Source organism: Vibrio sp. D417a (assembly GCF_030248595.1).
GTDB lineage: Bacteria > Pseudomonadota > Gammaproteobacteria > Enterobacterales > Vibrionaceae > Vibrio > Vibrio alginolyticus.
Genome location: NZ_JAHGAM010000043.1, coordinates 1 through 51,681, shown reverse-complemented (window position 1 = coordinate 51,681; position 51,681 = coordinate 1). Strand labels below are relative to the sequence as shown.

Sequence of the window (51,681 nt, the reverse complement as noted above, 5' to 3'; positions counted from 1 at the left end):
TGCCTTACCGCTTGGCGATAGCCCTACATTGCTCTAATAAAAGAGACTTTAATAATGGTGCGGAAGGAGAGACTTGAACTCTCACACCTTGCGGCGCCAGAACCTAAATCTGGTGCGTCTACCAATTCCGCCACTTCCGCAACTTATTCTGTAGTTATCAAGGTAATTGGTAAAGACCTAAATAACGTTGTTCATGGTGGCTACGACGGGATTCGAACCTGTGACCCCATCATTATGAGTGATGTGCTCTAACCAGCTGAGCTACGTAGCCATCTTTTGGAGCGAGACAATATAAACCTTCACGCTCTCAGTGACAACCCCTTTTATAAAGGAATCGCACTTGAATAATGGCAGGTCTACCTGGATTCGAACCAGGGAATGGCGGCATCAAAAGCCGCTGCCTTACCGCTTGGCGATAGACCTGCAGGCAATAGTCACAATGACTATTTGAAATATGGTGCGGAAGGAGAGACTTGAACTCTCACACCTTGCGGCGCCAGAACCTAAATCTGGTGCGTCTACCAATTCCGCCACTTCCGCATCTATTCCTAACTGCTCTGATAAAAAGAACATTTAGGAATGGTGGCTACGACGGGATTCGAACCTGTGACCCCATCATTATGAGTGATGTGCTCTAACCAGCTGAGCTACGTAGCCAAAACCATATTTTTTGTTCTCAACGCTTTGTTGCCTTGTCGTTGGGAACGGCGCGCATTATGCGAAGTTGAGTGAGATCCGTCAACAGTTTTTTTTAATAAATTTCGGAAAAAACCTCGTTCGCTTCCTTTTTAAACAAAGAGGCGTGTTTATGATCTAAAACTGGAAATAAATTAGCTTGCAGTTGCGTAATTTATTTTTGTTCATTTACTTAAGGTATTAAAAAAGCCAGCTTAACAGCTGGCTTTTAGTGTAAATGAAGTGTTTAGAATTCATTCATTTAATTAAACATTGAAGCGGAAGTGTACAACATCACCATCTTTTACGATGTAGTCTTTACCTTCTAGACGCCATTTACCTGCGTCTTTTGCGCCATTTTCACCATTGAATTGGATGAAATCGTCGTAACCGACTACTTCTGCACGAATAAAGCCTTTCTCGAAGTCAGTGTGGATCTTACCTGCCGCCTGAGGCGCAGTTGCACCAACAGGGATTGTCCAAGCACGTACTTCTTTAACACCTGCTGTGAAGTAGGTGTGTAGAGTCAGTAGTTCGTAACCAGAGCGAATTACACGGTTCAGACCCGGCTCTTCGATCCCCATATCTGCTAGGAATTCTTCGCGATCTTCATCTTCTAGTTCAGATAGTTCAGATTCGATAGCTGCACATACAGGTACAACGACATTGTTTTCTTTTTCAGCGAACTCACGAACCGCATCTAGATATGGGTTATTTTCGAAGCCATCTTCGTTTACGTTTGCAATGTACATAGTTGGCTTCAGTGTTAGGAAGTTTAAGTAGCCGATCGCTGCTAACTCTTCTTTAGATAGCTCAACTGTGCGTGCCATGCCGCCTTCAGTTAGTACTGGTAACAGTTTCTCTAGTACGGTTAGTTCAAATTTTGCGTCTTTATCGCCGCCTTTTGCCTTCTTCGCGTTACGTTGAATCGCTCGCTCACAAGAATCTAGGTCAGCCATTGCAAGTTCGAGGTTGATCACTTCGATATCTTCGATAGGTGAAACTTTACCTGAAACATGAACAATGTTTTCGTTTTCAAAACAACGTACAACGTGGCCAATCGCGTCTGTTTCACGGATGTTAGCTAGGAATTTGTTACCTAAACCTTCACCACGTGATGCACCAGCAACAAGACCTGCGATGTCCACGAACTCCATCGTCGTTGGAAGAACTCTCTGTGGGTTAACGATCTTAGCTAGTGCGTCTAGACGTAGATCCGGCACAGGAACCACACCAGTGTTTGGTTCAATGGTACAGAACGGGAAGTTTGCTGCTTCGATACCCGCTTTAGTTAGTGCGTTGAACAGAGTTGATTTACCTACGTTAGGTAGACCAACGATGCCACATTTAAAACCCATGATAGTAACCTTATTCAGCTTTGAACGTGTGGAGGCGATTTTGTGCTTTAGATAGGCCATCCTTAATCAGGATATCTAGACAACGAACAGCCTCATCAGCTGCTGCATCTAAAAGCTCTTGCTCTTTAGCTGGCGCTTTACCTAATACAAAACCCGCCACTTTATCTTTGTGTCCCGGATGACCAATGCCAATACGAAGACGATAAAAATCTTTGTTATTGCCCAGTTTGCTAATGGTGTCACGCAGACCGTTGTGTCCACCGTGACCCCCACCTTTTTTAAACTTAGCGACACCTGGCGGTAAGTCTAGCTCGTCATGAGCAACCATGATCTCTTCAGGTTTAATTTGATAAAATTTCGCAAGCGCTGCGATCGATTTACCTGATAGATTCATGAAGGTGGTTGGGATAAGCAAACGGAGATCCTGGCCATTGACCATAATGCGTCCTGTTAGACCAAAAAACTTTGGTTCGTTCTTCAGTGTAACGTTGTGAACGCGTGCTAATTCTTCTACAACCCAAGCGCCCGCATTGTGACGAGTTCTGGCGTATTCTGGTCCCGGATTAGCAAGACCAACAAGAAGTTTGATTGGTTGAGTCAAGGTTAGGATCTCTCTGGAATCTCAAAAAGCGCAGTATGATAGCACAGAATTCTCGCAGTGGGCGACCAAGGGATTTTCTAGTTATCAGTACAAATAAAAAACACCCCAAAGAGGGGTGCTTTTGAAATCAGTGTAACTGAAATGTTCGTATTAGTTGAACATTGCAGAGATTGACTCTTCGTTGCTGATACGACGAATCGCTTCAGCCAGCATGCGAGATAGGCTTAGTGTTGTCACTTTACCTGTTGCAGCCATCTCTTTAGACAGAGAGATAGAGTCAGTTACGATAACTTGGTCAAGAACTGAGTTCTTGATGTTATCCGCAGCGTTGCCTGAGAATACTGCGTGAGTAGCGTAAGCGAATACACGCTTAGCACCGCGCTCTTTTAGTGCTTCAGCTGCTTTACATAGTGTGCCACCTGTGTCGATCATGTCATCAACGATCACACAGTCACGACCTTCAACATCACCGATTAGGTTCATTACTTCAGAAACGTTTGCACGTGGACGACGCTTATCTACGATTGCGATGTCGATGTCGCCTAGTGCTTTTGCTGTTGCACGAGCACGAACAACGCCACCTAGGTCAGGAGATACCACTACAGGGTTATCTAGACCGCGAGCCTGCATATCTTCAAGTAGCACTGGCGTGCCGAAGATGTTGTCTACAGGTACATCGAAGAAGCCTTGAATTTGCTCTGCGTGTAGGTCGATAGTTAGAACGCGGTCAACACCAACGTTAGATAGGAAATCAGCAACAACTTTTGCAGTAATTGGCACACGCGCAGAACGTACACGACGGTCTTGGCGAGCGTAGCCGAAGTAAGGGATAACTGCAGTGATACGGCCTGCTGAAGCACGGCGCATTGCATCAATCATAACAACCAATTCCATTAGGTTGTCGTTAGTCGGTGCACAAGTGGATTGAATGATGAAAACATCGCTACCACGAACATTCTCATTGATTTGAACTGCAACTTCGCCATCAGAAAAGCGAGAAACAGATGCATCACCAAGAGAGATGTAAAGACGATCAGCAATACGTTGGGCTAGTTCAGGTGTTGCGTTACCAGCAAATAGCTTCATATCAGGCACGGTGGAAACCTCGGGTTTGCGTCCAGTTTAAATAGGTCGGTGTGAGGCTGATTGGTATTCAGCCAAAGTCTCTTTTAATGGCGAAATATTGCGCCCTTGAGCGACAAATGCCGAGACTTTATCAGAGAGTTGTGCAAGGATAGTTTCTGCTTCAGATTTGCTCGAAAATTCAGCAAAAACGCAAGATCCTGTCCCCGTCAATCTTGACGGCGCGTATTGTAGCAGCCAAGAAAGTTGCTTATCAACCTCTGGGTAGAGCATTCGTACAATTTTTTCGCAATCGTTTACGCCTGGCGTATTTAAAAGTGTTTCTAGATCTCGTTTTGGGGTGTTTCGCGTCAAATCTGGATGACAAAAAACGTCTACGGTTGCAATAGATACATTCGGTCTGACGACTAAATACCATTTTTCTTCGGGATAAGCAGGAGAGAGTTTTTCACCAACACCTTCAGCAAAAGCTGCAAATCCGCGCACAAATACGGGCACATCTGCGCCCAGTTTTAAACCTATTTCAGCCAGTTCGTCGTCAGTTAGATTCAGTTGCCATAAGTAATTCAGTGCCACTAATGCTGTAGCTGCATTCGATGAGCCCCCACCAATGCCTCCACCCATAGGCAGCACTTTCTGTAGCTCAATATGCGCGCCAAAAGGGCAGTTTGAGTAAGCTTGAAGCGCGGTTGCTGCTTTCCAAATTAAATTGTCTTGAAGGGGCACACCTTCTATGTCTGGAGAAATCGTAATATCACCAGAATGGTTCGCTTGAATGGTGAGCTCATCGCCGTGATCGACGAATTGGAATAAGGTTTGTAACTCGTGGTAGCCATTCTCTGTACGGCCGTTGATATATAGAAAGAGATTCAATTTCGCTGGTGATGGCCAGCGTGTTGAAAGTTCAATCATTGGGTGATGTTCCATTTTGTGATCACTAGATTTATTTTGACATCAGCTGTGGTGAGTTTCAGCTTATTTGGCAGAGGGAGAGACTGTTCATGCCATTGAACGTCGCCATATCTTTGATATGCAATACTCCAATCATTTAAACCAATTTGTTTGTTTAACGCTTGCAGTGTATTGGTTGGAGACAGTTGGAATTTGTCGGCATCGGTCGGTAGACCTAATAGCCAGTCAGGCATGTGATCGACGGGCATCATCAACCCTGTAAGACGGTAAATCAGCTGGTTAGCACTGCGAGAAGAAAGGACCTGATCGTCGTAAGTTTCTACTGTGGCGCCTTGTGGGGTGATGGTGAGCTTTAATGCCGTTTGTCCGAGAATCGTTGTTAAACGCAACTGGCTTAGTGCTGAAGAATGTTTCCAGTAGAAGTTTAAATTTTGTCTTTGGTCTGGGCCAATATAACCAAGTTTCCCCGTTGCTTGAAAATCTTGGATGGTTTCGAGTCGCTGCTCATGAGCTTGCCATTCAACGCTGGTAACACTTTCAGGAACGGACGAACAACCAGCGAGCAGTAAGCTCGACAAGAAAAAAAGAATAAAGGAGCGTAACGTCATGTTTGATGGCTTATTAATCAGTTTCATCGGGAATCGCTCACAACTATAGCATTGAAAAGTCGCACTTAGGAAAACAAATCCGGCTTACCCTTTCAATAAATGCGTGCTTACAGTAAAATTCTGGACCTATTTTATAACCTATCCCAGAGATACCACGTTAGATGTCCTTGCTTGCTATTGGAATTAATCACAATACAGCGTCTGTCGACTTGCGAGAGAAGGTGGCGTTTGGTCCGGATAAACTCGGCCCTGCACTCGAGCAACTTAGAGAGCACGAAGCAGTTAACGGCAGTGTGATTGTTTCAACCTGTAACCGAACTGAGTTGTACTGCGATGTTAAGCAAGGAGCGCGAAGCAAGTTGATCGATTGGCTTGCTCAATTTCATCAAGTGAGCCGCGAAGATTTAATGCCGAGTTTGTATGTTCATGAAGAACAAGCTGCAATAAAGCATTTGATGCGCGTATCGTGCGGTCTTGACTCTCTGGTGTTGGGTGAGCCTCAAATTTTGGGGCAGGTAAAGCAAGCATTTTCTGACTCGCGAGATCATCAAGCCGTCGATGCCTCGATTGATAAACTGTTTCAAAAGACGTTCTCAGTCGCCAAACGGGTAAGAACAGAGACAGATATTGGTGGTAATGCCGTGTCCGTGGCTTATGCGGCATGTACACTGGCAAAACATATTTTTGAGTCGTTATCAGATTCAACCGTGCTTTTGGTTGGTGCGGGTGAGACGATTGAATTGGTCGCGAAGCATTTAGCGTCCAACGGTTGCACAAAAATGATTGTCGCGAACCGCACTAAAGAGCGCGCGCAAGGCTTAGCGGACCAATTTGGCGCAGAAGTGATCAGTTTGAACGAAATTCCTGAACATTTGGCGAAAGCGGATATTGTGATTAGCTCAACGGCGAGCCCATTGCCTATTATTGGCAAAGGTATGGTCGAAACGGCTCTAAAGCAGCGCCGGCATCAACCTATCTTGTTGGTCGATATTGCGGTGCCGCGAGATGTAGAGTCGGAAGTCGGTGAACTGAACGACGCATATCTGTATTCTGTTGATGACTTGCAATCTATCATCGACAGCAACATTGAGCAGCGTAAAGTCGAAGCGATTCAAGCTGAAGCGATTGTTAGTGAAGAAAGCGCTGCATTTATGACATGGTTGCGTTCACTGCAAGCCGTCGATAGTATTCGCGACTATCGCAAATCAGCCAACGAAATTCGTGAAGAGTTACTGAGCAAAAGTTTGCAATCTTTAGCGGCAGGCGCAGATCCGGAGAAAGTGCTGCGCGAGCTGAGTAATAAACTCACCAACAAACTGATTCACGCTCCAACTCGCGCATTGCAAAGTGCAGCAGAGCAAGGCGAACCAGCAAAATTAACGATTATCCGCCAAACACTTGGCTTGGATGATCTATAACTCACGCTTTTTATTAAGAAAACGACACTATGAAAGCCTCTATTCTGACTAAGCTAGAAACGCTAGTAGAACGTTACGAAGAAGTTCAACATCTTCTTGGTGATCCTGATGTAATTGGAAATCAGGACAAATTCCGTGCTCTATCAAGAGAGTACTCTCAGCTAGAAGAAGTAACCAAGTGCTTCCAAGCTTATCAACAAGCACAAGAAGATCTTGTCGCCGCTGAAGAGATGGCAAACGAAGACGACGAAGAAATGCGTGAAATGGCGCAAGAAGAAATCAAAGAAGCGAAAGCGACGATTGAGCGTCTTACTGATGAGTTACAGATTCTTCTTCTGCCAAAAGATCCGAACGATGATCGTAACTGTTTCCTAGAAATTCGTGCAGGTGCGGGTGGCGATGAAGCGGGCATTTTCGCGGGTGATCTATTCCGTATGTACAGCAAGTACGCAGAAAAGCGTGGCTGGCGCATCGAAGTCATGTCTTCAAACGAGGCTGAGCACGGTGGTTACAAAGAGATGATCGCAAAAGTGAGCGGCGACGGTGCATACGGCGTACTGAAGTTTGAGTCTGGCGGTCACCGTGTGCAACGTGTTCCTGCAACTGAATCTCAAGGCCGTGTGCATACTTCTGCTTGTACAGTAGCAGTAATGGCGGAAATCCCTGAAGCGGATCTGCCAGAAATCAAAGCAGCAGACCTGAAAATCGATACGTTCCGTGCATCTGGCGCGGGTGGTCAGCACGTTAACACCACGGATTCTGCAATCCGTATTACCCACTTACCAACGGGTACGGTAGTAGAGTGTCAGGATGAGCGTTCACAGCACAAGAACAAAGCGAAAGCAATGGCGGTTCTTGCTGCTCGTATCGTTCAAGCGGAAGAAGAGCGTCGTGCCGCAGAAGTGTCTGATACACGTCGTAACCTTCTAGGTTCTGGTGACCGTAGTGACCGTATTCGTACATACAACTACCCACAAGGTCGTGTGTCTGATCACCGTATCAACCTGACCATCTATCGTTTGAACGAAGTGATGGAAGGTGACCTGCAGAGCTTGATTGATCCTGTGATTCAAGAGCACCAAGCAGACCAACTTGCGGCGCTCGCAGAGAACGGCTAATCGATGAGCCAAGTTCAATCGATTGAGCAAGCACTGAAAAGTGCGACGGCGAAACTGGCAGAAGGCGGCAAAGAGTCGCCTTCTCTCGATGCAGCTGTACTCCTTTGCCATGTCCTTGGCAAACCACGAACTTACCTGCTGACCTGGCCAGAAAAAGCGTTAGAAGCAGAGCAAAAATCTCAGTTTGATGCTCTACTTGAACGACGTTTAACTGGTGAACCCGTCGCTTATATTATTGGTGAGCGAGAGTTTTGGTCTTTACCGTTCAAAGTTTCTCCCTCTACCTTGATCCCAAGACCGGATACAGAACGTTTGGTCGAGGTTGCACTCGATAAGACCTACGAGCAAACTGGGCCTATTTTAGATCTTGGAACGGGGACGGGGGCAATTGCTATCGCACTCGCATCTGAAATGCCAAAACGTCAAGTGATGGGCGTAGATCTCAAACAAGAAGCGAAAGCACTTGCAGAGTACAATGCTGAGCAGCTAAACATCAAAAATGTGACCTTTGCTCAAGGCAGTTGGTTTGAGCCTATTACAGAAGGTACGAAGTTTGCTTTAATTGTCTCCAACCCGCCATATATTGATGAAAAAGATCCACATTTATCCCAAGGTGATGTGCGCTTTGAGCCAAAATCTGCATTAGTTGCTAAAGAGAATGGCTTAGCTGATATTCGTCATATCTCGGATCTTGCTCGTCAGTATCTTGAAGTGGGCGGTTGGCTGGCATTTGAACATGGTTATGATCAAGGTGAGGCGGTGCGTGAGATAATGCGTGGCTTTGGTTACCAACAGGTCGCTACGGAAAAAGATTATGGCGGTAACGATCGAGTAACGCTTGGTTGTCTGGCCAGTTAATCATGGAAGTCAGCAAACACTAACTAAAAAGAGAAGAAAAATGTACGTAGCTCTAAAACACATACACTTAGTGACGATCGCTCTCAGCGCGACGCTACTATCGATCCGATTCGTGTTAATGATGATGAACTCACCGAAGCGAAATAATCGCTTTTTGAAAGTGTTTCCCCACATCGTTGATACTGCATTGCTAGTGTCAGGTATCGCGCTTATTTTCATTACGGGTTTCATCCCGTTTACCGATGCCGCACCGTGGTTAACAAACAAAATCACCTGCGTACTGGCGTACATTGCGCTTGGATTCTTCTCATTGAAACTTGCGAAAAACAACCTACTGAAGATATTTGGCTTTTTCGGCGCATTAGGTTGGTTGGTCATGGCTGCAAACATTGCTGTGTCTAAGAGCCCTACGTTATTTGGATAGACGTCATGTTAGAGTTTTTTGACGAAGATTTTGACAATATACCGTTGGTGGAAGGTGCGCTTGAGCTAAACAAAGCGATTAACCCAGAAACCAAAGTACATTGGGCGAAACAAGAGTTAGAGCGTCTTTACAAAGATGCAGAAGCCACGCTTGTTCATGAAACCGATGAAGAGCAACGATTTGATGCATTCCTACGACTGTTTTTCCACGAGTGGGGATTCAAAGGCGACGAGCAGGAATACTTTATTTCGGACAACAGCTTCATCGATAAAGTGTTGGAGCGCAGAAAAGGTATTCCTGTGAGCTTAGGTTCGATTTTGTTATACCTAGGCAAAAAGCTGGGGTTCCCGTTGAAGGGAGTTACTTTCCCTACTCAGTTCCTGTTAAAAGTCGACTGGATGCATAAGAAGCCAGACTACATCAACCCATTTAATGGTGAGTATGTAGGTGAAAGGATTCTTCAAGCTTGGCTTATTGGCCAAGAAGGACCGCTAGCTCAGCTAAAGCCTGAACATTTTGAGGAAGCTGACAACCCAACAATTATTGGTCGCTGGTTGGCGTTGATTAAAAGTGCGATGTTGCGTGAAGAGCATTATACGCTGGCATTACGTTGTACAAATCTTGCTCTAACATTTGTGCCAGATGACCCATACGAAATTCGTGACCGTGGTTTTATTTTCCAACAGCTAGAGTGCCCTCAAGTAGCGGTATCAGATTTTCAGTACTTTATTGACCAATGCCCTGACGATCCGGCTTCCGAGCTACTAAAATCACAAGTTAATGTGATGAGTGAAACGCACGTCACACTTCACTAATTTTATCGATGTGCCGAACGGTGGCGTATCGTGGACAGAAAAAGAGAATCAAAATGGAACAGAAAATCGTTAATATCGGCGACATTCAGGTTGCTAACGACAAGCCATTCACCCTATTTGCAGGTATGAACGTTCTTGAGTCTCGTGATCTTGCGATGCAGATCTGTGAGCACTACGTAAAAGTAACGGAAAAACTTGGTATTCCTTACGTATTTAAGGCGTCGTTTGACAAAGCAAACCGCAGTTCTGTTCATTCATACCGTGGTCCAGGTCTGGAAGAAGGTATGAAAATCTTTCAGGAGCTGAAAGACACTTTTGGTGTAAAGATCATCACGGACGTTCACACTGAAGCGCAAGCTCAACCTGTCGCTGACGTGGTAGACGTTATTCAGCTTCCTGCATTCCTAGCTCGTCAAACTGACCTTGTTGAAGCTATGGCCAAAACAGGTGCGGTTATCAACGTGAAGAAACCTCAATTTATGAGCCCAGGTCAAGTGGGTAACATCGTTGAGAAGTTCGCAGAATGCGGTAACGACAAGATCATCCTATGTGAGCGCGGTTCTTGCCACGGCTACGACAACTTAGTGGTTGATATGCTTGGTTTTGGTGTGATGAAAAATGCTTCAAAAGGTAGCCCAATCATCTTTGACGTAACGCACTCACTACAAATGCGTGACCCATCAGGCGCAGCATCTGGCGGCCGTCGTGAGCAGACAGTTGAGCTTGCAAAAGCGGGTCTAGCGACAGGCATCGCAGGTCTATTTATCGAAGCGCACCCAAACCCAGACCAAGCGCGTTGTGATGGCCCATCTGCACTGCCTCTAGACAAGTTAGAGCCATTCTTAGCACAAATGAAATCGCTTGATGATCTGATCAAGAGCTTTGCAGATATAGATATCAAGTAAACGCCAGATGACTGGTGGTAACAAATACTATAGCCAACCGAGTGTTGGCTATTTTTTTATCTGAAAAACTGTAAATTCTCAAACTTGTTACTGATGAATTTGTTATTGCTAAACAATGCATCATAATTATTAAATCAATGTGTTAGGGTGCACGTGGTTTTCAAATAGATCGAATGCTTAAAATGTGCGTCAGTAATCCCAATAAGAAAAAGGTAAATAAATGAATCAGCGTCTGATGATCAAAACTGTTTTGAGTGCCGCTATCTTGGCCTCGTTAGCTGGGTGTGCTACGCAACCTGCACCAGAATGGAATGCCGATACAACCTATAAATTGACCGTATTGCACACTAACGATCATCATGGTCGCTTTTGGCAAAATCGATACGGTGAATATGGCATGGCGGCGCGTAAAACGTTAATCGATGATTTGCGCGAAGAAATACAGGCTGAGGGGGGGAGCGTGTTATTGCTTTCTGGTGGTGACATCAACACAGGAGTACCTGAGTCTGATTTACAAGATGCCGAGCCGGATTTTAAAGGCATGAGCAAAATTGGTTACGATGCGATGGCTCTAGGTAATCATGAGTTTGATAATCCATTGGATGTGCTATTCAAGCAGCAAGAGTGGGCAAACTTTCCGATGTTGTCTGCCAATATTTACGATAAAAATACTGGCAAGCGTTTATTCCAACCATACGCGATGTTTAAAAAGCAGGGCATTAAAATTGCGGTCATTGGCCTTACAACCGAAGACACAGCGAAACTTGGCAACCCTGAATTCATTGAACAAATTGACTTCCGTGACCCAAAAGAAGAAGCCAAGAAGTTGATTGCAGAACTGAAAGAGACAGAGTATCCAGATCTGATTTTTGCTGTCACGCATATGGGACACTATGAAAATGGTAATAGAGGCATCAATGCTCCTGGCGATGTGGCGTTAGCTCGTTATTTGAATGACGGCGATCTCGACATGATCGTTGGAGGACACTCACAAGAACCTGTGTGCATGGAAGGTCCAAACGTTATCAAAAAGAACTTTAAACCAGGTGATGAATGTCAGCCCGATAAACAAAATGGTATCTTTATTGTTCAGGCACATGAGTGGGGGAAATATGTGGGACGCGCCGATTACGAGTTTCGTAATGGCGAACTCTCGATGGTGAGCTACGATCTAATCCCTGTAAACTTGAAAAAGAAAGTTAAAGTTGATGGTCAGTCGCAACGAGTCTTGATCCAAGAAGAGATTAAACAAGACGAAATGATGCTTGAGTTTCTTCGTCCTTATCAAGAAAAAGGTCAGGGCAAGCTAAACGTGAAGATTGCAGAATCTAACGGTAAGCTTGAGGGTGACCGCAATGTGGTTCGTTACCAGCAAACAAACTTAGGTCGATTAATTGCAACGGCTCACATGGAACGTGCGAAAGCAGATTTCGCCGTAATGAATTCTGGTGGTGTTCGAGATTCGATTGCTGCGGGTGATATTACTTATAAAGACGTGCTCACTGTTCAGCCATTTGGCAATATGGTTTCTTACGTTGATATGACGGGTAAAGAGGTATTAGATTATCTAAATGTTGTTGCAACTAAGCCTGTTGACTCTGGTGCTTATGCACAGTTTGCCGGCATTGCGATGAGTATCAATAATGGTGAGGTAACCAATGTGTTTATTGGTAATAAGCAACTTCGCTTAGATGGTAATTACCGCTTTACCGTACCAAGCTACAATGCTGCTGGTGGTGATGGTTACCCTAAAATCGACGATCATCCAGGGTATGTAAATACAGGTTTTACCGATGCTGAAGTTTTGAAGGATTATTTAGAAACACACAGCCCTATTGATGTTAATGAGTATGCCCCTTCAGGTGAAATCACGTATTTAGTTGATACGGCGATTGATCAGTAATCCAACAGAGAAAAAGCGATTGACTCAAACTCGCTGATATCATTAACTAAAAGCGCAGATCCAATTCAGTCTGCGCTTTTTGTTTTTATGAGGAGAATCTTGATGACTCCGGCCATTAATCTTGCGAAAAAGAAAAAAATCCCACACACCATCCATCAATATGAGCACGATCCTAGAGCCGATAGTTATGGTTTAGAAGCTGCTGAAGTGCTAGGACAGGATCCGAAAACAGTATTTAAAACCTTGTTGTTCTGCTTGAACGGGGAGCCAAAGAACCTTGTGGTTGCGATTATCCCTGTTGATCAAAAGCTGAACCTAAAACTGGCGGCGAAAGCAGCGAAGGGCAAAAAGGCCGATATGGCTGATCCGGAAATCGCGCAAAAGACCACAGGTTATGTCGTTGGTGGAATTAGCCCACTAGGGCAGAAGAAAGCCTTACCTACTTTTTTGCACGAAAGCGCAGCAGAGCAAGACACAATCTGTGTGAGTGCTGGTAAACGTGGTTTAGAAATTGAGTTAGCCCCGAGAGATTTGCTGAGCTTAACTCGCGGTCAGTTTGCACCTCTTTGTTTGTAAACTCATGACAAATAAAAAGGACGCTCATGAGCGTCCTTTTTTGATCTTGCCTGTCAGTGAAGCGTTACTTCTTCAGACTCAATGTACCACCAGTGCGTTTAGCTGGTTTACTTGGTTTCGCGGCATTTGGGTTCATGTAATGCTGCTTGGGCTTACTCGGTGATTGAGGCTTGTTTGCTGAATGCGTATTGCTCGATGCATCTGGTTTACGGTGTGATTTACCATGCTCGCCTTGCGGTCTGCTGCGTTCACCTTGTGGTTTCGCTTTGTAATGCTCTTTTGCTGGGCGTCCACCTTCATCATCACGTTGACGACGTTGTTGGCCTTTTTTCGAGTTCGGTGCATGACGGAATTCATCAGCATTGTTGCCACGGAACGTACGAGTTTTTTGGTTGCGGCGTGCCGTTGAGTTTTGGTTTTCTTCACGGCTATCGTAAAGTTTCGCATCGGTCGCTTTACGAATATTGCGACCTCTGGAGTCTGTTTTTGATGCTTCTTCTGTACCTACCGAGCCTTCACACATTGCTAGGATCTCTGCCACTTCTTCGTCACTTAGATAACGCCATTTCCCATTGGGAATACCATCAAGAGAGATATTCATGATGCGTACGCGACGCAGCTTGAATACTTCATAGCCCAGCGCTTCACACATGCGACGGATCTGACGGTTAAGTCCTTGAGTGAGCACAATACGGAAAGAGAATTTAGTCTCTTTTGTTACCTTACAAGGTAGGGTGACTGTGTCGAGAATCTTAACGCCACTCGACATCTGTTTGAGAAATTCGCCTGTAATTGGCTTGTCCACGCGTACGACGTACTCTTTTTCGTGGCTGTTGCCTGCGCGAAGGATTTTGTTCACGATGTCGCCATCGTTGGTCAAAAAGATCAGACCATCAGAGGGTTTGTCTAAGCGGCCGATCGGAAAGATACGTTTTTGGTGGCCGATGAAATCAACGATGTTTCCAGGGACGTCTCTCTCAGTTGTACAGGTGATGCCTGTTGGTTTATTGAGAGCGATATAAATCGGCTTCTCTTTTGCTGCTACTGGCTTACCATCCACACAAACATCATCACCAGGTAGCACTTTTGTCCCCATTTCAGGTTTGTTGCCATTAATGGTGACACGGCCTTGCTCAATCAGTCTGTCTGCTTCACGGCGTGAGCAAAACCCCGTTTCACTGATGAATTTATTTAATCGTTTAGCGTTGTCTTGTGACATTTTTGTCTCCTAACGTTTCACAACGGCGAATGAAGCTCCCTTCCTTTAAGGGGAAGGAAGAATAAGGGCGGGCATTCTAGCATTAGGGTGAAATTTAGCCTAACCGTTTTTGGTGACGTTCGCGGGTTTCTAATTTCTTTTCCGCACTTTTTCTAAGTAGGACGTAAACGGCTCCAGTTCCACCGTGAAAGCGTTGCGCACTATGGACGCATTGGACTTCCTTTATTTGTCGTAGCCAACTGCTAACAAAGCTTTTCATCATTGCAGGTGGATTTGAGCGTTCTCCTCGACCATGGACGATAACGACCGTTCTAATGTCCATTGATAGGCATTGCTTTAAAAACGTCACGACTTCATCACGTGCTTCTTTCAATGTTTTACGGTGCAAATCCAAGCGAGCTTGGATTGGATACTTACCAAGGCGAAGTTTGCGGTAAACCCCGTCCTGTACACCATCACGTTTGAACTCAACAAAGTCCTCTGGCTTAAGCATTTCAGCGTGATCAAGTGATAGGTATTCTGGGTCATCTTCCGTTAACCAGATTGCTGCTTCGCGTTTTGCGAGCTGTGCTTCTGTTACTTGGTGTACTTTTTTGTGTTCGGTGGTGTCTTGAGTGATTGGCTTTACATCGCCCATCATCTGTTGAAATAGATCAAAATCGTCGTCGTGAGACATAGCAGTAATCTCATTAAGAACAGGGAAGAATAATAGGATTATATCAATGAGTGGTGCATTGAGATCAAATAAAAAACCGGAGTAGGCAAGTAACCGACTCCGGTGCAAAGCGTTTCTAGAGCTAAGCGAGATCTAGTGAGGAGATTTGTCGTTCATGATCTTGTATATGAAGAAACCGCCGTAAAATAACATCAGACCAATTGCCCCAAAAATTACTATCATTGACGATAGACCCACTGCATTACCAAATAGGAGATCAAGCCAAAAGTCCATACGTTTCCTCCAAGATGTTCCCGACAGGAATAAACTAAATGGCGGTGTCTTGTTGCACACTGATCTGGATCAATTATGTTGCTAAGGTTAATAAACTGTATTTTGTTGTGAGTTATCAGTCACATTTTACGTGCTAGTGTTCAGTTATTCATCAAACGAATTAAGACCTAAGGTTTTTTTGTAAAAAGCACTTGCGCCACAGTTCAGAATCCGTAATATACGCATTCGTTGACGGGGACAATTCCTCAGTTAAACATCTCGGTGAATAGCGCAGCTTGGTAGCGCATCTGGTTTGGGACCAGAGGGTCGGGGGTTCGAATCCCTCTTCACCGACCATATTGAGAAAAAGGCTCTACAGAAATGTAGAGCCTTTTTCGTATTTGGTGATATTTATTTGGAACCAGAGGATCGGGGTCTGGAATGCCAGTCCTCTGGAAGCCCAGTCGCGTCGAATCCCTACTTCACCGACCACTTTTAGAAAGCCTGCTCAATGAGCAGGCTTTCGTCGTTTTTAGTGCTAGTAATTTTAGACTTCAATAGTATCGAACCAAATGGGGTTCGCTTGAAGTTAGAACATGGCTCTTCACCGACACGTATTGAGAGGAAGGCTCTACAGAAATGTAGGGCCTTTTCATTTTTTAGAGCGAGTAAATTTATTACTTGATGTCACACGAGATAGTATTGATAGGAGTTTCAGAAGTAGTGAAACAGACATAAGCGGTCTTTGGGTGATTTGGCCCAATCTTGACGTAACCCGCTTTTAAATCGTCTTCATCAAACGTTACTGAGTGAGATTTGCTTGTATTTCCATCATAGTAAACCGCTTCAAAGCCTTGGTTCATCATATGTGCAACGCGATTTCGAGTGTGGGCTGTTGAAAACGTGATGTTCGCGCAACGCATCATTGGTTTTTCGGTAATAAGAAATTGACCACTATCTTTATCTAAAACACCGCCTTTTACTTCCGGAGTTATATCAATAGCTTGAAAAGCTTCTACGTTGCATGGCGGTTTAGCATAAGACAGCGAAGAAGTGAGCATAATTCCAATCGTGTATAGGAATAAATATTTAAATTTCATATGAGTTGTTTTGTATCCACTTAGCTTAACGGCGTTTTATAAGAAAGTTTGAATGAATTTTAAATGGTTGTATTTAAATAATTGTATTTAAATGGCATTTTTCAAACAATCACTAGATATCACAATTTGCTTGGCGCGTCTTACCCAGTGGTTTGATGTTAAATCCCCGATTTTTAAGCAGTTCAATCAGGTTATCTTTACCTACTAAATGCAAGCCACCAACAACAACGGTGTAACGACCCGATTGCTGAGGTAGAACACTGCCAGTGTCGAGTTTTTTAGCCCAATCTCGATTACGCTCGTATAAAAAGGCTTGGTTAAACTCTTCTGTTGTATGATCGGTCAAAGAGGCTTCGACCAACATGCTACCATCACCACTCTTCCAACTCTCTATCAAGCATTGAACCAACTCTTCTCCGCCATCATATTCTTCAATTGATGAGAGAAGTATCTCTTTACCGCCTTCTGATTGACCTGCGATTAAATCGATTTGGAATTGCACGGACTCCAGTGGAATGACCGGGATTTGCTTTTTATCAGCGAGTCCTATTAAGTGCATGTCGACCCCTTTATCAGAGACATACCCCAGTTTGTTGACTAAAGCGAGTTGGATGGTGAATGCCGCCATCCAAGGTGGGGAATTTAGGAGTTGAGTTTCTGGCAAACCTAAATCTTGGGCAATTTCAATTAAGTGGCGACGTTGAGCTCTGTCTAAAACATCTTTAGAAAGAATGGTTGTTTGTGGGTAAACCAAGCCTTCAGAATTCCTGACGTCTGCTTCAATAATCAACCCTGCGCTTTGGCTTAAATGCTGGATGACCGTTCTAGGGAGTGGGTACATCGTTTTATCCCCCACATGTACCGAGCCAATAATCATAAGTTCGGTTTCCCCTTTTTTCGCTAACCAATACTGTGGCTCTGCATAAGAGGAAAAAGGAGTCAAAGTAACAAGTAGAGATGATATGAGCGTCAAGAGACGAAACATAGAATGGTCCTCAGATAAGATACCTTTAAACTTTATACGCAAAATAGCGTGAGGTTAAGTGCAATTTCTCCAGTGGGGTATTCGACAAAATCGTCATTTCTAAAAATATTGACGAGTTTTGACGACGAATAAATGAGAGTCACTTCACGAAAGGTAAATAGGTAATTCGCTTACTAATGGTTCACAAAATAATTAGGCGTGATCCAAATCTTACAAAATCAGTCGTAACTCATGAATATAAGTGACCTAGATCGCAGCAAACTCGTCAAAACAAGTTGTTCGATTTTGACGTGTATTGTAACTCCATGAAAATTAGGTTTTTATTGTTTTTGCTGAGTGTCATTTTTTGAGCTGGATCACTTCCTATTTCTATTTATTTTACGCTTAGAAATAACAGGTTGTATGTTGAATGTAACGGTTAGGTACCTCGCATTTGAGGGGCCGAGATTTTTATCATTGTCGTTTTGAACCACTGACTTTTTTGGGGAAGTAAGATGTTTAAACCTAGTCTGATTGCTGTTTCTGTTATCACTACATTAGCAGGTTGCTCTGCGCTGCAAAGCTCTGAACAACAAGTTGTAAATTCGTTGGCTAATAATCTTGATATTCAATACCAAGTGTTGACTAACCACGGTGCAAACGAAGGTCTTGCTTGTCAGGACTTAGGGGCTGAGTGGGCGTCTTGTAACAAGGTAAACATGACGCTGGTTAACCAAGGTGAAGCGGTTGACTCAAAAGATTGGGCTATTTACTTCCATAGCATTCGTCTGATTCTGGATGTTGAAAACGAACAGTTTAAAATCTCTCGCGTAACGGGTGATCTACACAAACTAGAACCAACAGATAAGTTTGATGGTTTTGCTGCGGGTGAAGAGGTTGTGCTTCCTCTTGTTGCTGAATACTGGCAGCTATTTGAAACTGACTTCATGCCAGGCGCTTTCGTTGCTGCACCAAATGCAGAGCCTAAGATGATCGCTTCTCTTAACACAGAAGACGTTGCATCTTTCGTGACTGGCCTTGAGGGTAACAACCTAAAACGTACGCCAGATGACAACAACGTATTTGCGAGCGCTGTGTCTCGTTTCGAGAAGAACGAAGATCTAGCAAAACAAGACGTATCAACCACGTTACTACCAACGCCAATGTCTGTTGAAGCAGGTAAAGGTACGGTAGATATCGCGGCGGGTATTGCGCTGCCTAAAGACGCATTCGATGCGGCTCAATACGCAGCAATTCAAGGTCGTGCAGAAGTGGTAGGTGTGGATGTTCGTGGTGCTCTTCCTGTAAGCATCACTGTTGTTCCTGCAGACTTCACCGGTAAATTGGCAAAATCTGGTGCTTACGAAATGAGCATCAAAGGCGACGGTATTGCGATTAAAGCGTTTGACCAAGCAGGTGCTTTCTACGCAGTACAATCTATCTTTGGCCTGGTAGATAGCCAAAATGCTGATTCTCTACCACAGCTGTCTATTAAAGATGCGCCGCGTTTTGATTACCGTGGTGTGATGGTGGACGTGGCTCGTAACTTCCACTCTAAAGACGCGATTCTTGCAACGCTTGACCAAATGGCCGCGTACAAGATGAACAAACTACACCTTCACCTAACGGATGATGAAGGCTGGCGTTTAGAAATCCCGGGTCTGCCTGAGCTGACTGAAGTGGGTGCTAACCGTTGTTTCGATTTGGAAGAGAAAAGCTGTTTACTGCCTCAGCTTGGCTCAGGCGCAACGACAGACAACTTTGGCTCTGGCTTCTTCAGCAAAGCAGACTACGTGGACATCTTGAAGTACGCGAAAGCGCGTAACATCGAAGTGATTCCTGAAATCGATATGCCAGCGCACGCACGTGCCGCAGTGATATCAATGGAAGCACGTTACGACCGTCTAATGGAAGAAGGCAAAGAAGCCGAAGCGAACGAGTACCGCCTGATGGACCCTCAAGATACATCGAACGTAACGACGGTTCAGTTCTACAACAAGCAAAGCTTCATCAACCCATGTATGGAATCTTCCACTCGTTTTGTTGATAAAGTGATTTCAGAAGTAGCAGCAATGCACCAAGAAGCGGGTACGCCGCTAACAACATGGCACTTCGGTGGTGATGAAGCGAAGAACATCAAGTTAGGCGCTGGTCTGCAAGACATCAACGCAGAAGACAAAGTAAGCTGGAAGGGTAACATTGATTTGTCTAAGCAAGACAAGCCATTCGCACAGTCACCACAATGTCAGACGCTAATTGCAGACGGTACGGTAAGCGATTTTGCTCATCTACCAAGCCACTTTGCAGAAGAAGTGTCGAAGATGGTGGCAGAGAAGGGCATTCCAAACTTCCAAGCTTGGCAAGATGGCCTTAAGTACAGCGAAGGTGAGAAAGCGTTCGCAACAGAAAACACGCGTGTTAACTTCTGGGACGTTCTTTACTGGGGTGGCACATCATCAGTGTACGAATGGTCTAAGAAAGGTTACGACGTTATCGTTTCTAACCCAGACTACGTGTACATGGACATGCCATACGAAGTGGACCCTAAAGAGCGTGGTTATTACTGGGCGACGCGTGCAACCGATACGCGTAAGATGTTTGGTTTTGCACCAGAGAACATGCCTCAGAACGCAGAAACCTCTGTAGACCGTGATGGCAATGGCTTCACTGGTAAAGGTGAAATCGAAGCGAAACCTTTCTATGGTCTATCAGCACAGCTTTGGTCTGAGACAGTACGTAACGATGAGCAATACGAGTACATGGTATTCCCTCGCGTACTAGCAGCCGCTGAGCGTGCATGGCACCGTGCTGATTGGGAAAACGACTACAAAGTGGGTGTTGAATACTCGCAAAACTCTAACCTAGTAGACAAAGCCGCGCTAAACCAAGACTACAACCGCTTTGCGAACGTACTTGGCCAACGTGAACTGGCTAAGCTAGAAAAATCAGGTATCGACTACCGCCTGCCTGTACCAGGTGCGAAAGTAGAAGATGGCAAGCTAGCAATGAACGTTCAGTTCCCAGGGGTGAAGCTTCAATACTCTCTAGACGGCAAGAACTGGCTAACTTACGCAGATAATGCTCGTCCAAATGTGAAAGGTGAAGTGTTTATCCGTTCCGTGTCAGCAACCGGTGAGAAAGCAAGTCGAGTGACCAGCGTGAAATAACTCAATTCTTGTAAGTTAATTTTTTGGCAAAGCCTCACATCATGTTGGGGCTTTCTTTATTTTTTGAGGAAATTAAGCGTGATCGATGTCTAATTGTTTTTCATTGATAAATAAGTCTTGGGTTGTAATAGTCAAGGTTATTGTGAACTGGATCGACTTAATGTGCTAAATATCAATAAATTATCTGTTTACGATCACACTTCTATTTTTTGAATAATTTTATAAAGATACGATAAGTGCCTGTATTTTCCATGTTTTTATCAGGGTTGTTGAGCTTCGGTTTGAACAAGATCACTTTTTAAAATGTTTTATTTTCCATCGCGAATTAATTGAAACAATATTGCGAACGCCAAGGAGGCACATTCCAAAGTTTGCGATAAAAGGGAAGAGATGCCCTCTAAAACTATCGCATAACGTGAATAAATAAAGGCAGTAATTATGAAAAACATTTTTGCACTGAGTGCTCTTTCTCTTGCTTTCGCTTCTAGCGCTTTTGCTGGTTCTTCTTACGTAACAGGTAATGTTCAATTCCACGATGATGGTCGAATTCATGGTTCGGACGTTACGTCTACACTGGAAGCTGGTCATACTTTTGATAACCAATTCGGCGGCTTTACGGTTTACACCGAATTTGATGGTATTCAGTTGGGTAAACTGGAAACAGAAAACGGTGGCGCAGGTAACACAACACCAGCAATCACTGTGGGTGGTGAGCAGTCATTTAATATTACCGATCATTTATGGGTTGCCGCTGGTTACCAACACCTGTTCTCTGCTGGCGAGAATGTACAGTACCGTCCATTGGTTAAGATTGGTTACAACTTCGATAACGGCATCTCCTTAAGTAACCGTACTCGTGCGCACATTGATGCGACAGACGCAGATGCGGATACAGATTACCGCATGGACAACCGCATCGGTTACGTGATGAATGAGGATGTGACGCTAAGCTACAACAACGTCTACATGATTGAAGCGGAAACCATGGACCACGAGCTTCGTGCAACGTGGACTCGTAAAGGTGTTCAACCTTACTTTGAGTTCCGTAGTCAAGCACACGGTGCAGAAAACGCGAGTGGTGACAGCCTAGTGAATAACGCTTTTGTATTTGGTGCCTCTTACGGCTTCTAATTTTATATTTGTCTTAACTGTCCATTAAGAAAAAGCCCAGCGGTTTGTCTCGCTGGGCTTTGTTTTTATTTGCCGTTGCCTTCGTGGTGGCTATATTCGAACACTTGTCCTTTTTCGTTAAAGGCGTAAACGGTGTAGCTGTCTTTTTTGTCGCCATATTCCATACCAGGGGAGCCCATTGGCATGCCCGGTACTGATAGGCCTTTTGCGTTACGTGGTGGATTTTTCAAAAATGCTTTAATGTCTTCGGCTGGAATGTGACCTTCAAACAGATAGCCGTTGATCTCTGCCGTGTGGCAAGAGTAAAGCTGTTCATTCTTGATGCCTAGATCGCGTTTGATGGCGTTCATGTCATCGTGCAATTTTTCTTCGACCGTAAAGCCGTTCTCTTCCATGTGTTTTGTCCATTCTCCACAACAGCCACAGTATGGCGATTTATGGTTAATGACATCGGCTGCCAATACGTTGGCGGACACGGTCGCAAGCATTGCAAAGGTCAATAGTTTCAACTTCATAATACCCTCAAAAAGAAGTGGTTATTTTACTGAAAACAGTCGTAGTCGATTTGCATTACTAACGACAGTAATTGAAGACAGTGCCATTGCCGCTCCTGCGACAACAGGACTGAGCAAAAATCCAAACGCTGGGTAAAGCACACCAGCGGCAACTGGAATACCCAACGAGTTGTAAACAAAGGCACCAAATAGGTTTTGCTTCATGTTCTTAAGTGTAGCGCGAGAGAGTTCAATCGCATGTACTACCGCCATTGGTGACGTGTTCAGGATGGTCATTTGCGAACTTTCAATGGCGACATCACTGCCGCTACCCATAGCAATACCGAGGTTGGATAACGCGAGAGCAGGGGCGTCGTTAATGCCATCCCCCACCATTGCCACGACATGTCCTTGAGATTGAAGTTGCTCAATGTGCTGAGCTTTCTCATCTGGCATTACTTGGGCAATCACTTCATCAATACCAAGTTCTTGGCCGATAGCATTGGCAACGTGTTGGTTATCGCCCGTCAGCATTACCGTTTTGATGCCTTGCGATTTTAATGCAGAGAGCGCTTGTTTCGCATCTGATTTGATCGGGTCGGCAATGGCGATCAGACCGATCAGTTCGCCGTTCAATGCCACAGCTACCGGAGTCCACGCATATTTTGCGCATTCATCGATGGCAGATTTTAGTGCGCTAGTCTCGACGTTCTCTGCTTGCATAAATTGAAGCGAACCAATGAGCAGCGGTTTATCTTGATACGTCGCCAAAATGCCGCGTCCGCGAACGTTCTCAAACTTGTCTAATGAGACGTCTTTTGCGTCGTGTCGTTTGGCGTAATCACATACCGCTTTTGCCAGTGGGTGCTCAGACTGACGCTCTGCCGCATACGCTAAAGCCAATAGATCTTCTTGGCTGGTGGCGTGAGTAAACACTTGCTGAACGCTAGGTTTACCTTGGGTAAGCGTGCCAGTTTTGTCGAACACAACCGTGTCGACTTTGCTTGCCAATTGCAGGGCGTCGGCGTCTTTGATCAGAATGCCGAGCTCTGCGGCTTTACCCACTCCCACCGTGACAGAAAGTGGGGTTGCTAAGCCTAGAGCGCAAGGACATGCGATGATCAGGACGGTTGTGGTGACCACCAGCATATAACTCGCTTTTGGCTCTGGGCCAACGGCAAACCAAACGAGCGCGGCCAGTATTGCTATGCCAACAACGACAGGGACAAACACCGATGAAATCTGGTCTGCCAGTTTCGCGATGGCTGGCTTACTGCTTTGCGCTGTGCGCACCATGCGGATGATACGAGCCAGCATGGTATTTGCGCCAATGCCCGTTGCCTCAATGACTAATCCACCATCGGTATTTAATGTCCCGGCAGACACTTGAGCCTCTTGCGCTTTTAATACTGGTACTGGTTCACCAGTGAGCATCGACTCATCAATGTATGATTCACCTTGAATCACAACACCATCAACAGGCACTTTCTCGCCTGGTTTGATACGCAGTTTCATGCCTAGCGTGATTTGCTCAACCGCGATTTGTTGATCGCCTTGTTTCGTGATTACCGTAGCTTGCTGAGGTTGCAGGTTAATCAGAGCTTGCAATGAGCGTGTTGTGTTTGCTTTGGCTTTTGCTTCTATATAGTGCCCAAGAGAAATTAAGCCGATGATCATTGCACTCGCTTCAAAGTACACGTGGCGTGAAGCAAGAGGGAACCAGTCTGGGAAAATCACCACAAGCATCGAATAGAACCACGCTGCGCCAGTACCGAGCGCGACTAACGTGTCCATGGTGGCGCGCTTGTGAGTAGCTGCTAACCAAGCGTTACTGAAGAAGTGTTTCCCTGCTGTGGCAAGAAGGAGTAAACATACGATACCGATCGCGCCCCAAGCTAATTGGTCGTTGGTGTTGCGAATCATCATATTGCCGCCAGCAACGCCCCAAATCATTAAAGGGGCACCGACGACAAGGCCAGCAATAGCATCCAGTTTAAAGCGTTTTTGTTGCTGACGTTGTTGCTGTGCTTGCTTTTCTTGCTGGGTTGCGGCGTCTTGTAGGATCTCTGCTTGGTAACCGGCTTGTTTTACCGATTCAACAATTGCGTTAAGGAGGTCATCAGAGCCTTGGCTTGCGAATACTAGTGCGCTTTGTTCTGCGAGGTTGACCTGTGCTTTCTCAACACCTTCTACGTTAGTAAGTGCTTTCTCTACTGAAGAGACGCAACTCGCACACGTCATGCCTTGAATCAGCATTTGCAATTGAATACTCGCTGGTGGCACCTGCGTATCTTTAATATTGCTTTGCTTTTCTACCTGTTCGGTCTCTGGTGAGCTTTCGTTCTCTACTTCAACAGAATCAAGGTTGGCGGTATAGCCGAGTGTTGCTATTAAGTCGATCACTTGTTGCTCGGAGAGGAGGGTACGAATCTCTAAGTGCGTTGTTGAAGCCTCAAAAGAAATAACGTTTTGATTAGATTCTAATAAAGATGAAAGTTTTCTGACGCAACCGCCACAGCTTAAGCCTGAAAGGTTTAGTTCGTAGTGATTTCCTGCTTGGTAACCAAGAGATTCAATCGACGAGACGAGCTCTTTAAGAGAAGACTCGGTTTTGACCTCTACTTGCGTCGGGGACAAATTGAGGATCTCCACATCGTGATTCGCATGTAAAGCATTCTCAACTTTTCTCGCACAGCCCATGCAGTTGAGCCCTGATAAAGGTATAACTAACTGATACATAATCTGCACCTCAATAGTAGTGATGCTATGAGCTTAAACCTTCCTGCAAGGGTAAGGTCAATACCCATTTGCTACTCACAACAATTTCGTCAAAATCTCTCGAATCCCACAAGTGCACGGTCATTTTACTTGCGAGTGATCTCAAGGTTTTTTCTCTTTGAATATAAAGTTCCGTTAAAACACCTAAAAGATGAATGAAGTCGCTCACGTTTTTTAGATACTCTCAATGTCAGTTCAGTGTCAAAACGTACTTTTAACGTTTTTTATTTTTTATATTTGATGTTAAGCGATTGTTTTTTATTGATTTATTTTATTTTTGATCTTCTCATTTTGAAGTCGCTCAGATTGCTGTAGGGAAAGTTTTTTAGTGCGAAAAAAGTTTGTCATATTTGCCCCGTCCAAACACTGTTTCAAGTTCCTGCCATGTCCTAGTTAGTGAATTTGAAAATGGAAAAAACTAAAAATATAGGGGTTTATAATGTCTTACCTAAAGAAAAGCCTACTTGCCACGGCAATTACCGGCATGATGTTCAGTGGTGCTGCATTTGCTGATGGTGCAAACAGTGACGCAGCAAAAGAGTTTCTAACCAAAGATTCATTTTCTTATGAAGTTTACGGAATCATCGCGATGCAGGCCGCGTACCGCGATTACGATTCTGGTAGCAAAGCAACGGACGATGATTTGGGTGGCATGCAGCTAAACAACGAATCTCGTATTGGTTTCCGTGGTAAAAAACAATTTGCTAACTTCGACCCTACTTTTATTTGGCAAATCGAAGGCGGTTATGTAGACCCTAGCTTTGGTGGCGAGGGCGCAGGTCTTGGTGAACGTGACACATTCGTCGGTTTTGAAAGTGCATCTTGGGGTCAAATTCGTCTGGGTCGCGTTTTGACACCTATGTACGAATTGGTTGACTGGCCAGCATCTAACCCTGGTCTCGGCGATGTATACGACTGGGGTGGTGCTATTGGTGGCGCCAAGTACCAAGACCGTCAATCAAACACTATCCGCTGGGACTCTCCAATGTTTGCTGACAAATTCTCCCTAGATATCGCAGCTGGTGCAGGTGATAAAGCAGGTCTAGGTGAAGGGGATGACTACTGGGGTGGTATCGCAGCACACTACAAAATTGGTCCTATCCAGTTAGATGCGGCATATGAAGGTAACCGTAATATCAAGATGGAAAGCCAAACGTGGGAAAACAACACGTACTTGGTAGGGGCACAAGGCTGGTTTGATAACGGGATCTCTTTCTTTGCGCAATACAAATACATGGAAGCGGACGCAAGCAATGGTGTGAGTGAAAAGCAAGATGCAATGTCTGCCGCTATCATGTACACCACGGGTGATTGGCAATACAAACTGGCTTACGCCGCTAACTTTGATCTAGAGCGTGATGGTAAGAAAATTAACGATACAGCGGACGATGTGTTATCAGCACAAGTTATGTATTTCGTAGACCCATCGGCAGTGCTGTACGTACGTGCTCGTACTCTAGACTTTGGCGACGGTGCGTCTCAATTAGATAAACCAACAGAAGCACGTTGGAAGTCTGCTGACTACGACGAGTTCTCTGTAGGTGTTGAATACTACTTCTAGCTAAAGAAGCAGCTAAAAGGGCGGAAACGCCCTTTTTATCTTGATACTTATTCAAATAAGCCTTTGAAATGACTGGCCTGTAAGTTTTAGAGGCTTATCTAAATTGGTATAAAGTGAGAAACCATGATGAAAAAAACAACGACACTTCTCGGACTTTGCGCAATGCTTTCGGCGCCAGCTTTTGCTGCTCAACTCACTCTGCAATCTGAATTAGTTCCTCGCGTTCTCAACGGCGAGTTCGTCTACCCTGAGTGGATATCCAAGAACAACAGCATCGAGTTAAAGGATGGGGAAAACCAATTAGCGGTAACGGTTGGACAAATCGTATTTGAAGATGGAAAGCGCCGTAAATTCGATTCGCAGCCACTTGTATTAGAGTTTGATGCAGAAAAAGACACCGAGCTTTCTATGACTTATCAAACATTCCGTACTATTGAAGAGGCGAGAGCCTTCGAACTCGATCCTAAAGTGGTATTGAAAGACAAAAACGGAAAAGAAGTGGCATTCTCTATGGTTCAACTTCGTAAAGGTGGTTTGCAAGGTTTTCGTGATTACGAACGAGAAGTTGCCGACTATAACAACGCAATGAATAAAGAATCGACCAAGGCAAGCATTGCGTCTTCTCCAGCGGAAACCAAAACAATCAAAGCATCGTTTAATGAATTGAGCCGTGAAGAGCAGCAAGAATTTATGCAATGGGCAATGCGTAACCTGAAGTAATTTCGTCTCGTGCTTTAACAGTAAATAGTAGGGCTGTGCCTTTTTGGTTCTGCCCTGTTTTTATTTCTGTTGTCAAACCGATTGTAGAATTGACTTACGGTGGTAAAATGTCGCCACTTTTATCCTTGACATTACAACGAGAGATCTCTCGTTGCTCATTACCCCTAAGGAACTCAAATGACGGTTAAAACTCGTTTTGCTCCTAGCCCAACTGGCTATCTACACGTTGGTGGTGCGCGTACTGCACTTTACTCTTGGCTATACGCTAAAAACCAAGGTGGTGAATTCGTTCTACGTATCGAAGATACAGACCTTGAGCGTAACTCTCAGGAAGCGGTTGATGCAATTCTTGAAGGCATGGAATGGCTAGGCTTGGAGTGGGATGAAGGTCCTTACTACCAAACTCAACGTTTTGACCGTTACAACGAAATGGTTGATAAGCTTCTTGCTGAAGACAAAGCTTACAAATGTTACGCGTCTAAAGAGCTGCTAGATGAAATTCGTGCAGAGCAAGAAGCAAATAAAGAAATGCCTCGCTACGATGCTAACCATCCAAAAATCAAAGCAGCAAACGAAGCGGCAAAAGATGGCGATCCATGTGTTATCCGTTTCCGTAACCCGAAAGAAGGCAGCGTAGTATTTGATGATCAAATCCGTGGTCGCATTGAAATCCGCAACGATCAAATGGATGACCTAATCATTCGTCGTACTGACGGTTCACCTACTTACAACTTCTGTGTAGTAGTGGATGACTGGGACATGGGTATCACTCACGTTGTTCGTGGCGAAGACCACATCAACAACACGCCTCGTCAAATCAACATCTACGAAGCACTAGGTGCGCCAGTACCAACATTTGCACACTGTGCAATGATCCTGGGTGATGACGGCGCGAAACTGTCTAAACGTCACGGCGCTGTATCAGTCATGCAATACCGCGATATGGGCTACCTGCCTGCGGCACTAAACAACTACCTAGTGCGCCTTGGTTGGTCTCATGGGGACCAAGAAATCTTCTCTCAAGAAGAGATGATCAATCTATTTAGCCTAAACGCAGTATCTAAGTCAGCGTCTGCTTTTAACACTGACAAACTGCAATGGTTGAACAACCACTACATCAAGAACTCAGATCCTGCGTACGTTGCTGAGCATCTACAATGGCATCTAGACCAACAAAAACTAGACGTAACGAATGGTCCTGCTATTACTGACGTGATCAAGCTGGTGGGTGAGCGTTGCAACACACTAGTTGAGCTAGCTGAGCAAATCCGTTACTTCTATGAAGATTTCTCTGAGTTTGAAGCGGGCGCAGCGAAGAAACACCTGCGTGGCGTGGCTAAAGAGCCTCTAGAACTTGCATTAGCGAAAGTGGAAGCACTAACTGAATGGACGACAGCGAACATCAAAGATGGCGTTATCGCAGCAGTATGTGAAGAGTTGGAAATCGGCATGGGCAAAATCGGTATGCCATTACGTGTTGCTGTAACAGGCGGCGGTCAGTCTCCTTCTGTCGATGCAGTAATGGAGCTGGTTGGAAAAGAGCGTTGTATTGCTCGCATTAAGATGGCGCTTGAGTTCATTGCTGAGCGTGAAGCAAACGCATAATTGCTTTGAACTGAACGTTCTTTTTGAATAAATAGTCACAAAGCCGCGGTGAGCAACCGCGGCTTTTTTGTATCTTCAATTTAGATAACGAGAAACTTTCTCTCATATTGGTGAATGAAGAGATGGTTTCACCTGTAATTTACCTCAATATGGATAAGATTTTTTAATCCAAACATCGTTGGCGTGAATAAAAAACGAGCGATTATATATCAAATATCTGATTGATTTTTATCCATGTTCCTTAAAGTTCCATTTTGTTTGTCTCATTTTTAAGAAAAACCTTTGCTTTAGCTATGTTGTTCCAAAAATTAAAGCAAACGTTTGCGTGGTGATTGCGTGGGGATTTTTTTGCTTAAGATCACATGTTGTCGAGATTTTTGATGACAATAAATTGACAGAATTGGGATTTTTCTCGCGATTTCTTAGCGTTATAGTTCATCCCGTCAGCGATACCGAGATGGCGATATGTATCACTGAACAGGAAATGTACGTAAGTTGCTTCCATAAAAAAAATGCATGTGCATAAAAAGAAGCTGACTAAGTATCTCACTCAAGGAATGAATAAAAAGAATTGAAATACAACGTCAGTCAGACGGCGCATTTCGGCATCTAACAAAAGAACTTCTTTAGAGGAATCAATAATGAAAAAATTAGCAGCGGTAATTTCAGCGTCTCTACTTATGGCTTCAGCAGCACAAGCAGAAGTATACGTTGGTGGTAAGATGGGTAAGTCATGGATGGAAGACGCGTGTGTAGCGGGCCAGGCTTGTGACAAAGACGATTCTACTCTTGGCGCTTTTGTTGGTTACGAAATGAATAAATACTTCGCAGTAGAAGCGGGTTTCGACAACATCGGTGATTTTAACCAAACTTCTTTCGGTGGCCACGTAGAAGCAATCACTCTTGCTCCTAAATTTAGCCTACCAATCACTGAAGACATCGCACTTTACGGTAAAGTGGGTGGCGCTTACGTAATGTTTGATGGCAAAGATGATTACTCTTACCTAGGCGCAGCTGGTCTTGAATTCAACCTAAGCCAAAACGTAACAGCTCGTGCGGAATACCAAACACTGACTGACATCAGCAACGATGTAACTCGTGCGACAGGTAACACTGCAACACTAGGTGTTTCTTTCAAATTCGGCGGCAACGATGAGCCAGTAATCGTAGAAGAGCCAGTTGTTGTTGAAGAAGTGGTTGTAGAAGAAGTGGTAGAAGAGCCAGTTGTAGTTACGAAAACATTCGAAACTCAAACAATTGGTACAGGTAGCTTCGATCTAAACAGCACAACTCTAAAACCAGAGAGCGCTGCAAAACTTGATAACCTAGTTGCTTTCCTAAACGAGCACCCACAAGCGAACGTTGAAGTTGTAGGTTACACAGATACGTCTGGTCCAGCAGCTTACAACCTAAAAGTTTCTGAAAAACGTGCTGAGTCTGTTGCTAACGCACTGGTTGAAAAAGGTATTGATTCATCACGTATCCAAGCTCGTGGCGAAGGTGAAAACAACCCAATCGCTTCAAACGACACTCGTGAAGGTCGTCAACAAAACCGTCGCGTAGAAGTCGTTGTTCCAGAATTTGAATACCAAGTTCAGCAATAAGCTCCTATTCGACCGTAGTATAGAAGACTGAAGCTGAAAGCCCCAAAGAGTTCGCTCTTTGGGGCTTTTTATTTCTCTTTAAAAACTGACTGAAATGTTCAAAGTGGCCAGGTATTACTTAAGATCAATGCTGTTTAAACGCCCCATAAATGTCAGGATCTCCAAGTTATCTTTATGTGCTTCTAACAACGCTTTTTTGGTTTGCATGTAGGCGGCAAGTTTGCCGTACTTACTAATAGAGCGAACCACCGTTTTATATTTATACTCACCGTCATCATTGAACTCTCGCCACTTGGCGATGTAACACGTATCTCGGTTGTCAGGGTTTTCAAGAGTAGGGTTAGGCTTGTGAACGATTTTAGGCTCAACGCTATGTGGAAGCCTAGTCATTAGGTAAGGGTCTTTCAAAAGACGTCGCCAGAATTTGCCCCACATTTGCCGGCCTAACTCGTTTCTCAGCTTAATGGCTTTTTGTAAGCCTTTCTTTTCTCCAATACGAACAAATCCTACCGAGCGGTGTAGTACCGTATCCTCGGGGGTATGGATATGTATCTTAAAGGCTGTCTTGCCTTTAGAAATAAAGCGGTGTCCAGTGTTAGTTATTAAATTGCTTTTAGACATAGTGCTAACTAATAATTTTATTAATAGCTAAAAGGGTAAGCAAAACTCATAGATAATTAAAGTAATAAAATACAAAACTGTAAATAGGGCTTGTTGAAATGATTTCAAGGGGAAGAAGTCAGATCAGTAGAAGGGTTTATCCCGTAACCGAAACACCCGATCCGATCATATTGATTACTGGGAAGATTATCTAACACGGTGTACTAGGGGGAGCAGTGCGAGGCTTGAAATTGAAGATACAAAAAAGCCTTAGCTCAAGTGGGAGCTAAGGCTATGATATGGCGCCCCCAGTAGGATTCGAACCTACGACCTGTCCCTTAGGAGGGGACTGCGCTATCCAGCTGTGCCATGGGGGCGTAATACCAATAGTTGCAGTTCATTGCACTGTTTTACTGAGTTCAAATCTAGCAATCTACCAGATCTGTATCAGCATCACGTTGAACGATTCGCTACGGTCATTGGTATAATCAAATAAGATGCGCTGCCTATGATATTCAAAAGTGAGCATATCTCAAGACTTAATGTTTGCTTTTATAGGATCTTGTTCATTACGTCGCCAATTTGAACGCTAGATGCTAAATTTGGCTGATCAATCGTCAGTTCCGCTTCGTGTTCGTATATGCGTGATACCGTTAATGTAATTTCGCTTTGCGAGACTTTGTTTCTTGGCAATCCATTTTGGTCGATAAACGACGCGGTGTGCCAAAGCTGCAATTTGTCTCCCTCTTTTACGCCGTGCATACGGCCGAGATCCATCGTTACGGTATTACCGAAGACTGCCACAACCTCTGGCAATGTAATTTTGCAAGACAGCTCCGACTCCAGATCCAACATAATATTGCGACTAACGCGAAGCATCATCTCGCCATAGGTCGATGCCCAAAAACGTGCACTACGAGTGTCCACTTGACTCGTCTTAGCAAATGGCCAACGCGCGACCTCACGGTAGGCTTTGTTGAAGATTTCATGGCCAGTTTTACCATCAAATACTTTCATTTCTAACGCAAACTGACGATTGATGATGTCATCTTGCAATAGTTGAGATTCGACCGTTGCAGTGAGATCGGTTATGACCCCTCCAATGATGTATTGTGCGCCATTGTCTTGTGCGATCATTTGAGTGCGAGCAGGATAGTTGCTGCTTATTGAGTAGTCCGTTGTACCAACAGACACAAAGCTGCGTGAGGTTTGATCAAGTTGACGGTTCACTACGTGGCTAAAATCGTCACCAACTTGATAAATTTGTCCCATCACTGCTTGTTGTGGTGATGCGACCTCAATATTGCCGACCAGCATTGTCTTTTTGTATTGATCGGTGTGGCAACCCGTTGCCGATGGATAAATATCAACGCGGATTTTTACCTCGACTTTACCGCGACGTTTGCGTTCAGACTCGACCAAAATGTAACGGACTTCATGATTGGTAAACTGGTATTCGTTGCGGCTTTCTTCTAATAGCGGCATCAAGTTGCTAATACTGCCAATATCTGCGCCCGAAAAATTGACGGCTTTGAACAGCGCGTCTTCCAACGCATGGAGCCTTGCCGTCTCTTCTGAAGAAACGATGGTGGCAACGCCTGTGACTTCATACCAAGATGCCATTACCTTAAAAGGCACAAGCATCACTAAAGTGATTGAAAACAGACTGTTTAATATTTTTTTCATTGGTTACAACCGTTCGGGTATAAATATTGCTTTAACAAATTCAGTGAAGTTTGGTGGGTTTTTCTTCGTTAGGCAAACAAAGAAAAGCAAAGACTGTTCCAATATTCACTTTCTTGGAAAGGAATTAATAAAGAACGGTATCACCTAAGATTATCTGGAGAATCAAACCATGAAAAAGTGGCTTGTCGCCGCATCGATGATGACGCTTCTGACATCGTGCGCGTACTCACCGATTTACAATGGTAAAGAACCTTACTCGGGAAGCCAGTTCATGCTGATGGATAGTCCGCGTCATACGATGGACTTTTTCATTGAGAGCATGACAGAAGACCTGATGGTTTCTAATGTGGCAGTATCAGCGCGGACACCGATTGCGATTACCTCGTTTGTTGATCTACAAAATATGGATGCAACAAACTGGTTAGGTAACTCGGTCTCTGAAGGTTTTATCCATCAGTTTCAGCGCCGAGGGTTTAAAGTGGTTGATTTCAAAACTACGGGCTCTATTCAAGTGACGCAGCAGGGCGATTTTGCTTTAAGTCGTGATTGGCAAGATTTAGCTCAAGAGCAGCAAATTCAGTATGTACTGACCGGAACAATGCTGCGCCAAGAGGGCGGAGTGCTTGTCAATGCACGCGTGGTTGGCATGCAAAGCCGTGTAGTTGTAGCGACAGCGCAAGGTTTCCTTCCGGCTGACCGTATTGGGCGTGACTTAGATACGTTAAATAGCATCCGCACACAAGATGGTGTGTTGATTCGTTCTGACCCTACCATTCGTCAGCCGTACACTGTGATTCTCCGTCCATAGGATAGAAGCATGAAGAAGTTATTATTTATTGTTGCCACACTGATATTGGTTGGGTGTCAGCCATTACAACAGATGCGTCAAGATGAAATCTTAGTGGCGGTGGGTTACGCCAGCGTCAGTGAGCAAACAGGCCGCACAGTAGAAGAAAAGCGTGTACGAGCAATGCGCGCATCAAAAATTGATGCTTATCGTGAGCTAGCAGAGCAAGTTTATGGCATGCGTGTTAGTGGACGTGCAGAGCTGCAAGACCAGCGTTTGGGTATTGAAAGCACCACTGGTGCCGTCGATGGTGTAATTCGTGGTGCAGAAGTTGTGCGTAGTTATCTTGTTGAAGACAGTTATGTGACTGAGCTGCGTCTGGATATCCGTAAGATGGATAAGCTACGTGATTATGGAGAAGTTCAGCAGGTACCTGAGAAGCGTCAGCAAACCTTGTTTTAAACCATTTCACTAGACAGATAATCTTTTTGAGCGGCTGATTGGTAACAATGAGTCGCTTTTTTTATATCTACGTGAGCGCGGGAATTGAGGGTAGGAGTGACGTTTAAGCTTTTATATTGGTGCCAAGCGTCGAGATGGTGTGGGTTTTTCCGCCCGCATTGTAGGTCATGCCAACTTTGCCATGAGTTCGCTGAAGCATGTTGTTGAGTTTATTGAAGCTCAGCTGTGCGCGACTAAGCGATTCGCCATTTACTTGGTTAACTTGTTGACAGTCGAGGACGATCGATTGGATTTGAGCAACAACCTGACTTAGGTGCTCATCTTCAGTAAGTTGATTGACGTGCGGGTGAGAGGCGATTCGCTGATCAGTTGTTCTGAGCTGATCAATGAGCGTCATCTTCTGTTTGGCAATGTTCTCAATCTCGGTAGAGACACGCGCCGTGATTGCTTGTGTTTCTTGGCGTAAAACAGCGGAAAGTGCCTTAGCATTTTCTAGCTGGAAATTAACGAGATCGACTAATGCTGCCATAAAATACTTACCTTCGGCCTAAGTCAGTTAGCTTTTGCCTTGCAATTCGTTTTCAAACTTAATCATGTTGTCAGCCAATTTTTCAGGATCGACTTTGTATGAACCGTTTGTGATAGCTTCTTTGATTGCTGCAACTTTGGCGCTGTCATATGCCGGAGAAGCTGCCATATCCTTCTGGAGTTTACTGACGGCTTTACTTTGCTGGCTGAGTGATACTGCGTCTTGTTGCGCTGGCGCCTTTTTTGATTCTGTCGTGCTGGTAGCATTGGAATCGTTACGTGCAGGTGCGCGACTTGTTGTCGTCATCATTTGCCCTGAACGTATATTATCTATACCTGCCATGTTTAACCTTTGCCTTGTATCGTAATACTGGTATCCAGACTATCGACCAGCGCAAAAATAACTTTAGTCATTTTTTGCATTTTTATTGATCAGTTTAAACACGCTACCAGTGGGTATTAAAAATTAACAGTGATTTCCGCAATGTCAGTCACTATGCCTTCTATTATACGTTGTGACTTATCATTTTTCACTCTTACTTGATCGCCAGCTGAACCATCCTGCAATGCTGTGCCTTGCGTTGTGATCGTCATGCCAGAATTCACCGCTTTGATAATGACCTTTTCATTTCGGCATACCACACAAACATCATTTCTCTCTACGACATCGCCTAAGCGAACATTACGCTTTAGCTTTGCCCCAACCACTTGATCGTAGCTAGAAAACCCATCTTTACGAAAGCGCTGTAGCTCGATCATGGAAGTGGTAACATCCGATGCGCTGACGATTTCTCCTCTCCCTAGTGTTCGTGTCGCGACGATCATTGGTACTGATACCGAGATCCTCACAGGGACATAGACTTTCCAGTCATCCGGTTGGCATTCCACTAACACATTGATGTTACTTCTCGTGCTGCTGGTGGAAGAGGCAGATGTATCTAACGGAATAGGGCAATCCGTTGCTTTTATTCTCGAGTCGATCTCTGCCGCATTAACAGATAGCTCGCCACCATCAGGCTGATCAACCGTAGCAAGAATATGTTGTTCTGCTGCTGTTTTTATTTGCTCGATCTGATTATCTGAAGCTGAATGAACAAAAAAGCTAAACATACTGAGCAAAATGCCGATAGACTTAGCGTACTTTGTAATTAGCGCTCTACATATTGTCATAGTCAATGGTGTCGAAGTGAAAGTGAAATACGCCATACTGTCTCCCTGGTATCGTGCTTGCCAGTGGTAGAGTATCATTTAAAAACAAAAAGTTTGAGATGGAGATGAGCATATGACGGGGATTCTTGACTCGGTGAATCAGCGTACGCAACTCGTCGGTCAGAACCGATTGGAATTATTGACCTTTCGACTGATGGGCCGACAGCGCTACGGCATTAACGTATTCAAAGTGAAAGAAGTACTACAGTGCCCTAAGCTGACTTCAATGCCAAATCTACACCCTCTGGTTAAAGGTATCGCTCATATCCGCGGCCATACCGTGTCCGTTATTGATTTGAGCCTGGCAATTGGTGGCCGCCCAACCACTGATTTAGATAAATGTTTTGTTGTTATTGCAGAATTTAACCGTACGATCCAAGCATTTTTGGTATCATCGGTTGAGCGTATTATCAATATGCATTGGGAAGCGATTTTGCCACCGCCAGACGGCGCAGGTAAAGCGCACTATTTGACTGCCGTGACAAACATTGACAATGAGCTGGTTGAAATCCTTGACGTTGAAAAAATCCTGGCAGAAATTGCGCCAGTTGATGAAACGATGGATTCCGCTATTGGCGAAGAAATCGCACAAGCAGAGCAAGAAAAGCCTATTGTACGCCGCATACTGATTGCTGATGACTCGACGGTCGCGCGTAAACAGGTAGAGCGTGCGATTACATCCATCGGTTTTGAGGTCGTATCTGTCAAAGACGGCAAAGAAGCGTACAATAAGTTGATTGAAATGGCTCAAGAAGGCAATATCTACGATCAAATTTCGTTGGTTATTTCCGATATTGAAATGCCAGAAATGGACGGCTATACCTTAACGGCTGAAATTCGCAGACATGCCGATTTGAAAGACCTTTATGTTATCCTCCATTCTTCATTAAGTGGTGTATTCAACCAAGCTATGGTTGAGCGTGTAGGTGCCAACACCTTCATTGCGAAATTTAACCCAGATGAGTTGGGTAACGCGGTTAAATCTGCATTAACACAATAAAAGAGACATTAATGACTGCTATTACAATCAGTGATCAAGAGTATCGTGACTTTAGCCGTTTTCTAGAATCGCAATGTGGCATCGTGTTAGGTGATAGCAAGCAATACCTCGTGCGTAGCCGACTGAGTCCTTTAGTGACGAAGTTTAAGCTCGCATCGTTATCAGATTTGCTACGTGATGTTGTTACAGGGCGTAATCGAGAATTACGAGTCGCCGCTGTGGATGCGATGACGACTAACGAAACCTTGTGGTTTCGAGATACTTATCCGTTCACGGTTTTAGCTGACAAATTATTGCCAGAAGTAGCGGCAAGTAAGCGCCCAATTAAGATCTGGTCTGCTGCCAGTTCATCGGGCCAAGAACCGTATTCTATTGCAATGACGATCCTGGAAACGCAACAGCGCAAGCCGGGCTTGTTACCAAACGTGTCCATTACAGCCACAGATATTTCGGCAAGTATGCTCGAGATGTGTCGTGCAGGGGTGTACGACAACTTGGCTTTGGGTCGCGGGCTTTCACCAGAACGTCGTCGCACCTTCTTTGAAAATGCGGACGGTGGTCGCATGAAAGTCAAAGATAACGTCAAGCGTTTGGTGAACTTTCGTCCACAAAACCTGATGGACAGTTACGCACTGATGGGTAAGTTCGACATCATTTTCTGTCGTAACGTATTGATTTACTTTTCTCCAGAAATGAAATCTAAAGTGCTTAACCAAATGGCGAGCAGTTTAAACCCTGGTGGTTACTTGCTGTTAGGGGCATCAGAGTCGCTAACTGGTCTGACTGATAAATTTGAAATGGTGCGCTGTAATCCGGGCATCATTTACAAGCTTAAATAGCGGTATCTCTTCATTGATAGAAAAGCCTGACTTCGTGTCAGGCTTTTTTGTTTGTTACCTTTCTGCGCCGAGCGTTTCATGTATCACTCAATTAGTTGAAGCGCGTTTTTGCCTTGTGCCCTCAACACGGTGTATCTTTATTAAGTGAACAAAGTGATACGACATGACATTCCAGTTACTTTGGCTCACTTATTGCTATTTCAATTCACGGTAACCACTAGGTTGGTGTAATGCTTTAGGTTTTGGCATGCTAATTGCTTTTTGGTTATCAATCACGGTCAGTTCTTAATTGTAGAGGCAAACATGGCTATATCTTTTGACAATGCACTAGGCATCCACCAGCACACGGTGGGCGTACGTGAGCGCAATGCAGAGGTGATTTCCACCAATATCGCACAAGCAAACACGCCTGGTTACAAAGCAAGAGGTTTAGACTTTGCGAAGGAATTGCAAGCGGCAACATCTGGGGCAAGCATTGGTCTTAGTCGCACAGATGGTCGGCATATTCCTGCCACTACGACGTTGGTTGGGGACAAGTTATATCGTCTTCCTACGCAACCAGATACGGGAGATGGCAACACGGTAGACTTGGATTTAGAGCGTAACTTGTTTATGCAAAACCAAATCAGACACCAAGCATCACTCGACTTTCTAGGCAGCAAATTCAAGAACTTAACCAAAGCAATCAAAGGGGAATAATTTAGATGAGCTTATTTAACGTTTTCAATGTGACAGGTTCCGCAATGAGCGCTGAATCCGTTCGTCTGAATACTACCTCAAGCAACTTGGCGAACGCCGACAGTGTCAGCAGCTCTGCGAAAGACACTTACAAAGCGCGTCATGCAGTGTTTGGTGCAGAGTTAAGTAACGCCATGCGTGGCGGTGATACGGTGCCAGTGAAAGTGATGGGTATTGTAGAAAGTGATAAACCGCTGAGTGCGGAGTACAACCCAGACCATCCCCTTGCAAACGAAGAAGGCTACATTTACAAGCCTAACGTCAATGTAATGGAAGAAATGGCAAACATGATTTCAGCTTCTCGTGCATACCAAACTAATGTACAGGTCGCTGATTCTAGTAAACAAATGCTGCTGCGTACGCTGCAGATGGGTCAATAAGGATAAGGGGGTAGCGTATGGCCGGAATTAACAACGTTGGTCAAAGCGGCTTGTCCTATATCGACCAGCTTAAAAGTCTACAAGAGAGTAACAAGAAAGCGGAAGAGAGCACGGGTAAGCAGGACCTAAAACAGGAAGACTTCTTATCATTGCTCACGAAGCAACTGTCTCAGCAAGACCCTTTTAAGCCGGTAAGTAATGACCAGATGATTGCGCAAATGGCTTCATTTGCGACCGTTGATGGCATTGGCAAGATGAACACTCAGTTTGAGAGTTTGAATTCGTCAATGACATCAAATCAAGCGTTACAAGCTTCCTCTTTGGTAGGGCGTGACGTATTGGTCCCAGGAGCAGCAGGTGTGAAGCAGGACGACGCACCAATGGCGGCAATGGTTAAGCTTTCACAATCTATCGATAATCTGTTTGTTCGTGTAGAGGATGAAGCTGGCCAACTGGTTCGTACCTTTGAGGTAGGGGCGAAACCAGCCGGCGACACGCGTGTGCTTTGGGACGGTAAAGATGAAAGCGGAAATCCACTGCCAGCTGGCAAATACAAAGTGAAAGCGTCTGGCTTAGTTGAAGGGGAGTCGCAAGAGTTCCCAGTATCGACATACGCCAACGTAAACAGCGTATTGCTTGGCAAAGGTGACGGAAACGTATTACTCAATCTGGCTGGTTTTGAATCGCCAGTTCGACTTGCAGAAGTATTGGAAGTCGGCAAAGCGTAGTCATAGCTCGCTAGATTAGGAGATTTTGGAATGTCATATGTATCTTTAAGCGGTTTGTCCGCCGCCCAACTGGATTTGAATACCACCAGTAACAACATTGCGAACGCCAACACTTACGGCTTTAAAGAGTCCCGTGCTGAGTTTGCTGATGTCTACTCTAACTCTTTATTTACTAACGCAAAAACCACACCGGGTGGTGGTGCGCAAGCAAGCCAAGTGGCACAGCAGTTCCATGAAGGCTCTAGCATTTACACCAACAACCCAATGGATTTGCGTGTTTCGGGGACAGGTTTTTTCGCTGTAGCGAAAGAGCGTCTAACTCCACAACAGAATGAACTGACACGTAATGGTGCATTTCACTTAAATAAAGAAAACTACATGGTGACCGCGAACGACGAGTTCTTATTAGGTTACCAAGTGGACCCAAGCTCTGGTGAGGTTTCTTCATACGAGCCACAACCCATCAATATTCCTGCTGAATTTGGTAAGCCAAAACAAACAGCAAACATTGAAGTGGGTGTGAACTTGCCAGCGAACGGCGATTTGAAAGATCCAACGCAGTTTGATTTTTCAGACCCAGATACATACAACCGTTCAACCTCTTCGACAATTTATGACTCGATGGGTCAGTCTTACAAGCTAACGACGTATTACTTGAAAGATCAGACTCAGCCAAATACATGGAACACTTACTACACCGTGACAGATAAAGAAGGTGAAAAGCCTTTAAATGTTGCGGCTGGTGATGCGCAAACGCCAACAGGTCATGTGGGGCATACCATGAAGTTCAACAACGATGGTACGTTGGCGAGCTTGAACAATGGTCAGCCAATCACTTCTGTGGCTCTGGGCGATCCGGCGACGAACACGACACCAGTCGATATGAATGGTGCTGATCCTGCGCAGACGCTTAACTTCGGCTTAGGCTCAGCAACACAGTTTGCGGCTCCGTTCGAACTGACTAAGTTTGACGAAGACGGTGCAACAACGGGCTTCCTAACCAAAGTTGACTTCGATGAAAACGGCAGCGTATTGGGGACTTACTCAAACGGTGAAAACGTTACATTGGGTCGTGTTGCTCTCGTACGTGTTCCAAACGAGCAAGGTCTGGATAAGAAAGGCGGCACTCAATGGGATTCAACGCAGTTCTCTGGTGACAAGATCTGGGGTGAATCAAATAAAGGCTCTTTCGGCACCATCAATAACGGTATGCTGGAACAGTCAAACATTGATATGACGCAGGAGTTGGTGGACCTGATCTCTGCTCAGCGTAACTTCCAAGCAAACTCACGTTCGCTAGAAGTACACAACCAACTACAACAGAATATCTTACAGATCCGTTAGAGCACTAGCTGGGTCATTCGATACTCTGCTTGAGTAAGCAATGGCGTGTGATTGCTTCTTAGTAATTACCGCTTTGTTCATTTTCATCATGACATTCATCTGATGCTTAGCCTGAATACACCTCACTCAGGCTAAGCATGCTTTGATCTACGATTTGCCGCTGTTGCCGCCGTATGGATCAAAACCTTGCCTCTCGTTACAGTTTTCTGCCTCTATTGACCTCTTTTAATAGTTTGTTATTAATTCAAGATATTGATTAGTAAGTCTATTTTTATTTTGGCATAACTATTGCTTTTTACTCCGTGTACAGAGAGATTTTTTGGAGTAATTTATGGATCGCGCACTGTTTCTCGCAATGAGTGGCGCCAAGCAAAATATGCAGGCACTACAATTGCGCGCTAATAACTTGGCTAACGTAAGCACGACCGGATTTCGGGCTGATTTAGCACAGGCTCGCTCAATGCAGGCTTATGGTGAAGGCCATCCTTCACGTGTGTTCAGCATGACAGAGCGTCCAGGGCATAACTTTGCTCAAGGTAGCGTGATTACAACAGGGCGTGATCTGGATGTGACGATTGAAGGCAGCGGTTGGATATCGGTACTCGATCATACAGGGAAAGAAGGGTTGACCCGTAACGGCAACCTAAAAGTCGATCAAAATGGCATGCTTACCAACGCAAGTGGTCATTTGGTGCTGGGTGAAAACGACGCGCCGATTACTTTGCCTATTCCTCTCTCCAAAATTGAAATCGGTCGGGATGGCACCATCTCTGTACTTCCTCAAGGTGCCCCGGCAGAAGAATTCCAAGCGGTTGATCGCATTAAGCTTGTTAAGCCTAATGATCAAAGCTTGTTTAAAGACACCAATGGCTTATTTCGCCATAAAACTCCAAACCAACCTTACGAAGCAGACGCGACTGTTAGTCTCCAGACGGGAGCGATAGAAGGCAGTAACGTGAATGCCGTAGGTGAAATGACCGCATTGATTGACTTACAACGTCAGTTTGAAATGCAAGTCAAGATGATGAGCACAGCTGAAGAAATGGATAAATCTTCAGATTCACTGCTTCGTATGAGTTAACAGAGTTAGAGGTTCACTATGCATCCAGCACTATGGGTAAGTAAAACAGGTCTAGACGCCCAACAAACCAACATTGCCACGATTTCGAACAACTTGGCGAACGCCTCTACTGTCGGCTACAAAAAGAGCCGTGCAGTATTCGAAGATCTGTTCTATCAGAACATCAACCAGCCTGGCGGCCAGTCATCTCAGAACACGGAACTGCCAAGTGGCTTGATGCTAGGTGCGGGTTCTAAAGTGGTTGCGACGCAAAAAGTGCACACGCACGGCAATGCACAGACAACGACCAACGCACTGGACATGATGGTGGAAGGCGACGGTTTTTTCCAAGTGACATTGCCGGACGGCAACATCGGTTATACCCGTAACGGTCAGTTCACGCTCAATGGTGAAGGCACGTTAGTCACGTCGGGTTCTGGCTACCCTGTAGAGCCTGAAATTGTGATTCCAGAAGATGCAATTTCTATTACTGTCGGTACGGATGGTGAAGTGTCGGTTCGCGTCCGAGGTCAGCAAGACAACCAAGTCGTTGGTCAGCTAACCATTACAGATTTTGTTAACCCGGGTGGCCTAGAGCCAATTGGTCAGAACCTTTACTTACCAACGGGTGCCAGTGGCGATCCACAAGAGGGTGTTCCTGGTTTGGACGGTTTGGGTGAAATTCGTCAATCCATGCTGGAAGCGTCCAACGTGAATGTAACGGAAGAGTTGGTCAACATGATCGAAGCCCAGCGCGTTTACGAAATGAACTCAAAAGTGATCTCGTCAGTCGATAAAATGATGAGCTTCGTTAACCAGCAATTGTAACGATTAAGAGCAAGATTTGAGGAGCTCACGATGAAACGTATTTGCCTACTCGCTTTGATTGCTACGATGTCGGGCTGTGCCATGTTGGAACCGATTGAAACGGATGAAGTGACACAAGCAACCACTGTGGTCGACGCAGTAGAAGGCGATAAATCGAAAGAAGAGAGCAGCGGTATTGTAGATACTTTACGTGGTAGAAGCGATCCGGTTGCTGGCGATCCTGCTTGGGCTCCAATTCATCCGAAAAACAAGCCTGAGCATTACGCTGCTGCAACAGGTTCGTTGTTTAGCGCCGAGCACATTACCGATCTATACGACGATTCTAAACCACGTGGTATTGGCGACATTATTACCGTAACACTGGATGAGACAACCAGTGCGACGAAAAGCGCAAATGCCGATTTATCGAAAACCAATGAAGCGCAAATGGACCCGCTTCAAGTGGGCGGAGAAGAGCTGAAAATTGGCGGAAAATATAATTTCTCTTATGACTTAAACAACTCCAACTCATTTGCAGGTGACTCTTCTGCAAAGCAGAGCAACAGCATCAGTGGTTACATCACTGTTGAGGTGATCGAAGTACTGGCAAACGGCAACCTCGTGATCCGCGGTGAGAAGTGGATGACGCTAAATACGGGTGATGAGTACATACGTTTAAGTGGCACTATTCGTCCGGATGATATTAATTTCGACAACACCATTGCATCAAATCGCGTTTCTAACGCAAGAATTCAGTACTCTGGCACTGGTTTGCAACAAGATATGCAAGAGCCAGGCTTCTTGGCACGATTCTTTAATGTAGCGCTATAACACGCCGTGCTGACGGCAATTTGACTGCAAGAGATAAGTAAGCATGAAAAAACTCCTTTTAGTACTGATGAGCGTTGCTCTGTTTTCTACCGTAGCCCAAGCCGCACGTATCAAAGACGTCGCGCAAGTGGCAGGTGTACGAAGCAACCAACTCGTGGGTTATGGTTTGGTTTCAGGCTTACCTGGTACGGGTGAAGCGAACCCGTTTACAGAGCAAAGTTTCGCCGCCATGCTGCAAAACTTCGGCATTCAGATGCCGCCGGGCACAAAGCCAAAAATTAAAAACGTTGCCGCAGTCATGGTTACGGCAGAATTGCCGCCTTTCTCTAAACCGGGTCAGCAAGTGGACGTGACTGTCTCTTCCATCGGAAGTGCTAAAAGTTTGCGTGGTGGTACGCTACTACAAACGTTCCTCAAAGGTCTCGACGGTCAAGTTTACGCGGTTGCTCAAGGTAACTTAGTGGTGAGCGGCTTCAGTGCTGAAGGCGCTGACGGTTCTAAAATCGTAGGTAACAATCCAACCGTTGGTCTTATCTCTAGTGGTGCGACAGTAGAGCGAGAAATTCCAAACCCATTTGGTCGTGGTGATTACATCACGTTCAACTTGCTTGAGTCAGACTTCACAACGGCTCAACGTATGGCGGATGCTGTAAACAACTTCCTTGGCCCACAAATGGCGAGCGCTGTTGACGCGACATCAGTGCGCGTGCGTGCTCCTCGTGACGTCAGCCAGCGTGTTGCGTTCTTATCGGCAATCGAAAACCTAGAGTTCGACCCAGCAGATGGTGCAGCCAAAATCATCGTTAACTCTCGCACGGGAACCATCGTAGTTGGTAAGCATGTGCGTCTTAAACCAGCAGCAGTAACGCACGGCGGCATGACGGTTGCGATCAAAGAAAACCTGAATGTTAGCCAACCTAACGGCTTTTCTGGTGGGCAAACCGTAGTCGTACCAGACTCGGATATCGAAGTCAGCGAAGAGCAAGGCAAAATGTTTAAGTTCGAACCAGGCTTAACGTTGGATGATTTGGTCCGTGCCGTGAACCAAGTCGGGGCTGCGCCTTCGGACTTGATGGCAATTTTACAAGCATTGAAGCAAGCTGGTGCCATTGAAGGCCAGTTGATCATCATTTAATGGTTAGGAGGTAGGTATAATGAACAATCCTAACGACATTGGTTTTATTCATGACATCAGTTCGCTGGATACCTTGCGTCAAAAAGCAGTGAAAGAGGGAAAAGATGGCGAGCAAGAAGCATTGCATGCGGCTGCTCGTCAGTTCGAATCGATCTTCACCTCCATGATGTTGAAATCCATGCGTGAAGCCAATGAGGGCTTTGAGTCCAACATGATGAACAGCCAAAACGAGAAGTTCTACCGACAAATGTTGGATGAACAGATGGCGAGCGAATTGAGTTCGTCTGGTTCAATGGGACTGGCCGATATGATTGTTAAGCAATTAACGGCTGGGCAAGGGAATGACAAAAAAGAAACGGCTATGCGTGATGCGGCAAACAATGCTGCGGAATATCGTCGTGTTGACCCGAAAAAAGCGCGCGAGATTGAACAGCGCTTGATTGAGTCTGGTCAGCTATCTCGACCAAGCAATGAACCCACTCGATTCGATTCACCAGAATCCTTTGTTAACTCGATGAAGCCATACGCGGAGAAAGCTGCGAAAGCCTTAGGTGTCGAGCCATCTCTGCTACTTGCGCAAGCCGCTTTGGAAACGGGGTGGGGACAAAAGGTCGTGAAGAACGCGCGTGGCAGCAGCAACAACTTATTTAACATCAAAGCAGATCGAAGCTGGCAGGGTGACAAAGTGACGACTCAAACTTTAGAGTTCCACGATAACACGCCAGTGAAAGAGACGGCAGCATTTCGCTCCTACTCAAGTTACGAAGACAGCTTTAATGACTTTGTACGATTTTTGAATGACAACCCACGTTACGAGACAGCATTGCAGAAACGCGGGAATTCAGAGTTGTTTATTCGCGGTATCCACAGTGCGGGTTACGCGACCGATCCGAACTACGCAGATAAAGTCCTGCAGGTGAAGGATAAAATCGAAAGTATGTAATGTCTCTGCGAAAATTTATGACGTTCTCGAAGGCTTGCCATAGTGCAAGCCTTCACTTTATCTGAACATCTACGCCTTTCTATCACTTGGCACATCTTTTGCTTTTAATGTGTCTAGGTGATCGGTTTGCCGATTTATATTTCGTTTTCGGGGGCATGTATGGCGTCAGATCTTCTGAATGTAGGTACTCAAAGTGTGCTTACTGCTCAGAGACAATTAAACACCACTGGTCATAACATTTCTAATGTTAATACAGAGGGTTATAGCCGTCAGTCTGTTATCCAAGGCACGAATGATCCGCGCATGTTTGGTGGTTCTACCTACGGCATGGGTGTGCATGTGGAAAATGTTCGCCGCTCGTGGGATCAGTTTGCCGTGAATGAACTGAACCTGTCGTCGACCAACAATGCCAACAAAACGGATACCCAAGACAATCTTGATATGCTCTCTAGCATGTTGAGCTCCGTGGCATCGAAGAAAATTCCCGAGAACCTGAATGAGTGGTTCGATGCGGTAAAAACCATGGCAGATACCCCGAACGATTTAGGGGCACGAAAAGTGGTATTGGAAAAGGCGAAAATCTTCTCTGATACATTAAATGATTTCCACGAAACCGTTCGACTGCAATCTGATGTCACCAATAAAAAATTGGATATGGGCATTGAGCGCGTTAACCAACTTGCGTTGGAAATTCGCGATATTCATCGGCTGATGATGCGCACCCCCGGCCCACATAATGACCTGATGGATCAGCATGAAAAGCTGGTTACTGAGCTGTCAGAGTACACCAAAGTTACCGTAACCCCACGCAAAAATGCGGAAGGGTTTAATGTTCATATCGGCAATGGACACACACTTGTTTCTGGCACGGAAGCAAGCCAGCTCAAAATGATCGATGGCTATCCGGATGTTCATCAAAGACGATTAGCAATGGTGGAAGGGAATGGCATTAAAGCGATCAAGTCTGATGATATGGATGGAAAAATCGGCGCTTTACTTGAAATGCGCGACAAACACATCCCACAACTGCAAGATGAAATGGGCCGTTTAGCAACGGGCTTCTCCTACAAAATTAATCAGCTGCAATCTCAAGGTCTGGATCTCAACGGTAAGATAGGTAAAGACGTATTTACCGATGTGAACTCTGAGCTGGTGGCAAAATCTCGAGTTTTTGCTGCGCCTGACTCTCAAGCTGATGTTGCGGTTTACATCGAGGATATTTCCGCGATCAAAGGTGGTGAATATTCGCTGCGTTATGATGGCGACCAATACAGCGTGACAACACCGAAAGGTGAGCAAATGTCGTTGAACATCGACCGTTCGGATTCGTCGTTTGTTCTGGATGGTATGAAAGTGCAAATTGGTGAAGGCCTTGCCGCCGGTGAGCGCGTATTGCTACGCCCAACGAGAAGTGGTGCAGCCATCATAAAGATGGAAACCAATGACGCAAAAGCTATTGCCGCACAAAGTTATGAAGCCTCAACCACTTTTGCCCAAGGTAACGCCAAGTTTAAAATTCGTGAGGCGGGGGATGTTAAAGAGTTTGAGGTTACCGTACAACCAGCCGACGAGAAGCATGATAAGCCGTGGTTAAAGATCACGGATAACAAGGGTAATTTACTATCGGACAAATACTCATACCCGTTAGATAAAGATAACCCGATGATTGAAATATCAGTGCCGAAAAGCCATCCGCTGTATAAAAACGGCGATGCAACCGTGTTTGAGTTGAGCGAAGGCGCTCTGATGAATGATAAATTCACCGCAAACTTGGTGCCTTCTGAAGGTGGTAACGGCAACTTGAGAAAAATGCAGAAGATCCAAACAGACAAGATGATGGATGGAAAATCCAGTACCTTGATCGATGTTTATCATAACCTCAATACCGAAGTTGGACTGAAGTCTTCTACAGCAAACCGTTTAGCCTCCGTCGCTCGTTTAGAGCATGAAGCGGCGCAAGAGCGCGTTGCTTCTATTTCTGGTGTTAACCTCGATGAAGAAGCGGCCAACATGATGAAGTTTCAACAAGCGTACATGGCTTCATCACGTGTGATGCAAGCGGCGAATGATACCTTCAATACCATTTTACAACTGAGGTAAGGAGAAGAGATAAGTGCTAACCCGAATTTCTAGTTTCCATAACTATCAGTCCGTACAAAATGATCTGCGTCGTCAAGAGAATAAGGTTCACCACAACCAAGAGCAACTTGCTTCAGGGAAAAAGTTACTGAAACCTAGTGACGACCCCCTCGCTGCGCATTACATCCAAAACATTAGTCAGCAACAAGAACAGCTACAACAATATCTTAGCTCGATAGTGTTGGTGCGTAATCGTTTAGAAAACCACGAAGTTAATATCGCCAATGCGGAGAATTTTGCCGACGAGTCGAAGCGCTTAACGATGGAGATGATTAACGGTGCCTTTTCTGCTGAAGACCGACAAGCAAAGAAGCGTGAGTTAGAAGAGATTGCGAACAACTTCCTTAACTTAGTGAACTCGCAAGATGAATCTGGTAACTACGTGTTTGCGGGCACTAAGCCAAAAAGTCAACCATTCTATCGCGATAAAGACGGTAGTGTTCAGTACGCTGGAGACGATTATCAGCGCAAAATGAAAGTCTCTAGCATGCTCGAGATGCCAATGAACGATCCTGGCAGCAAGCTGTTTATGGAGATACCAAACCCATTTGGCGACTATCAGCCGAATTACGATCTACAAAACGGCTCTGAGCTGTTGCTAAACAAAGCCACTAACGTTGACGCGAAGGATGATGCCGCGTATCGCGTGACATTTGTCGATATGAATAACGGCAAATTTGGTTACCAATTAGAGCGTAACGGCAAAGTAGTGGATGCCGATGAGTTTTCTCCAGAGAAAGGGATTGAATACAAAGGCCTGAAAGTGCACGTAAAAGGCCAAATTACGCCTGGTGACAGCATTGAGATCGAAAAGCGGGCAGAGTTCAGCATTTTCGATACCTTCAAGGATGCAATGGCATGGTCAGACAAATCGGTTTCGGATACGTCGGCGACTGCTAAATTGCACCAAATGACAGAAGAATTCCACGCTGCTTTTATCCATTTGAATAAAGCGCGTACAGATGCCGGTGCTCGATTGAGTACGCTGGATATCCAAGAGCAAAATCATGAAGACTTTAATTTGTCTCTGGCAAAAGCGAAGAGCAACTTTGAGGACTTGGATTACTCTAAAGCCGTGATCGAGTTCAGTGAAAACTCGCGAGCGTTACAGGCATCGCAACAAGCATTCGGTAAGACCAAAGATCTAACGTTGTTTAACTACATCTAGTATGACACTCATACGCATTGTCTGATTTTGATGCCTTATGTGCAAAGCCTTAAGCGCGATAAGTCGACGTAACCTGAGAGTCTGAGATGTCATGCGGCACGATTTTACCCAAAGCGGCAATGATGCGGGAGGCAAGTCGGGCGGCAACAGGGCAGCGTTCAATACCCTTGGGCTAAGATGAGTCTGACAAACCGGAAATAGCTTAATGATAAAGCTAACTTATTGTTTATTTGATTCTTTTAAAAGTAGTTAAATAATTTACGCAAGTTGGCACACAAATTGTATTGAAAATATCAGAACAGATTTAGAGATTCTAAACCCTGCGTTTAAGGCAGATTTAGCAAGTAACTTTTACGGTCAGTGCTTATCCAAATGAGAGTAAAGCTGGCCGCTTCGCAAAAGCTTGCGAACTCAACAGGAGAGCAAAATGGCTGTAACAGTTAGTACTAACGTCTCCGCGATGACCGCGCAGCGTTACCTAAACAAAGCGACTGATGAATTAAACACGTCGATGGAGCGCTTATCTTCAGGACATAAGATTAACAGTGCAAAAGATGATGCGGCAGGTCTACAGATCTCTAACCGCTTAACTGCACAGTCTCGTGGCCTAGATGTCGCAATGCGTAACGCGAACGATGGTATCTCGATTGCACAAACCGCTGAAGGTGCGATGAATGAGGCAACCTCTGTCATGCAACGAATGCGTGACCTTGCGATTCAATCATCGAACGGTACTAACTCTCCAGCTGAGCGTCAGGCGATCAACGAAGAGTCAATGGCATTGATTGACGAGCTAAACCGTATTGCAGAAACCACTTCATTTGGTGGTCGTCGTCTATTGAACGGCTCATTCGGTGAAGCGGCATTCCAGATTGGTGCGAGCTCAGGTGAAGCCATGATCATGGGACTCACCAGCATTCGTGCGGACGATACTCGCATGGGCGGTGTGACCTTCTTATCTGAGAACGGTAAAGATAAAAACTGGAGTGTTGACCCAGCTAAATCTGACTTGAAGATCACGCTACCAGGTATGGGTGAAGACGAAGACGGCAATGTTGATGATCTAGAAATCAACATTAATGCCAAAGCGGGCGACGACATCGAAGAGCTTGCCACTTACATTAATGGTCAGTCTGATATGATTAATGCGTCTGTAAGTGAAGATGGCAAGTTGCAAGTTTTTGTCGCGCATCCAAACGTTCAGGGTGAGATTTCTATTTCTGGTGGATTAGCATCTGAGCTTGGCCTGAGTGACGAACCTATCAGAACGTCAGTACAAGATATTGATATGACCACGGTACAAGGTTCTCAAAACGCGATTTCTGTGCTGGATTCGGCACTGAAATACGTAGACTCGCAACGTGCAGACTTAGGTGCGAAGCAAAACCGTTTGAGTCACAGCATCAACAACTTGGCGAATATCCAAGAAAACGTTGACGCATCGAACAGCCGAATTAAAGATACAGATTTTGCGAAAGAAACCACGCAAATGACCAAAGCACAAATTTTGCAACAAGCAGGTACATCGATTCTTGCTCAAGCGAAACAGTTGCCAAACTCTGCAATGTCACTATTGCAGTAGTTTACTTAGCCTGTACTCAATACATTCAGACGTGGATGGGAATGCAGGCTTTTGGCAAGCAACTTTACAATAGAATGAGCGGCTCTCTCATCTCTCACCTGCCAATCATTTTCAATGTAAAGTTGCACTCGGTATGCCGGAAATGTGTTCATTTCTCTTGATCTCCACATAGGCTCTGGCGACCAACCTAGCCCCAGTTCTCTCAAAGGAAAAGGGGCTTTTTCTTTTCTAATTTTCACGTCTATCGTCTGCGAACTAACCTTTAATTGTTTCCTTTTGCTGGTTTTCTATACAATTTGGCCCTCTCGGCTCGATTTGTGGAAACTTGAGTACTCTTTCTTACTTTTTCTTCAATTTTATTAGCTAAATCTCGCAATGTTATTTTTTTAAACTTTTTTCTAAAGCTTCTGAATTTGGTGTCGTTAATAGAGGTAACTTTGAGAGAACTACTTGGTTTTCCGAGACGTCGGAAACCGCTACACCGGAAAATCAATTGGAGAAATCACCATGGCAGTGAATGTAAACACTAACGTATCAGCGATGACCGCTCAGCGTTACCTAAACAACGCAAACTCAGCTCAACAAACTTCTATGGAGCGTTTGTCTTCAGGTTTTAAAATCAACAGCGCAAAAGATGACGCTGCGGGTCTACAAATCTCGAACCGTTTGAACGTACAAAGCCGTGGTTTGGATGTAGCGGTTCGCAACGCGAACGACGGTATCTCAATTGCACAAACTGCTGAAGGTGCAATGAACGAGACCACTAACATTCTTCAACGTATGCGTGATTTGTCTCTGCAATCAGCAAACGGTTCAAACTCGAAAGCAGAGCGCGTTGCGATTCAAGAAGAAGTGACCGCGCTAAACGACGAACTAAACCGTATCGCAGAAACCACTTCTTTCGGTGGTAACAAGCTACTAAACGGCACACACGGTGCGAAATCGTTCCAAATCGGTGCAGATAACGGTGAAGCAGTGATGCTTGAGCTAAAAGACATGCGTTCAGACAACAAAATGATGGGCGGTGTGAGCTACCAAGCTGAAAGTGGTAAAGGTAAAGACTGGAACGTTGCTGAAGGTAAGAACGACCTAAAAATCAACCTAACGGACAGCTACGGCCAAGAGCAAGAAATCAACATCAGCGCAAAAGCGGGTGACGATATCGAAGAGCTTGCGACTTACATTAACGG

Annotated in this window: 48 protein-coding genes and 7 tRNA genes; 32 read left to right on the top strand and 23 right to left on the bottom strand. The window is 45.0% G+C overall.

Annotation, left to right across the window (positions count from 1 at the left end):
* Window positions 1-55: 55 nt before the first annotated feature.
* The 10 genes from KI742_RS22655 to lolB form a co-directional block, all read right to left on the bottom strand.
* Window positions 56-140 (bottom strand) — tRNA-Leu (locus KI742_RS22655).
* Between the two features lie 54 nt (window positions 141-194).
* A tRNA-Met gene (locus KI742_RS22650) sits at window positions 195-271 on the bottom strand.
* 77 nt (window positions 272-348) lie between these two features.
* Window positions 349-423: transfer RNA gene (locus KI742_RS22645), tRNA-Gln, on the bottom strand.
* Between the two features lie 32 nt (window positions 424-455).
* Window positions 456-540 (bottom strand) — tRNA-Leu (locus KI742_RS22640).
* Between the two features lie 40 nt (window positions 541-580).
* Window positions 581-657: transfer RNA gene (locus KI742_RS22635), tRNA-Met, on the bottom strand.
* Window positions 658-941: 284 nt separating this feature from the next.
* Window positions 942-2,033: a redox-regulated ATPase YchF gene (ychF, locus tag KI742_RS22630; protein WP_005393178.1), complete on the bottom strand. Its 1,092-nt coding sequence runs from the start codon at window positions 2,031-2,033 to the stop codon at window positions 942-944.
* Window positions 2,034-2,043: 10 nt separating this feature from the next.
* On the bottom strand, window positions 2,044-2,634 hold the full coding sequence (gene pth, locus KI742_RS22625; RefSeq protein ID WP_042524127.1) for an aminoacyl-tRNA hydrolase: 591 nt from the start codon (window positions 2,632-2,634) through the stop codon (window positions 2,044-2,046).
* 150 nt (window positions 2,635-2,784) lie between these two features.
* Complete coding sequence (locus KI742_RS22620) at window positions 2,785-3,729, bottom strand: ribose-phosphate pyrophosphokinase (RefSeq protein WP_005393176.1); 945 nt, start codon at window positions 3,727-3,729, stop codon at window positions 2,785-2,787.
* Between the two features lie 27 nt (window positions 3,730-3,756).
* Window positions 3,757-4,629 (bottom strand): 4-(cytidine 5'-diphospho)-2-C-methyl-D-erythritol kinase, encoded by an 873-nt coding sequence (ispE, locus tag KI742_RS22615; protein WP_213901884.1) that lies wholly within the window; start codon window positions 4,627-4,629, stop codon window positions 3,757-3,759.
* Complete coding sequence (lolB, locus tag KI742_RS22610) at window positions 4,626-5,264, bottom strand: lipoprotein insertase outer membrane protein LolB (RefSeq protein ID WP_017634843.1); 639 nt, start codon at window positions 5,262-5,264, stop codon at window positions 4,626-4,628. The genes ispE and lolB overlap by 4 nt, the downstream gene beginning before the upstream one ends.
* A gap of 134 nt (window positions 5,265-5,398) precedes the next feature.
* On the opposite strand from lolB, the gene hemA reads away from it, so the two are divergent.
* The 8 genes from hemA (at window position 5,399) to ybaK (ending at window position 13,254) form a co-directional block, all read left to right on the top strand.
* Window positions 5,399-6,655 carry a glutamyl-tRNA reductase gene (gene hemA / locus KI742_RS22605; RefSeq protein ID WP_017819987.1) on the top strand — a complete coding sequence of 419 codons (1,257 nt, stop codon included), beginning with the start codon at window positions 5,399-5,401 and terminating at the stop codon, window positions 6,653-6,655.
* A gap of 29 nt (window positions 6,656-6,684) precedes the next feature.
* Window positions 6,685-7,773: a peptide chain release factor 1 gene (prfA, locus tag KI742_RS22600; RefSeq protein WP_005382222.1), complete on the top strand. Its 1,089-nt coding sequence runs from the start codon at window positions 6,685-6,687 to the stop codon at window positions 7,771-7,773.
* Window positions 7,774-7,776: 3 nt separating this feature from the next.
* A complete protein-coding gene (prmC, locus tag KI742_RS22595; RefSeq protein WP_017634841.1) occupies window positions 7,777-8,631 on the top strand; it encodes a peptide chain release factor N(5)-glutamine methyltransferase in 855 nt (284 codons plus the stop codon).
* A 40-nt stretch (window positions 8,632-8,671) separates the two neighbouring features.
* Window positions 8,672-9,055: a SirB2 family protein gene (locus KI742_RS22590; RefSeq protein ID WP_005382225.1), complete on the top strand. Its 384-nt coding sequence runs from the start codon at window positions 8,672-8,674 to the stop codon at window positions 9,053-9,055.
* Window positions 9,056-9,060: 5 nt separating this feature from the next.
* Complete coding sequence (locus KI742_RS22585; protein ID WP_005384098.1) at window positions 9,061-9,870, top strand: SirB1 family protein; 810 nt, start codon at window positions 9,061-9,063, stop codon at window positions 9,868-9,870.
* A gap of 53 nt (window positions 9,871-9,923) precedes the next feature.
* On the top strand, window positions 9,924-10,775 hold the full coding sequence (kdsA, locus tag KI742_RS22580; RefSeq protein WP_005384095.1) for a 3-deoxy-8-phosphooctulonate synthase: 852 nt from the start codon (window positions 9,924-9,926) through the stop codon (window positions 10,773-10,775).
* Window positions 10,776-10,995: 220 nt separating this feature from the next.
* Window positions 10,996-12,678: a bifunctional UDP-sugar hydrolase/5'-nucleotidase UshA gene (gene ushA / locus KI742_RS22575; RefSeq protein ID WP_285385875.1), complete on the top strand. Its 1,683-nt coding sequence runs from the start codon at window positions 10,996-10,998 to the stop codon at window positions 12,676-12,678.
* Window positions 12,679-12,780: 102 nt separating this feature from the next.
* A complete protein-coding gene (gene ybaK / locus KI742_RS22570) occupies window positions 12,781-13,254 on the top strand; it encodes a Cys-tRNA(Pro) deacylase (RefSeq protein ID WP_137281768.1) in 474 nt (157 codons plus the stop codon).
* A 64-nt stretch (window positions 13,255-13,318) separates the two neighbouring features.
* On the opposite strand, the gene rluF is transcribed toward ybaK, so the two are convergent.
* From rluF to KI742_RS22555, 3 genes are all read right to left on the bottom strand, one after another.
* Window positions 13,319-14,473: a 23S rRNA pseudouridine(2604) synthase RluF gene (gene rluF / locus KI742_RS22565; RefSeq protein WP_137281769.1), complete on the bottom strand. Its 1,155-nt coding sequence runs from the start codon at window positions 14,471-14,473 to the stop codon at window positions 13,319-13,321.
* A 94-nt stretch (window positions 14,474-14,567) separates the two neighbouring features.
* Window positions 14,568-15,149, bottom strand: a complete 582-nt coding sequence (smrA, locus tag KI742_RS22560) for a DNA endonuclease SmrA (protein WP_005382233.1) — start codon at window positions 15,147-15,149, stop codon at window positions 14,568-14,570.
* Between the two features lie 132 nt (window positions 15,150-15,281).
* On the bottom strand, window positions 15,282-15,422 hold the full coding sequence (locus KI742_RS22555; protein ID WP_005382236.1) for a DUF3149 domain-containing protein: 141 nt from the start codon (window positions 15,420-15,422) through the stop codon (window positions 15,282-15,284).
* 259 nt (window positions 15,423-15,681) lie between these two features.
* Between KI742_RS22555 and KI742_RS22550 the strand changes: the two genes are divergently transcribed.
* Window positions 15,682-15,758, top strand: a tRNA-Pro gene (locus KI742_RS22550).
* Between the two features lie 320 nt (window positions 15,759-16,078).
* On the opposite strand, the gene KI742_RS22545 is transcribed toward KI742_RS22550, so the two are convergent.
* Together KI742_RS22545 and KI742_RS22540 are read right to left on the bottom strand one after the other, a co-directional pair.
* Complete coding sequence (locus tag KI742_RS22545) at window positions 16,079-16,462, bottom strand: hypothetical protein (RefSeq protein ID WP_373417461.1); 384 nt, start codon at window positions 16,460-16,462, stop codon at window positions 16,079-16,081.
* A 151-nt stretch (window positions 16,463-16,613) separates the two neighbouring features.
* Window positions 16,614-17,486: a TraB/GumN family protein gene (locus tag KI742_RS22540; RefSeq protein WP_285385873.1), complete on the bottom strand. Its 873-nt coding sequence runs from the start codon at window positions 17,484-17,486 to the stop codon at window positions 16,614-16,616.
* A gap of 494 nt (window positions 17,487-17,980) precedes the next feature.
* Here KI742_RS22540 and KI742_RS22535 point away from each other — a divergent pair, with 494 nt between their 5' ends.
* Complete coding sequence (locus KI742_RS22535; protein WP_285385872.1) at window positions 17,981-20,632, top strand: beta-N-acetylhexosaminidase; 2,652 nt, start codon at window positions 17,981-17,983, stop codon at window positions 20,630-20,632.
* 438 nt (window positions 20,633-21,070) lie between these two features.
* A complete protein-coding gene (locus KI742_RS22530; RefSeq protein WP_005382004.1) occupies window positions 21,071-21,763 on the top strand; it encodes an oligogalacturonate-specific porin KdgM family protein in 693 nt (230 codons plus the stop codon).
* Window positions 21,764-21,828: 65 nt separating this feature from the next.
* On the opposite strand, the gene KI742_RS22525 is transcribed toward KI742_RS22530, so the two are convergent.
* The gene (locus KI742_RS22525; RefSeq protein ID WP_151514570.1) at window positions 21,829-22,278 is read right to left on the bottom strand and encodes a DUF411 domain-containing protein; all 450 of its coding nucleotides are present in this window, start codon (window positions 22,276-22,278) and stop codon (window positions 21,829-21,831) included.
* Between the two features lie 21 nt (window positions 22,279-22,299).
* Window positions 22,300-24,996, bottom strand: a complete 2,697-nt coding sequence (locus KI742_RS22520) for a heavy metal translocating P-type ATPase (RefSeq protein ID WP_285385871.1) — start codon at window positions 24,994-24,996, stop codon at window positions 22,300-22,302.
* 478 nt (window positions 24,997-25,474) lie between these two features.
* Between KI742_RS22520 and chiP the strand changes: the two genes are divergently transcribed.
* The 4 genes from chiP (at window position 25,475) to KI742_RS22500 (ending at window position 30,525) form a co-directional block, all read left to right on the top strand.
* Window positions 25,475-26,596: a chitoporin gene (gene chiP / locus KI742_RS22515; RefSeq protein WP_005382007.1), complete on the top strand. Its 1,122-nt coding sequence runs from the start codon at window positions 25,475-25,477 to the stop codon at window positions 26,594-26,596.
* A gap of 123 nt (window positions 26,597-26,719) precedes the next feature.
* Complete coding sequence (locus KI742_RS22510; RefSeq protein ID WP_199267687.1) at window positions 26,720-27,316, top strand: DUF2057 domain-containing protein; 597 nt, start codon at window positions 26,720-26,722, stop codon at window positions 27,314-27,316.
* 177 nt (window positions 27,317-27,493) lie between these two features.
* Entirely contained in the window at window positions 27,494-28,921 is a 1,428-nt protein-coding gene (gene gltX / locus KI742_RS22505; protein WP_005384075.1) for a glutamate--tRNA ligase, read from the top strand.
* 641 nt (window positions 28,922-29,562) lie between these two features.
* Window positions 29,563-30,525 carry an OmpA family protein gene (locus KI742_RS22500; protein WP_005382010.1) on the top strand — a complete coding sequence of 321 codons (963 nt, stop codon included), beginning with the start codon at window positions 29,563-29,565 and terminating at the stop codon, window positions 30,523-30,525.
* Between the two features lie 114 nt (window positions 30,526-30,639).
* Here the strand turns inward: KI742_RS22500 and KI742_RS22495 are convergent, their stop codons facing one another.
* The 3 genes from KI742_RS22495 to KI742_RS22485 all read right to left on the bottom strand — a co-directional run bounded on the left by KI742_RS22495 (window position 30,640) and on the right by KI742_RS22485 (window position 32,811).
* The gene (locus tag KI742_RS22495; protein WP_005382011.1) at window positions 30,640-31,146 is read right to left on the bottom strand and encodes a hypothetical protein; all 507 of its coding nucleotides are present in this window, start codon (window positions 31,144-31,146) and stop codon (window positions 30,640-30,642) included.
* 279 nt (window positions 31,147-31,425) lie between these two features.
* Window positions 31,426-31,502, bottom strand: a tRNA-Arg gene (locus tag KI742_RS22490).
* Between the two features lie 175 nt (window positions 31,503-31,677).
* The gene (locus KI742_RS22485; protein ID WP_005382012.1) at window positions 31,678-32,811 is read right to left on the bottom strand and encodes a flagellar assembly protein FlgT; all 1,134 of its coding nucleotides are present in this window, start codon (window positions 32,809-32,811) and stop codon (window positions 31,678-31,680) included.
* Between the two features lie 169 nt (window positions 32,812-32,980).
* Here KI742_RS22485 and KI742_RS22480 point away from each other — a divergent pair, with 169 nt between their 5' ends.
* Window positions 32,981-33,619 carry a FlgO family outer membrane protein gene (locus KI742_RS22480; RefSeq protein WP_005382013.1) on the top strand — a complete coding sequence of 213 codons (639 nt, stop codon included), beginning with the start codon at window positions 32,981-32,983 and terminating at the stop codon, window positions 33,617-33,619.
* A 9-nt stretch (window positions 33,620-33,628) separates the two neighbouring features.
* A complete protein-coding gene (gene flgP, locus KI742_RS22475; protein ID WP_005382014.1) occupies window positions 33,629-34,060 on the top strand; it encodes a flagellar assembly lipoprotein FlgP in 432 nt (143 codons plus the stop codon).
* Between the two features lie 103 nt (window positions 34,061-34,163).
* Here flgP and KI742_RS22470 read toward each other — a convergent pair whose 3' ends face one another.
* The 3 genes from KI742_RS22470 to flgA all read right to left on the bottom strand — a co-directional run bounded on the left by KI742_RS22470 (window position 34,164) and on the right by flgA (window position 35,794).
* Entirely contained in the window at window positions 34,164-34,589 is a 426-nt protein-coding gene (locus KI742_RS22470) for a flagella synthesis protein FlgN (protein ID WP_005382015.1), read from the bottom strand.
* A gap of 27 nt (window positions 34,590-34,616) precedes the next feature.
* Window positions 34,617-34,931: a flagellar biosynthesis anti-sigma factor FlgM gene (gene flgM, locus KI742_RS22465; protein WP_005382018.1), complete on the bottom strand. Its 315-nt coding sequence runs from the start codon at window positions 34,929-34,931 to the stop codon at window positions 34,617-34,619.
* Between the two features lie 116 nt (window positions 34,932-35,047).
* On the bottom strand, window positions 35,048-35,794 hold the full coding sequence (gene flgA / locus KI742_RS22460; protein WP_262654186.1) for a flagellar basal body P-ring formation chaperone FlgA: 747 nt from the start codon (window positions 35,792-35,794) through the stop codon (window positions 35,048-35,050).
* Between the two features lie 76 nt (window positions 35,795-35,870).
* On the opposite strand from flgA, the gene KI742_RS22455 reads away from it, so the two are divergent.
* The 15 genes from KI742_RS22455 to KI742_RS22385 form a co-directional block, all read left to right on the top strand.
* Window positions 35,871-36,797, top strand: coding sequence for a chemotaxis protein CheV (locus KI742_RS22455; RefSeq protein WP_005382022.1), 927 nt, complete (start codon window positions 35,871-35,873; stop codon window positions 36,795-36,797).
* An 11-nt stretch (window positions 36,798-36,808) separates the two neighbouring features.
* Complete coding sequence (locus KI742_RS22450; RefSeq protein ID WP_005382024.1) at window positions 36,809-37,636, top strand: protein-glutamate O-methyltransferase CheR; 828 nt, start codon at window positions 36,809-36,811, stop codon at window positions 37,634-37,636.
* 303 nt (window positions 37,637-37,939) lie between these two features.
* Entirely contained in the window at window positions 37,940-38,335 is a 396-nt protein-coding gene (gene flgB, locus KI742_RS22445) for a flagellar basal body rod protein FlgB (protein WP_005382026.1), read from the top strand.
* A gap of 5 nt (window positions 38,336-38,340) precedes the next feature.
* Window positions 38,341-38,754 carry a flagellar basal body rod protein FlgC gene (gene flgC, locus KI742_RS22440; protein ID WP_005393132.1) on the top strand — a complete coding sequence of 138 codons (414 nt, stop codon included), beginning with the start codon at window positions 38,341-38,343 and terminating at the stop codon, window positions 38,752-38,754.
* 17 nt (window positions 38,755-38,771) lie between these two features.
* Window positions 38,772-39,482, top strand: a complete 711-nt coding sequence (flgD, locus tag KI742_RS22435) for a flagellar hook assembly protein FlgD (protein WP_005382029.1) — start codon at window positions 38,772-38,774, stop codon at window positions 39,480-39,482.
* Between the two features lie 30 nt (window positions 39,483-39,512).
* Window positions 39,513-40,826 (top strand): flagellar hook protein FlgE, encoded by a 1,314-nt coding sequence (gene flgE, locus KI742_RS22430; RefSeq protein ID WP_005382030.1) that lies wholly within the window; start codon window positions 39,513-39,515, stop codon window positions 40,824-40,826.
* Window positions 40,827-41,157: 331 nt separating this feature from the next.
* A complete protein-coding gene (flgF, locus tag KI742_RS22425) occupies window positions 41,158-41,907 on the top strand; it encodes a flagellar basal-body rod protein FlgF (protein ID WP_005382031.1) in 750 nt (249 codons plus the stop codon).
* A gap of 18 nt (window positions 41,908-41,925) precedes the next feature.
* Window positions 41,926-42,714: a flagellar basal-body rod protein FlgG gene (gene flgG / locus KI742_RS22420; RefSeq protein ID WP_005382032.1), complete on the top strand. Its 789-nt coding sequence runs from the start codon at window positions 41,926-41,928 to the stop codon at window positions 42,712-42,714.
* A gap of 30 nt (window positions 42,715-42,744) precedes the next feature.
* A complete protein-coding gene (gene flgH, locus KI742_RS22415) occupies window positions 42,745-43,524 on the top strand; it encodes a flagellar basal body L-ring protein FlgH (protein ID WP_017634834.1) in 780 nt (259 codons plus the stop codon).
* A gap of 43 nt (window positions 43,525-43,567) precedes the next feature.
* Window positions 43,568-44,659: a flagellar basal body P-ring protein FlgI gene (locus tag KI742_RS22410; protein ID WP_005393118.1), complete on the top strand. Its 1,092-nt coding sequence runs from the start codon at window positions 43,568-43,570 to the stop codon at window positions 44,657-44,659.
* 16 nt (window positions 44,660-44,675) lie between these two features.
* A complete protein-coding gene (gene flgJ, locus KI742_RS22405) occupies window positions 44,676-45,602 on the top strand; it encodes a flagellar assembly peptidoglycan hydrolase FlgJ (RefSeq protein WP_042522768.1) in 927 nt (308 codons plus the stop codon).
* 159 nt (window positions 45,603-45,761) lie between these two features.
* The gene (flgK, locus tag KI742_RS22400; RefSeq protein ID WP_065274248.1) at window positions 45,762-47,702 is read left to right on the top strand and encodes a flagellar hook-associated protein FlgK; all 1,941 of its coding nucleotides are present in this window, start codon (window positions 45,762-45,764) and stop codon (window positions 47,700-47,702) included.
* 13 nt (window positions 47,703-47,715) lie between these two features.
* Window positions 47,716-48,909 (top strand): flagellar hook-associated protein FlgL, encoded by a 1,194-nt coding sequence (flgL, locus tag KI742_RS22395; protein WP_005382037.1) that lies wholly within the window; start codon window positions 47,716-47,718, stop codon window positions 48,907-48,909.
* Between the two features lie 427 nt (window positions 48,910-49,336).
* Window positions 49,337-50,491: a flagellin gene (locus tag KI742_RS22390; RefSeq protein WP_005382038.1), complete on the top strand. Its 1,155-nt coding sequence runs from the start codon at window positions 49,337-49,339 to the stop codon at window positions 50,489-50,491.
* A gap of 507 nt (window positions 50,492-50,998) precedes the next feature.
* The coding region (locus KI742_RS22385; RefSeq protein ID WP_132937424.1) for a flagellin at window positions 50,999-51,681 on the top strand (683 nt) is incomplete at its 3' end.

Bases quoted from the DNA above. Each gene is read 5' to 3' on its own strand.
- flgG (WP_005382032.1), top strand. From the start codon at position 41,926: ATGCATCCAGCACTATGGGTAAGTAAAACAGGTCTAGACGCCCAACAA.
- KI742_RS22530 (WP_005382004.1), top strand. From the start codon at position 21,071: ATGAAAAACATTTTTGCACTGAGTGCTCTTTCTCTTGCTTTCGCTTCT.
- flgE (WP_005382030.1), top strand. From the start codon at position 39,513: ATGTCATATGTATCTTTAAGCGGTTTGTCCGCCGCCCAACTGGATTTG.
- KI742_RS22535 (WP_285385872.1), top strand. From the start codon at position 17,981: ATGTTTAAACCTAGTCTGATTGCTGTTTCTGTTATCACTACATTAGCA.
- lolB (WP_017634843.1), bottom strand. From the start codon at position 5,264: ATGAAACTGATTAATAAGCCATCAAACATGACGTTACGCTCCTTTATT.
- KI742_RS22410 (WP_005393118.1), top strand. From the start codon at position 43,568: ATGAAAAAACTCCTTTTAGTACTGATGAGCGTTGCTCTGTTTTCTACC.
- KI742_RS22590 (WP_005382225.1), top strand. From the start codon at position 8,672: ATGTACGTAGCTCTAAAACACATACACTTAGTGACGATCGCTCTCAGC.
- prmC (WP_017634841.1), top strand. From the start codon at position 7,777: ATGAGCCAAGTTCAATCGATTGAGCAAGCACTGAAAAGTGCGACGGCG.
- ushA (WP_285385875.1), top strand. From the start codon at position 10,996: ATGAATCAGCGTCTGATGATCAAAACTGTTTTGAGTGCCGCTATCTTG.
- flgC (WP_005393132.1), top strand. From the start codon at position 38,341: ATGAGCTTATTTAACGTTTTCAATGTGACAGGTTCCGCAATGAGCGCT.
- smrA (WP_005382233.1), bottom strand. From the start codon at position 15,149: ATGTCTCACGACGACGATTTTGATCTATTTCAACAGATGATGGGCGAT.
- flgM (WP_005382018.1), bottom strand. From the start codon at position 34,931: ATGGCAGGTATAGATAATATACGTTCAGGGCAAATGATGACGACAACA.
- rluF (WP_137281769.1), bottom strand. From the start codon at position 14,473: ATGTCACAAGACAACGCTAAACGATTAAATAAATTCATCAGTGAAACG.
- KI742_RS22555 (WP_005382236.1), bottom strand. From the start codon at position 15,422: ATGGACTTTTGGCTTGATCTCCTATTTGGTAATGCAGTGGGTCTATCG.
- kdsA (WP_005384095.1), top strand. From the start codon at position 9,924: ATGGAACAGAAAATCGTTAATATCGGCGACATTCAGGTTGCTAACGAC.
- KI742_RS22390 (WP_005382038.1), top strand. From the start codon at position 49,337: ATGGCTGTAACAGTTAGTACTAACGTCTCCGCGATGACCGCGCAGCGT.
- KI742_RS22525 (WP_151514570.1), bottom strand. From the start codon at position 22,278: ATGAAGTTGAAACTATTGACCTTTGCAATGCTTGCGACCGTGTCCGCC.
- flgD (WP_005382029.1), top strand. From the start codon at position 38,772: ATGGCCGGAATTAACAACGTTGGTCAAAGCGGCTTGTCCTATATCGAC.
- KI742_RS22510 (WP_199267687.1), top strand. From the start codon at position 26,720: ATGATGAAAAAAACAACGACACTTCTCGGACTTTGCGCAATGCTTTCG.
- flgA (WP_262654186.1), bottom strand. From the start codon at position 35,794: ATGGCGTATTTCACTTTCACTTCGACACCATTGACTATGACAATATGT.
- KI742_RS22500 (WP_005382010.1), top strand. From the start codon at position 29,563: ATGAAAAAATTAGCAGCGGTAATTTCAGCGTCTCTACTTATGGCTTCA.
- chiP (WP_005382007.1), top strand. From the start codon at position 25,475: ATGTCTTACCTAAAGAAAAGCCTACTTGCCACGGCAATTACCGGCATG.
- flgH (WP_017634834.1), top strand. From the start codon at position 42,745: ATGAAACGTATTTGCCTACTCGCTTTGATTGCTACGATGTCGGGCTGT.
- KI742_RS22455 (WP_005382022.1), top strand. From the start codon at position 35,871: ATGACGGGGATTCTTGACTCGGTGAATCAGCGTACGCAACTCGTCGGT.
- KI742_RS22545 (WP_373417461.1), bottom strand. From the start codon at position 16,462: ATGCTCACTTCTTCGCTGTCTTATGCTAAACCGCCATGCAACGTAGAA.
- flgB (WP_005382026.1), top strand. From the start codon at position 37,940: ATGGCTATATCTTTTGACAATGCACTAGGCATCCACCAGCACACGGTG.
- KI742_RS22450 (WP_005382024.1), top strand. From the start codon at position 36,809: ATGACTGCTATTACAATCAGTGATCAAGAGTATCGTGACTTTAGCCGT.
- KI742_RS22540 (WP_285385873.1), bottom strand. From the start codon at position 17,486: ATGTTTCGTCTCTTGACGCTCATATCATCTCTACTTGTTACTTTGACT.
- ychF (WP_005393178.1), bottom strand. From the start codon at position 2,033: ATGGGTTTTAAATGTGGCATCGTTGGTCTACCTAACGTAGGTAAATCA.
- ybaK (WP_137281768.1), top strand. From the start codon at position 12,781: ATGACTCCGGCCATTAATCTTGCGAAAAAGAAAAAAATCCCACACACC.
- gltX (WP_005384075.1), top strand. From the start codon at position 27,494: ATGACGGTTAAAACTCGTTTTGCTCCTAGCCCAACTGGCTATCTACAC.
- flgF (WP_005382031.1), top strand. From the start codon at position 41,158: ATGGATCGCGCACTGTTTCTCGCAATGAGTGGCGCCAAGCAAAATATG.
- prfA (WP_005382222.1), top strand. From the start codon at position 6,685: ATGAAAGCCTCTATTCTGACTAAGCTAGAAACGCTAGTAGAACGTTAC.
- KI742_RS22585 (WP_005384098.1), top strand. From the start codon at position 9,061: ATGTTAGAGTTTTTTGACGAAGATTTTGACAATATACCGTTGGTGGAA.
- hemA (WP_017819987.1), top strand. From the start codon at position 5,399: ATGTCCTTGCTTGCTATTGGAATTAATCACAATACAGCGTCTGTCGAC.
- KI742_RS22470 (WP_005382015.1), bottom strand. From the start codon at position 34,589: ATGGCAGCATTAGTCGATCTCGTTAATTTCCAGCTAGAAAATGCTAAG.
- KI742_RS22485 (WP_005382012.1), bottom strand. From the start codon at position 32,811: ATGAAAAAAATATTAAACAGTCTGTTTTCAATCACTTTAGTGATGCTT.
- KI742_RS22495 (WP_005382011.1), bottom strand. From the start codon at position 31,146: ATGTCTAAAAGCAATTTAATAACTAACACTGGACACCGCTTTATTTCT.
- flgP (WP_005382014.1), top strand. From the start codon at position 33,629: ATGAAGAAGTTATTATTTATTGTTGCCACACTGATATTGGTTGGGTGT.
- KI742_RS22480 (WP_005382013.1), top strand. From the start codon at position 32,981: ATGAAAAAGTGGCTTGTCGCCGCATCGATGATGACGCTTCTGACATCG.
- KI742_RS22520 (WP_285385871.1), bottom strand. From the start codon at position 24,996: ATGTATCAGTTAGTTATACCTTTATCAGGGCTCAACTGCATGGGCTGT.
- ispE (WP_213901884.1), bottom strand. From the start codon at position 4,629: ATGATTGAACTTTCAACACGCTGGCCATCACCAGCGAAATTGAATCTC.
- flgK (WP_065274248.1), top strand. From the start codon at position 45,762: ATGGCGTCAGATCTTCTGAATGTAGGTACTCAAAGTGTGCTTACTGCT.